Here is a 42,668-nt window from a genome sequence, read left to right as displayed (position 1 = left end):
TCCTCGCCGGGCATGCCGTCGCCGCCGGTGATGGTGCCGCCGGGCAGGTCCAGCTTCGCGTGGGCGACCAGGTTCGGGTCCGGCTCGAAGGGCATGCCCTCCATCGGTTCGTTGTCGCCGTACTTCATCAGGTTCAGATCGCCCCCGAACACCTCGTGGTAGTGGGCGAATGCCTCCGCAGCGTTGCCGGGGAATGCGATGTAGGTGGACAGGTTGGCCATGGTCGGCTCCTTCGCTCGTGGACGCCAAGGTGAGTGGCGTGCCTCACATTATGCGCCTGTCGGGGTCCGGGTGCGAGGGGCAATTTCACCGTCGGCGGGCGTTGCTTTACGACGCCGCCGTCACCCGTCGAGCCGACGGCCACAATGTCCCGATCACTGTCGATTCGAATGCTCCGCGCGGGTGCGTGCACGGTGCATGGCGGCCGTCACTCCGTCCGCGAGTGAATGGATCTGATCCTCGACCTGAGCGGGGGTTCCCGATAAATCGAGTGCGTGCACGGTGAGTCTCTTGTCGGTGTTGCGGATCCGCACGGTCCTTTGCGAGCCCCCGGGGTCCGAGCCGCAGTAGATGAGGATCCCCTCGGGCAGGCCGAGGGACGTGACGTACGCGAGGAGCTGGTAGTAGTCCTGGCTCCGGGCTCGGGCGTCGGTGGTGATCTTGTACTTGACGTCGCCGACGAAATTGGTGGCGCCATCGGTCGAGGTGAAGACGAGATCCGGCTGCATCGGGATTTGGCGACCCACGCCGAGGTGGTGGGTCGGTTCGCCCTTGACGATGGCCCGTCCGCGAAGCACCCGTCGCAGGCGTTCGGTCACGAACCGCTGGAATAGATCATTCATGTCCACCGTGAAGGATTGCGCAGAGTTGGCGCCTTCGGTGTCCATCAAAGTCAGGTTGGCGAGGATGAGCCGAGCGAGCCGCAATGCCGGCTCATAGTGCTGATTGAGTCGATTCCATGTGATGGCGTCGATGTCGCCGGGGGAGACCGAAACGTCATCGACGTCCTCCAGAGCGGAAACGTGCCCCAACAAAAGCCGACGGATCGCAGGGGAGATGCGTGGTGCACGCAGCGACTTTCGGACCGCGGCCTTGAGTGCCCGATTTTCCGGCGTGTTTTGCGAGTACTCGTCGAAGCTGCAGGCCACGGGGGACGATGTCCCTCCCATCCGAAACTGCCCGGTGAAATCCATGCGGCCCCGCAGTGCGATCAAATCATCGCGGCGCGACTCGTACGACCGCAGTATTCCGCGGCCCAAAGTCGTCTCGACGGTTTTGGCGAAGAAGGAAATCACGGCCGGCAGCAGATCCGGGGAGGCGCCGTAGTCGAAGGATTCTCGGCGCCACGCGTTTGGAGGAAGCCCGGGCTCCAGCAGAAGAAACAGATTTTCGGCGTTGATCTTCGGGCGAATCAGCAATTCGACGCCATCGACCACCAGCGACCCGACGAAGGATGACGCCGTCACCCGCCAGGAATCACCGGCGAGGGGGCTGACGGTGACGAAACCGGTTCGCTGCAGTGCTGCGGCTTGGCGACCGGTGAGGTCGAGATCCACGAAGGAGTACTCGCTCAAGACGACCATCGTCGTCAGCCGTCCGTAACGGGTGTTGCGGAATCCTCCGCAATCGATTCTTCTGCGACGTTCTCGAATCGGGCCCAGACCCGGTCAAAACCGAATCGGTCGATGAGTTCCGGATCCCCGAAGAACTGATCTTCGATGAACGGCGCGATGTTGTACTCCCAGATGCGCCGCATCGTGTCCTTGTTCAATCCGCGTTTCATGAAATGGCTCGCACCCAGCTGCAGGTGCGGTCCGCCGAGTTCGATTTCGAGTTCGTCGTTGACCTGTGCGACGAGTTCACCCACCCATGCGGGCTCGTCGTTGCGTTCCAACCATTTCTCCAGGAGCCCGGACATCTTTCCGTGATTGGGGAAGAAGGGGACGAAGTGGAAGCGACGGCGCAATGCGGCGTCGACCAACGCGATGGATCGATCCGCCGTGTTCATCGTGCCGATGAACCAGACGTTCTTGGGCAGCACGAATGGATCGTCGGGCCGGTACAACGTGCGGACCGGGGTGTCCCGGTATTCGAGGAGGAACAGAAGTTCGCCGAGGACCTTCGGCAGATTCGCCCGATTGATCTCGTCGATGATCATGATGTGACGGGCCCTCGAGGATTCCGCCGCGCGAGCGGCGAGGTCTGCGAGAGGGCCCCGCTTCAGCTGATACGTCATCGCGCCTTCGACGTCGGTTTCCGGGCGGTATCCCTCGAAGAAGTCCTCGTACGACGTCGAGGGATGAAATTGCACGATCGGCCGGCGTTCCACGTCCGGGACGAGCGCCGCGGCCAGCTTTCGGGCGAAGAACGTCTTGCCCGTGCCGGGCGGGCCGTAAAACACGACCTGACCTTTGTCCTTCAGAAGCGCGACGATGTCGTCGATGAACTCCCTGTCGACGAGAAGCTCTTCGGCGAGATCGTCGAGCGGATCGGTTTCGGATTCCGCCTCCACCTCGTCATCGCGCTCGATGAGCCAGTAGAGGAAGGAACCGATTCCCCAGGCGTCGCCCGGGAAATGCCGATCCAGTCGATCGCGCAGCACATCGTTGGACGCGACTTGCAGCTCACCCCGAGACGACGCGGCCGGAGGCTCGATCCCCAGTTCGCGGAGCATTTTCAACTTCCCCTTGGGGCCGTTGTAGGGGTACACCGTGATGAATCGTTCGGGATGGCAGATCGCCAGCAACTTCATGATGACCGATTCCCCGAGGCCCTTGACCCTGAGCTTCTTGTCGCCGAGAACCCGATCGATTCTCGTGGCCACCGGTTCCCCGTCGTCCCAACAGAGGTACGAAATCGTGCGGAGGATGCGTTCGTACTCCGCGTCGTCGGCGTCGCGGAGGCTCGTGTTCAGGACGGACATGGGGCCGGTGGAGCCAAATCGTCGCGAGTTCCAGATTCTGCGCAATTCCGCAGTGTCCGTCACCTCCAATTCCATGGGGTCAAGGGTCTTCGCGAAATCCCGCCGGTCGGCGCGGTGCTGTTCGTCGTCTTCCGTCGGGTATCCCGAGGACGTGAATTCGGAGACGAGAGCCGCGAGATCGTCGTCGTCGGCGGACTCCTCGACGTCGCCATTGAGCTGTGCCATCAGCGGGGCGACGTCGCGCGCGGTCCGGACCATTTCGGCGGCGAAGTCCAGCGACGGGATTTCACTGCGGTCGAACCATTTTCCGTAGAGCACCTCGCCGCTGCCTCCACCGACGAAACCCCGGTCGACGCCGATCTTCGATCGACCACCGGCGATGATTTCGTATCCGCCCAGAGGGGACGCCTCGATGATTCCGGCGGCCTCCTCCGTGGCGCCGGCGTCGGCATGCGGAAACGGCCGCAGACCAATGGCAATCCCATGCGCATTCAGCCACGCGCGGACGGACAGTCCATAAGTGCCGGGAACGCGCCAGTCCACCCACATATCGCCGCGGGGCCGAAGCTCCTGCCACATGACAGAGGGCTTCTTCGCTTTGAGCGTCCGTCCCGCCGCTTCGGAGATCGCCAACTCGAGCACGGCCCCCAGGTGGGCTGCGACGTTCACCAATGCCTGGGCGTTGTTGCGGAACTGCTCCGGATCCGCGCCCTCGCGCAACTCGTTCACGCGCCATGCGGCGCGGTCGCAGAGGGAATCATCGATGAGCGCGGAGTCGTTGTCTGCCCACCATGCGGCGACTTCTTCGAAGCGGACGATGTCTCCGTCCAACTCCGTGGCGAATCGGTGCAGCTCGCGGTACCGGTCTCCCTGATCTGCGTAAGCAGATATACCCGTGCAGTAGTCCACGTAGTTCGTCGACTTCGGCCACGCGACGGGCCACGTGTCGGGCCCCTGGAGACCCCAAAAATACGACGCGACGAAAGGCGCGCGCGCCGGGCTCGGGTGCGACCCGACCTTGATGGAATCGAGGTAGTCGGCGAGGCCCTTGATCTTCTCGGCGGCGTCATCGATGTCCGTGGGAGTCTCGAGCGCATCGAGCAATACGGTGATGGCAGCTTCGTGGTCGGGGGCGATTTTGGCGATTTGGTTGATGATCATCTGTCCCGCGACTCCGGAGAATCCGGAGGGAAAGCTCCGGGACCAGCGGTTAGACTCCGATTGGAACGCCGAAAGGTCCCTCGTCCGTCGCAGGGTGTCCAGCAATCGCCGAGCCTCGTCCGCCTGCGGCGTGATGTTGGCGGCGCGCCAACCCCTGCGGAACTCCTCCGATTCCTCCGCGGCACGGATGTGGGCACCGTGCCAGCGCTGGATCAGTTCGCTCTCGTGCGGGTGCAACCGGATTCTCTCGGGCATGGCTCTCCTCTCGAACGCGAACCGCACCTGAACTCCGGTCGCGTTCGGATTCGACCGTCCGACCATTCAGGTCACTGGTTCGAGCTGTCGTCTCCAGTATGTAGCGGTTTCGAGGGTGGTGGGTCTCGCGCTCCCGTCCCCCAGAAAATTTCTCGGGTTGCACCGGTCGATACCTGGCACCATCGGGGCATGTCCACGACTTCGCGGTTCCATGATCTCCACCATCTGGATGAGCCCCTGGTGTTGCCCAACGCCTGGGATCATGCGTCGGCGATGCTGTTCGCCCAGGCGGGTTTCCAGGCAGTCGGCACCACGAGTCTCGGGGTGGCGGCGGCGATGGGGGCGCCGGACGCGAGCGGTCTGGCGCGGGACGCGACGTCGGCCCTCGCGCGGATGTTGCGCACGCTGCCGTGTCCCGTGACCATCGACGTCGAGGATGGCTTTTCCCCGGATCCGGCGGAGGTGGCGGACTTCGTCGCAACCTTGCGGAGCGACGGAATCAATCTGGAGGACGGAACCGGCGGCTCGTTGTCGGATCCTGCGCGCCATGCGGAGAAAATCACGGCGGTGAAGGAACGCTGCCCCGCCCTCTTCGTCAATGCGCGGGTCGACACCTACTGGCTGGGCGAAAAGGCCGACGTCGCCGAAACGTTGCGTCGAGCGCATGCTTACGTCGACGCCGGCGCGGACGGCATTTTCATTCCCGGCAACCTCGACCTGGAGGACCTCGAGGTGTTGTGCCGGGAGATCCCCCGGCCGGTCAACGCGCTGGCGTCGGCCCGCCACTCGGTGCCGGCCCTTGCGGGCGTCGGCGTGCGGAGGGTGTCCACCGGTTCGCTGTTGTACCGGGCCGCGCTCCAGACCGCGGTCGATGTTGCCGCAAACGTCGCGGGCGGTGGATTGGCCCCGTCCGTCATCTCCTACGCCGACGTGGACGCGCTCGCGATTCAGTGACGTCGGCCGGCACCCTACTCCGGCACCGCGACCGTGACGGTGTCGCCGCCGTATCCGTTGGCCTGGTCGCGGCCTTCGACCACCACCTCGTCGACGCCGTCGGGGATCGCGAACGGCCCGCGCGAACGGGTGAACGGCTGCTCATCGGCGTGGTCGTGGGCGAGGTCGTGTTCGGCGAGCACCTCGCCGTCGGCGGTCATCACGCGCCACCCGTCGGCGTAGCGTTCCGGGGTGTCGTACGGCGAGGAGATGGTCACCGCGATCCGGAGCTCGTCGCCGCTGCGGGTCAGCTCGGCGTCGAGGACGTCCGGGAACTCCTGGTCGCTTGCGGCTGACGAGCTGTGTTCGGTGGCGTCGGCGTCGTCAAGCACGGACTGCGTGGTGCCGGTCGGCGCATCGCTTTCCGACGGCCCGCCGCATCCCGCAAGCGCCGTCACCGCCACGAGTCCCGTGGAAACCAGTGCCGTGGCGAAGGTGCGTCGTCTCATGGCGCCGACGGTAGCAGCGACGTCGATTGCGTTCGGCGTGAAAAGTCGGCGGGTATGTTGTGAGGCATGAGCATGGGAAATCTGCGTTCACGGTTCCGGGGCGCCGCGGTCGCGGTCGCGGCGGCCGCTCTGCTGGCGGGATGCGCGGACGGCGCCGATGGCGGCAACGATGCAAGCGCCGGGGACGGGGGAACGGCCGCGGAGAATACCGCTCAGCCGGCCGGCGCGAACGGGGGCGACGGCGGGTCCGGCGACGGGGGAGCCGAGGACCGACCGAATCCGACGTTCGATGATGAGCCGGATACGCAGGGCGACTCCGACGAACGGGACGAGCCCGCCCGGTCGAGCGGCTCGGAGGGCAGGGCCGACATCCCGTCGGATCCGTCGCCCGTGCAGACCGTCAAGCCGCAGTCCGGGGGCGTCGCCGTGTTCACGACGCCGTCGGGGAACATCAGCTGCGGCATCTCGTCGACGGGGCTGCGGTGCGGGATCGCCAGCTACAACGACAATATGCCCTACGGGGAGGCCCGCACCGGCGGCCCGATCGACAGCGTGAGCATCACCGACGGCAATGCTTCCATGTTCGCGAGCAGCGACGTCCCGCCGTGGAGCACCGGAGCTTTCGGCGCCGGCGACACCCTGTCCCCGCAGGTCGTCGGCTACGGCGAGGCGGTGTCCCACGGCGACTTCGTGTGCTTGTCCGAGCAGACGGGATTGACCTGCTGGGACACCGCGTCCGGCGTGGGCGCGTTCATGTCCAGGGAAAAGACCGAACTGTTCTAGGGGCGCGTCGCCGGCCGACGACCATCGCCTTCCGCCCGATGAAGCCGATCAGATTCCATCTCTCATCCGACTCTTCCCCCACCTCTCATCCGACAATTGGAGCAATGACATGACCGAGCCAGCCACCGACCAGATCCCGCCGTGCCCCGAGTGCGCCAGCGAGTACACCTACGAGTCCGGTTCGTCGGTCATCTGCCCGATGTGCGGCCATGAGTGGGTGCCCGGCGAAGCCGAATCAGCGGAGGCCGACGCCGCGTCCGCGTCGGTGGTCAAGGACGCCGTGGGCAACGTGCTGTCCGACGGCGACGACGTCTCCGTGGTGAAGTCACTCAAGGTCAAGGGCGGCGGCGCGATCAAGATCGGCACGAAGGTGACCAACATCCGCCTGCTCGAGGATCCCGTCGACGGCCACGACATCGACGCGAAGGTCCCCGGGGCGGGGCAGATGTACCTGAAGTCGAGCGTGGTGAAGAAGCTGTAGGGCCACGCTTCACGACGGCCCGGCGTACTGCCCGGTGGCGATCGCCGGCGCCGGACTCCGGCTCAGAGGAAGCCCCGGCGCGCGAGATCCATCGCACCGTCGAGGAACCTGGCGACGTCCTCTCGCGGAGTTCCCTTCATGTTCGGGATCCGGATCGCCGACATCGGCCGTTCGCCGCCGAGCAACGCCCGGCTGCGTCCGGGATCAAGCACTTTTTGCGCGTGCGGCGGCAGCAGCGCGGCCCGTCGGCTGCCGTGCCCGGTGAGGGGGAGGACCAGGGTGAGGGAGCGGCCTTCGTCGTAAAGCGACTGTTCCATCCGCGATGTCGTCGGCGCGACGTCGGTCCACGGGATCGGACCGACGCCGCCGATGGTGAGGCCGCGGCGGTCTACCACCCATTGCGATTCGCGGGAGAAGAGGCTGATGCGGGCCAGCGTGCCCGCGATGAGGAGGCCGAAGCCGGTGACCCCGAACGCCGCGAGCCCCACCTCCGCGGCACCCGCGAGCACGAGGATCACGCCGGCCAGCGAAATCAGCAGCGCGACGCCCGCGATCCCCGCCGCGATCGAGCGCAGCTCAAATCGCTTCGGCTCGAGCATAACGGTGCCGTTGGCGCGCAGCTCTCGCCACAGGTCATCGGGGGTCCGGGAGGCGGTCGCCGGGGACGGGCCGCCCCTGCCCGGGAGGTGGTCGGCCATGGTGATCCTCGTGGGTCGGGGGCGGGTGCTCGGGTGCGGGCGGGAATGCGGGCCATGGCCCCCACCACGTCATCGGCGAGGGCATCGATCCGACCGCCGACGGCGTCAGGCGCCCAGCGCCTCGACGATCTTTTCGGCGGTCTTCGTCGCCGACGTCGGGTTCTGCCCCGTGATCAGGGTGCCGTCGGCGACCACGTGCGGGCCGAAGGGAATCGGGTTCTTCCCGTAATCGGCTCCGCGCGCCTTCATCTCGGCCTCGACGTCGTAGGGGACCAGCTTTGCGACGCCCGCCGCCACCTCTTCCCGCCAGGAAAAGCCGGTCAGCGCGCGACCGTCGACGAGGCGGGCGCCATCGGACAGCGTCACGTCCAACAGCCCGCAGTAGCCGTGGCACACGGCGCCGACGACGCCGCCGCGCTCGAAAATTTCCCGGGTCAGCCGCTGCAGGCCCTCGCTGGACTGGAAATCGAACATGGTGCCGTGGCCGCCGGTGAAGTAGATCGCGTCGAAATCGGCGGAGTCGAGGTCATCGGGGCTCGCGGTGTCGCCGAACAGCGCCATGCGCGCCGGGTCCCCGTGCCACGCCTTCGCGGAGGAGTCGTAGAACGGGAACTTCAGCGACTTGGGCTCGAGGGGGACGAACCCGCCGGCCGGGCTGACCAGGGTCTGCTCGAAACCGTGCTGCTCGAAGACGTCCCACGCGTGGGTGAGTTCGGACAGCCACAGTCCGGTGGGGACGTCGGGGTCGGTCTCGTAACGGTCGACGTTGGTGGCGACGTGGAGGATTCGCTTGGTCATCGGATGCTCCCATGATTGTCGGGGTCGATTGGCATGGACGGCGGGGCGTGGGTCAGGGTGTCGTCCAGTCCGCGGCGGCGGAGCTCGGCGCGGGCGCGGTCCAGGCCACCGTGCTCGAGTGCGGCCAGGGACGTCGTGCCCGTCCAGACGTGCTTGCCGAACCGCGACACCGTGACCTCCAAATCGCCCACGAGATGCTCGAGGTCGCCGGGGGTGTTGCGGTGCTCGCTGGGCAACGGTACCGGCAGGACGAATGCCTGGTCCAGGGGAGCGGACGCCTCGACCTCGATGCGCCAGCCGAAGCCCCGGCCCGACAGCCTCCACTCCTCGTCGGCGGTGGTCGTGGTCACGGGACTGACGACGGGATCGCCGAGGCGGATGACGCGGCCGTCGGGAAGCATGACCACCAGCGCGGTCACCTCGACCTTCATCGGCCCCGAGGTGACCAGCCCACCGGCGAACGCCAGCGACGCGCCGGGCTCGTCGAAGCCCTGCGCCTGACCCCACCACCAGGAAACCGGGAAGCCCTCGCGGCCCCAGTTCTTCTCCGAGTAGACCTGCGCGCCGTCGAACTCCCAGGTCTCGCCGTCGATGGTCGCGGTGCCCGACGCGCGGCCGCCCGGCAGCCACGGGTGCCAGTATTGGTTGAGCGCCGGGATGGTCTGGAAGACGCTCGAACCGCCGGCGATCTTGTGCGGCCACGGGGCCAGTTCATGGAAGGTCACGTCGAGCCGGGCGTCCTCGCCGAGATCGACGTGGAGTTCACGGTCGTTGCCCTCGAAGGCGGGGCGTCCGTCACCCGCTTCGGAAAATCCGCCCCGAACCCCGAGGCCGTCCGGGTCGGTCCAGGAACCGTCGAGGGCCTCGGTGCGCACGAATCCGTTGGGCCACGATGCCAGTCCGATCGTCGACCACGTGCCGTCAGGCCCCTTGTTCGCGCCGCACAGGGCGATGACCACGCGGCCGGTCTCCGGGTCGGTGATCCGCCAGAAGTAGCCCTCCATCGACACGCCGCGGTGCGCGCGCCGGGGATCGCCGAAGAGGGGGTCGGCTCCGGTGGAACGGTATCGGCGCATGAGGGACATGCCGCCAGTGAATCACAGTCACGGCCATGCCGGTGGGCCGCGGGGGAGGTGAAGTTGCGCCGGCAAAAGCATTCCGGCGTGCGCCCGTACACTGCGGGCATGCGACGACTTCTCGCCCTGACGGCCGCTGCTTCACTTTTGCTGGCGGCGTGCTCCGACGATTCCGCCGGCACGGACGGTGCCGGCGGCGCGCCCGACGCGGGCTCCTCGGGAGGGGCCGGGAACGCCACTTCGGATGGCGCGGACGGTTCGGCGGACCACGGACAAGCGGCCACCGTCGGCGAGGCGTCCGAGGACTTCGCCATCACCGAGCACGGCACCTTCGACCGGGGCTGGGCGATGGCGTTCCTGCCGGGCACGGATCACCTCCTGGTCACCGAGCGCGGCGGCGGGCTGAAGTTGCGCGACCAGAACTCCGGCGAGGTCGCCGACGTCTCCGGCGCCCCGAAGGTCCACGCCGCAGGCCAGGCCGGGATGCACGACGTCATTCCGGGTCCGACCTTCGCCGACGACGGCACGATCTATCTCAGCTGGGTCCGCGACCACGCCGATGGGGCACAGGGCGTCGTGGGACGGGGGACGTTGGACGTCGACAAGCGGGAACTGACGGACCTGGACGTGATCTGGGAGCAGACCCCCGCCGCCGGCGACGGTCACCTTTCGCTGCGGATGCTCATCCGGGGCGAGCATCTTTTCGTGACCTCCGGCGACCGGCAGGAGTTCACGCCGGCGCAGGACACGACGAACAACCTCGGCGCGATCGTGCGCCTGACCCTCGACGGCGACCCCGCGCCGGGCAACCCGTGGGCGGGGGAGGGAGCGGCCACGGGCGAAGGTGGCGATGCCGACGACAAGTCCGCCGAATTGTGGACCATCGGCCACCGCAATCCGCTGGGCATCGCCGAAGACATCGACGGCGACATCTGGGCCTCCGAAATGGGCCCGCAGGGCGGCGACGAACTGAATCGCATCGTCGAGGGCGACAATTACGGGTGGCCGGAGGCGTCCATGGGCGTCCATTACGGCGGCGAGGAGATCCCCGATCATGCAGACGGCGATGGTTTCACCGCTCCGGAAGCCCATTGGGTGCCCGCCATTTCACCCGGCAATCTGATGATTTACCGGGGCTCGCTTTTCGACGGCTGGCGCAATTCCGCATTGCTCGGCGGGTTGTCCGGGCAGAAGATCGTGAGGGTCGAACTCGACGGCGATTCGGCGACCATCGCCGAAGAATGGGACATGGGCGAGCGCATCCGCGCCATCGACGAAGCCCCGGATGGTTCGCTGTGGGTTCTCGAGGATGGCGAGGGCGGCCGTTTGCTGGAGCTACGCCCGGCGTGACCGTGAGCCGAACTCGCGGTGGGCACGGTCGAGCAATTCGTGGAGTGATTTCGGGCCGCCGGCGAAGCGTCGCAAAGCGATCCTGCCCGGGCCGGTCAGCTTTTCGTTCAGCGACTGCAACCGGCCCATCGCCGGTGACAGTTGGGAGAGGTACCGGGCGTGCCCCTCGGGGCGCAAGTGCATGAAAACCGTGTACTGGCCCTTCGCAGGCCAACGCCCACCGATGTACTGGCCGGAAAAGCCCTCGATGTCGCACCATGCGGTCGCGGACGTGGTGACGCGCTCGCCATTCTTGACGCGGTGTTCCGCCATGCCGTCCCAGGTCAGCGTCAACACCGCGCGCCATCGCATCTGGATGAGCAAGGCGGGAATGCCGAGGACTCCGAAGAACGAGACTGAGACCAGGCCGATCCAGAACGCCGGATTCGCCAGGGCATGCTGCCCGGGATCGGAGGCGTCGACCGCGGCGTAGATCATTGCGGCGCCCGCGACGGTGAACATCACCGCGAACACCAGCATGAGCAGGAAATGGCCCATCGACTGCGGGATGTCCACCCGTCCCGTGGTCCTCAGCTGCCTGTGGCGTTCCTCGGCGATCTTCCGCATGCGACCACAGTACGGTCAATGGCGACCCTGAATGCCGGGAAGGCGTTGAGGATGGTGCATGGTCGATGCACGGGGGAATGCGCGGGGCGATTCCGGCGTTGACGTGTTTTTCGGCCGGAATTGGAGGTTGTTCGGATGGAATCGAATACGGGGACGTTGCCGCAGCTGGAGGATCAGGCCGCGAAGCTGATCGACCTCGGGCTTTTCGACGGGCCGGCGCGCGGATTGACGGCCGGGGAACTCATGGGGTCGGCGCGGAGCCTGGAGGAGCGGGTTCCCGGCGGAGCCTTGCTCGTCGTCTCCGAGGCGGTGCTGCCGCCGTCGATTCTGGCGCCGCATCTCCGATTGCCGGGGAGCCCCGGAGGCGGGGACCTACCGGGCTTCGTCGTCGAGGACATGACCGACGTCGACGCTTTCGAGGCGACCGGCGTGACCCTTCCGGAGGCGGAGGTGTACGCGGTGGTCGCTCCCGATAGGGGCGATGACCTGCGTAATTGGACGCCCGTCGAGGCCTTGGGAGAATTCGGGGGCCGGGGCCGTGAACCTCTGACGCTGGCGGAGGGGATTCACTGGGTGTTGCAGGACCCTTCGGTGCTGACCCGCAATTCCTGTTTCATGACCATCGCCTCGCGCAAGCCCAAGAAGGGCGGCCGGGCCGGAGTCGCGCCAGCGGCCTTCGACTCGCGAACCCCGGCGTTGTGGATCTCCAACGGCACGGGCCGCGATGGGAAACACCGCAAGAACGCGCCGAAGGTGGGATGGTGCTGGTGGAACAACCGGCATACGTGGCTCGGATTCGCGTCGGCGGGGGAGCGCATCAGCTGAATTCGGGCCGCCGCCGATCGGCGTGCGCGGCCGTCGCCGACGCACGTCCGGAATCGGGGACGCGGGCCGCTAGCCGGAAACGCCCAGCGCCTTGCCGATCGTGGCGTCGTCGCCGAGGGAAACGAGCATGCAGGCCGCGACGTCGCCGCGGGGGATCGACCCCGACAGCGTTCCCTCGTCGGAGACCTCGAGGGCACGCCAAGTGCCGGTGGCGGGCTTGTCCTTGAGTCCGGTCGGGCGGATGACCGTCCAATCCAGATCCGAAGCGAAAACCGCCGCCTCCTGCGCATTGTGGTCCGCCAGGGGCTTGGCCAGGACGGCGTTCATCAGCACTCGCAGCGGGGCGGGCATCTGGGCGCCGGAATCGCCGGCACCCAGGGACGACTGCACGATGAGCCGTCGCACGCCCACATCCTCCATTGCGGCGATGACGGCCTTGGTCACGGTCGCCCGCTGGTTCTCCACGCCCTTCGCCCCGCCGACGGTGACCACGACGGCGCCGGCGCCGGCGATGGCCTCGCGGAGCACATCGGCATCCGTGGCGTCGCCCGCGACAATGCGCGCGCCCGCGGGGGCGGTGCCGCTGCGGGAGACCACGGTGACGTCGTGGTCGGCGTCGATGGCGATGGTCGCCAGCTGCGCACCCGTCCCCTTGGATCCCCCGATGATGGTGATGTTCACGTCGATCTCCCGGTCCCGGCCGCCGCGGCGGCAATGACGATGCTCATGGGCCGGAGTCCCCGGCAAGGCAGGGACTCTACCCGTGGGGTTGGCCGGGCGGGGGATGGGGCCGACCGGTGAGCGCGGCTAGCGGTTGGCCCCGCGCATGGTGCCGGTCAGGCCGCCGGCGGAATCCTCGACGAAGCACATGACCTCGCGGTCGCCGTCGATCCAGGAACCGACGGTGGGCTCGAACCAGGTCAGGCCCAGCGAGGAGGAGTCGGCGGGGACGCCGACGAACGCGGCGAACTCCGCGGAACAGCCCCGCTCGGCTTTCTCGGCGACCAGATTCATGTCGTACTCGGGCAGGTCGACGTCGAAGACGTGGAACAGCTTGGCGTTGTGGGGTTCGGCGAAATCGACGAGATCGACGTCGTCGACCATGATTCCGGCACCGCCGAGGACGCAATCGCCGATCTCCAGCTTCGAGTGGTGCGTGGAATCCGAATCGGCGGAGCCGGTCTGCGAGGCGGCGGCGTCGGCGAGTTCCTTCGTGCCCTCGGTGATTTCCGCGACGTCGACGCCATTGCGGATGTCCTCCACGGCGCCGCAGGAGGCCACGGCCATCGGAAGTGCGACGCAGGCGATGGCGGCGATGGTGCGGTGGAGGGTCGTCTTCATGGTCGGCTATTCGATTTCTGGTGTCTCATTCGGGCGCAGTCCGTCGCGCAAGGCATGCGAGACCGCGTCATTTCCGAAACGAAAGCCTAATGTCATGATGGAATCGTGGCACGTTATGAATGCAGGTCACCATGCCCCCATGGGGTAGATCGCGTTCACTCGAAGGTGGCGGGAGCGTCAAACGGCGGGGACGCGCCCGCATCGTCACATGGTCGCCTGCATGAGAATGAACATCCCGGCCAACAGGAAAGCCACGCCCGCCGCCGCGAGCAGTGCGTTGAGCAGGAACGTGGGGTCGGCCTGCCGGGGCACGCGCACGCGCCCCGGCTTCCCGTCGGTGGTGGGCCGCTCGATGTCGACCTCGACGACCCGTCCGACGTGGCCGGCCGCGAAGTTGCTGTAGAACGTGTCGGTCACGGTGCGGGTGGTGCCGTCCCGGTCGGTGACTTCCAGGACCATCGCGCGCAGGTCATCGCCGGGCCGGCCCATCGACCCGATGACCACCGCGTCGGTGCGGAAGCGTCGTTCGGCACGCCGGTGCCGCAGGGCGAACCACACGATCGCGGCCACGATGGCCGCCAGACCGATGGCGATGCAGATGGACGCCACGAGCATGCCGATCACCTCCGATTCGTGACCAGGCTACCGCTGCGCGGGTGCTCAACGCCCGGCGAAGACTCCGGCGCGCAGCTGGGTGAATCGCACGGCGGCGGACCCGACGGCGACGGCGGCGAGCACCAGCAGCGGCACCGACGGTCCGGCGATGGGCAGCAGCCATTCCAGCAGCACGGGCAGCCCGAAGCCCAGGTAGGTGAACACGTAGTAGATGCCGATGGCCGTGCCCCGGTGGCCCGGCGGCGAGAACGTCTCGATGTCCAGCAGCCCCTCGCGCAGGCACAACCCATACGCGGTGCCCAGCGCCATCGACGCCACGATGAACAGCCACACCGGAGGCGCGGCGCCGCCGAGCCCGGCCAGCGTCATGCCGACCGCCGCGAACAGCGCGCCGGCGATGCCCGACCGCGGCCCGAAGCCGTACTTTCGGCCGAGCGCCTGCGCCGTCAGCCCCGAGCCGAACGCGAACACGGCGGCCATGCCGGGCAGCAGCACGCCGGATTCGAAGTGCGCGCTGACGCGTCCGGCCAGCACCAGGAAGGCGGTGGTCACGCACGCGAAAACCCACAGCGCCATCGGCAGCGACGTCGCCAGCGCGATGCCCATGCCGCGCCGGTGGTCGTGGGCCGGGGCGGGTGCCGGGGCCGGTTGCTTTGCGACGCCCGCCTGTTCGTCGTCGCCCGGATTCTCGTCCCGGCCGTCACCGGATTCCGCGGGATCCGGGGACGTGGCCGCATCGAGGCGGATTCGCTCGTGCGGCGCGTCGCCGACGAGTGCCGAGGCCGCGACGGCGACCAGGGAGAAGATCACCGTCACGATGAACGGCACGGCGACGGTCGCGGAGTCCGGCAATACGTGGGCGAGCAATCCCGATGCGATGGGCCCCGTCGCAAAGCCCGAGGTCAGCATGATGCCGGCCATGGTCACGCCGCTGGCGCCGCGCAATCGCCCGGCCCATGCCGTGCCCGCGCTGACGGCGAGGCCGACGCCGAGGCCGACGATGAAACGACCGATCATCAGGCCCGCCGCACCGTGCCACAGCAGCAGGCTGAGGTTGCCCAGCGCCGCGACGACGCCGCCGGTGAGCACCACCGGGCGCGCGCCGATGCGGTCGGCGATCATGCCGCCGAAGAGCAGGCACGGCACCAGCCCCAGGGCGTAGATGCCGAAGGCGCCGTTGACCAGGACGGGGGAGTAGTCCTGCTGGTCGCGCAGGACGACGAGGACCGAGGCGAAGTGGTTGGCGGCCCAGCCGGAGCTGAGCAACAGCATGGCGACGGTCGCGAAAATCAGCCCCGTCGGCCTCCGCCTGGTCACCGTCGCGTTCGTGGTCGCGTTCATCGCCGTTCCTCCTCCGTGCTTCCCGGTGCTTCCCGGTGCGTCCGCGCGCGTTCGCGCACTTTCGCTCGGGCGCGCAGATCGGAGAGGAACTCTACGCCAGTGTCGCGCAGGTCACATCAGGGTGGCGGCGATTGCGGGCGGGCCGGGCTCGGCCGACTCACCTGGCCGCGAAGACCCCGGCGCGCACCTGCCCGGTGCGCACGGCTGCGGCGGCCAGCGCGATAGTGGCGATCACCAGCAGCGGCAGCGTCGGCCCGGCGATGGGCAGCAGCCAGGACAGGAGCACGGCCGTGCCCGCGCCGAGGTACGTGAACACGTAGTAGATGCCGATGGCCGTGCCGCGGCGATCCGCCGGCGAGAACGTCTCGATGTCCAGCAGCCCTTCCCGCAGGCAGAGCCCATACGCGGTGCCGAGCACGACGGAGGCGGCGATGAACAGCCACACCGGCGGCACCGCTCCGCCGAGCCCCGCCATGGACATGCCCGCCGCGGCCAGCAGTGCGCCGGCGATGCCGGAACGCGGGCCCCAGTTCCGTCTCCGGCCCAGCGCTTGCGCCACGACGCCCGACCCGAAGGCCAGCGCGGCGGCCAAGCCGGGCAGCAGCGCCCCCGACTCGAACCGGCTGCTCACCCGCGCCGCCAGCACCAGGAAGGACGTGGTCACGCACGCGAAGGTCCAGAACGCCATGGGCAGGGCGGTGGCCAGGGCGATGCCCATGCCCCGGCGGTGCGGCACGGTGCTGTGCGACGGTCCGCCGCCCCCGCTGCGCAGCGCATGCCCGCGGGCGCCGTCTCCGATGACGGCCGATGCCGCCACAGCGAGAATCGACAGCGCCACCGACGTGGCGAATGCCGCGGATATGGACGTGCTCGTCGGCAAGCCGTGCACGATCGCCCCCGACGCGAGGGCCCCGACGGCGAATCCCACGGTCAGGGCGATGCCGGCCATGGTGACCCCGGGGGTGCCGCGGAGGCGGCCGGCCCAGGCGGTGCCGGCGCTGATCATCAGGCCGACGCCGAGGCCCACGATGAAGCGGCCGGTGAGCAGGCCGGCGGTGGTGTCCCACAGGAGGATCAGGAGGTTGCCCGCCGCCGCGACGGCGCCGCCCGCGAGCACGACCGGGCGCGCGCCCACCCGGTCCGCGAGCATTCCGCCGGCCAGGAGGCAGGGCACGAGGCCGACGGCATAGATGGCGAAGGCCCCGTTGAGCAGTACCGGCGACAGGCCGAGGCCGTCGCGCAGCGCCGTGATCACCGAGGCGTAGTGGTTCGCCGCCCAACCGGCGCTGACGATCAGCGCGAGAACCGAGGCGAAGACGAGTCGACCGGACGCGGATCGGGGCACGGCGACTCCTCGGGTTCGATGGGGCTGGATGCCCGGTGGACTGACGGTTCGGCCGTGTGCCGGGCCCGATGATGGGGTGGGCCCACGGCAGGCGCGGCGGCCGACGCCCCAGGACCTTACGTCAGCGGCAGGTCGCCCCGGCGGATCAGCTCCTCGCGGTAGCGGGCCATGCCCCGCCGCCCGAGCGGCTCGAGCCTAGGCAGGACATGTGGCAACAGGCCAGGGGCCAGCATCGCCGCCCGGGCCAGCCACCCGTCGACGCGGTTGGGGAACACCTCGGCAGTGCGCTTCCCGATCACGGCGGCCACTGCGTCGGCGATCGTCTCCGGCGATTGCGGTGGCCCGAGGAACTGCAGCGCATTGCCGTCTTCGGCGACCTCGCGCCACAACATCGGGGTGTCCACGGAGCTGGGCAGCACCGACGTCACCGCGATGCCGTCGCCGCGCAGGCTCATCCCCAGCGACAGCATCGCCCCGCGCAGCCCGAATTTCCCGGCCGCGTACACCGCCTGATCCGGCATGGGCAGCACGCCGCCGAGCGAGCCGAGGACGATGACGTGCGACCGCACCGGGTTCTTCCGCCGGGCTCGTGTCCCGGCGGCCTCTGCTGATTCACCGCACTCGTGCAGCCGCCCCTTCTTCAACAGCGGCAGCGCCATCCGCACCAGGTGCATCGGGGACGCCAGATTCACGGCCAGCTCAGCCTCGACGTCCTCCGTCGTCCGCTCGGCGAAATCCGCGTTGGACACCATCCCCGCCGCATGCACGAGGACGTCGATCCTCCCGTGGCACCGGGCGACGTCGTCAAGCAATGTCCCGAGCGACGCGGGGTCCGAGGCATCGACGTCCTGCAGGTCGGCTGCCACCACCGTCGCGCCCTCGGCCAGGAGCTTGGCGACGATCCGCGTGCCCATGCCTCCCCGGGCACCGACGACCACGGTGACCGCCCCGGTCAGGCGATCGCGAACGGCATCGGGAGCATTCTGCGCGGTCATGGCCGTGACGCTACCTCCGGCGCTCGGACCATGAGGAAGGTTTGGCCGCACCCGCGCGGCCCGCGCACGATCCGCCGCCGCGCCTATCCTGGCTGCCATGCGATTCCTCGATGACGCGAAGCCCCCGTACGACCTCACCTACGACGACGTGTTCATGGTTCCGTCGCGGTCCTCGGTCGGCTCCCGGATGTCCGTCGACCTGTCCACCGCCGACGGCACGGGCACGACGATTCCGCTGGTGGTGGCCAACATGACCGCCGTGTCCGGCCGACGCATGGCCGAGACCATCGCCCGCCGCGGCGGCATGGCCATCCTTCCGCAGGACGTGCCCGCCGACATCGCGGCGGAGACGATCCGGAAGGTGAAGTCGGCGCATCTGATCTTCGAAACGCCCATCACCGTCAAGCCGCACCACACGGTGGGCTACGCCCGGAACCTGCTGCCGAAGCGAGCGCACGGCGCGGCGGTCGTCGTCGACGGGGACGTGCCGGTGGGCATGATCACCGAGAAGGATTTGCGCGGCTCCGACAACTTCGCCCAGGTGGGCACGCTGATGAGCGGGAATCTGCTCACGCTGCCCGACGACGTCGAGCCGGAGGAGGCCTTCGAGCGCCTCGTCGACGCCAGCCGCAGGCTCGCGCCGGTCGTCGACGGGGAGGGGAAGCTGGCGGGCATCCTCACCCGGCGCGGCGCGCTGCGCGCGACGGTGTACCGCCCGGCGGTCGACGCCGATGGCCGCCTGCGCGTCGGCGCTGCCGTCGGCATCAACGGCGACGTCGAGGGGCGCGTCCGTGCGCTCGTCGAAGCCGGTGCGGACACCCTGGTCATCGACACCGCCCATGGCCACCAGGAGACGATGATCGACGTGCTGCGCCGCGTGCGGGCACTCGAGCCGGGCGTGCCCATCGTCGCCGGCAACGTGGTCACCGCCGCCGGCGTGCGGGATCTGGTGGAGGCGGGTGCGGACATTGTCAAGGTCGGCGTCGGCCCCGGTGCGATGTGCACCACCCGCATGCAGACCGGCGTCGGCCGACCCCAGTTCTCCGCGGTGCTCGAATGCGCCGCAGCGGCCCGGGAACTCGGCGCGCACGTGTGGGCGGACGGCGGCGTGCGCCATCCCCGCGACGTCGCGCTCGCCCTGGCCGCCGGCGCGTCCAACGTCATGGTCGGCTCCTGGTTCGCGGGCACCCACGAATCCCCGGGCGACCTCAAGGTCGACGCCGACGGCCAGCTGTACAAGGACTCCTTCGGCATGGCCTCGCACCGTGCGGTGGAAAGCCGCAACGCGCGCGTCGGCGCCTTCGAGCGGGCGCGCCGGGCGATGTTCGAGGAGGGCATCTCTTCGGCCCGCATCCGGCTCGAGCCGGGGCGCGGGGGAGTGGAGGATTTGGTCGACGGCATCGTCTCCGGCGTCCGGTCCTCCTTCACCTACGCGGGGGCCGCGGACATCCCGTCCTTCGCCGAGCGCGCCGTCGTCGGCGTGCAGTCGGCCGCCGGTTTCGCGGAAGGAGAACCCCGCCCCGGAGTGCGCTGACGCGGATAGGGTTCTGGCATGACCAACGACGATGGACGCAACGACGGCACCGAGGGGACCGAGGTCCCGGACGGCAGCGGCAATGGCATTCTCGCCTTGGACTGGCGGGACTGGAAGCGGGTGCTGTGCGTGGTCGCGCACCCCGATGACACCGAATACGGCATTTCGGCGGCGGTGAACGCCTGGACGCGGGCGGGAGTGGAGGTGTCGTACCTCCTGCTCACCGCCGGCGAGGCGGGCATGAAGCGCGATCCCGCCGAGGTCGGTCCCCTGCGGGCCGAGGAGCAGCGCGCCGCGTGCGAGTGCGTGGGCGTCGATGACCTCGTCATCCTCGACCACCCCGACGGCCACCTCGTCGAGGGGCTCGATCTGCGCCGCGACATCGCGCGCCGCATCCGCCAGGTGCGCCCCGATGCCGTGGTCACGCTGACCTTCGAGTTCGAGGCGCCGCACGGGCTCAACCAGGCCGATCACCGCGCGGCGGGCCGCGCCGCCATCGACGCCGCGCGCGACGCCGGCAACCGGTGGATCTTCCGCGAGCTCGCCGAGGACGAGGGCTTGGAACCGTGGGAGCCCGACGTGTTCCTGGTCGGCCAGGTCGGCGATCCGACGCACGTCGTGGAGGTCGAACCCCGCGATGTGGAGGCCGCGGTGAAGTCCCTGGAATGCCACGAGCAGTACCTCGCGGACCTCCCGGGCCATCCGGCTCCGGTCGATTTCATCCCGCCGAAGCTCGCCGAGGCGGGTGCGCTCATCGGCGCCGGCAACGGGGTCGCCTTCCGCGTGTACGAGCTTGGGGGCGTGGCCAAGGAACGGGAGTGAAAACCCGTTACGCGATCTTCGCCGCCGGCGCGATCGCGGTGCTCATGCTCTTCGCGTACCTCAATTTCTCCGGGGTGCTCGCGGACTCGGGCCCGGTCGCGCGGGGCTTCGTGGCCGTCGCGCCCATCGCGGGCCTCATCGTGACGATCACGGTCATCGCCATGCTCCGCTCGTCGCGCGAGAACGGCGGCACGAGCGGAGTGGACTGGGACTCCCAGCCGATGGCGGTGGCGGTGGTGAAGGAGCTCCGGTACGCGAACGCGACCACGAGCGAAGGCGAGCTGCACGACGTTTCGGTCGACGTGCTCACGACGGACGGCCGGGAATTTCCCGGCGTGGTCCGCATGGGGCTGGACGGATTCGAGGCCCGGAAACTGGTACCCGGGACCTTGATCCCCGTCCACCATTTCGCCGGGGATCCGGAGCGGCTCGCCCCGATCGCCCGGTCGCGGCGGGGGAGCGACGACGTCGTGGCCACGCTCCGTGCCGTGCGCCGGGCATTCGGATTCGAATCGGCCGTCGACGCCCGGCTGCCGGCGGAGGGCATGCCCGCGCGTGCGACGGTGACGTCGGTGCGGCGCACCGGGGACGTTCGGCACCACCACGTTCCCCTGCGGATCGACGCGACCATCCTCCGCGCCGATGGCACGGAGCTTCCCGTCTCGGGTGAGACGTGGGCGGAGGAGGTCACCGCCGAGCAGCTGGGGCCGGGCGCGATCCTGAACGTTCGCGTCGATCCTCGCGACGAGCGCATCGTCGGTTTCCAGGCGTAGCCCCGGTCTCCACGGGCGGCGGTTTCCCGGCGAAATCCGGTCCGGCCGACCACCGGTCCCGAGAATGATCGGGTCGCGCTATGTTCGAGTCGTGGAAAATCTGTGGTTCGCCTTCGGCCTGACCTTGGCCGCGGGTCTGTCAACTGGCATCGGCGGCCTGATCTCCGTCGGCCGCCGCAACCCCGGTCCCCGGTTCATGGCCGGGGCGCTGGGCTTTTCGGCCGGCGTCATGCTCTACGTCTCCATGCTGGAGATCCTGCCCAAGGGCATCGAGGAGCTCACGGAGGCATGGGGGTCGGTCACCGGGAATTGGGCGGCCGTCGCCGCGTTCTTCGGCGGCATCGCGCTCATCGCCATCATCGACCGGCTGGTACCGGAGCCGATCAACCCGCACGAGCCGGGCATCTCCGACGATCCGGAGCTCTCCGCGCAGCGGCGCCGGATGATGAAGATGGGCACGATGACCGCGCTGGCCATCGGCATCCACAATTTTCCCGAGGGCTTCGCCACGTTCATCTCGGCCCTGGAGGACCCCCAGCTGGCCATCCCGGTCGCGGTGGCCATCGCGATCCACAACGTGCCCGAGGGCATCGCCGTCGCCGTCCCGATCCACCAGGCCACGGGCAGCCGTCGCAAAGCCCTGAACTGGTCGTTCCTGTCCGGCCTGGCGGAACCCGCGGGCGCGCTGATCGGTTTCCTGGTGCTCATGCCCTTCCTGGGGCCGGTGACCATGGGCATCGCGTTCGCCATGGTCGCGGGCGTGATGGTGTTCATTTCGCTCGACGAGCTCCTGCCCGCCGCCGAGGCCACGGGCCGCCATCACACGGCGATCTACGGGCTCATCGCGGGCATGGCCGTCATGGCCGTGAGCCTGCTGCTGTTCCTGTGATGGGTTACGGTGTCCGGCAGGAATCCGGCGGGACGCCGGGCGACCGGGGATAGGGGAGAGAACATGAGCGGCGGACCGCTTTTCACGCGCATTCGGCTTGACGACGCCGCACCGTGCCCGTGCGGCGGCGCGGCGCGCGGGCAGGGGCGTGGACGGGGCCGCGGAGCTGGGCGGGGCCGCCTGGACGGGGAAGATGCGCCCCGCTACGGGGATTGCTGCGCCCCGCTGCATCGGCGGGAGCACCTGGCGGAGACGGCCGTGGAGCTGATGGCCTCGCGCTACTCCGCGTACGCGGCGCATGAGGCGGACTACATCTGGATGACGTGGCACCCGCGCCGCCGGCCCGAGGCCGTCACCTTCGACCCCGACGTCGAATGGTCGGGACTGGAGATCCTCGACGTCGTCGACGGCGCGGCGGGGGATCGCGAGGGCGTGGTGGAGTTCCGCGCCCGCTACCGCGACGCCGGCGGCCCCGGCGAACTGTGGGAACGGTCGACGTTCATCCTGCGGTCCAAGCGGTGGATGTACGTCGACGGCGAGTTCAAATAGGGCCCGGGCCCCGGCCATCGCCGGACATGGCGATGCCCCGATAGGCCGCATCGGCGGCCGACCGGGGCATCGTGGCGGGTCGGCGGTTAGTGGCCCGACTTCTTCTTCGCGTCCCGGTCGGCCAGCAGGCCGCCCGGGGTGACGGAGCCGGCCGAGGCGCGGATGTGCGACGTGTGCTCCTGGTCGACCCGTGCCGTGGCGTCGCCCGCGGCGGCGTCCGCGGTGTCGCCGGCGTGGTCTGCGTCGTGTGCCCCGCCATGGTCGTCACCGTGGCCGTCTCCATGGCCCTTGCCGTGGCCGAAGGGCAGGAAGTGCATGATCGCGACGAGGATGGCGCCCCAGATCGCGCCGAGGATCAGCGAACAGATCGTGTTGACCAGCCACGCGAGGAACCCGGCGGGGACCATCGTCTCAAGGTGATGGACGAACTGGTACGGCGCGTGCCAGCCGAGCTCGTCGACGCCGACGAGGATGATGTGGCCGCCGACCCACAGCATGGCGAAGGTGCCGATGATGCCGATGATGGTGAGCACCACCGGCATCGCCTTGACCAGGCCCATGCCGAACTTTCCGGCGAAGCCGTCGCTGCGCTTGGCCATGGCCAGGCCGATGTCGTCCATCTTCACCAGCAGACCGACCACGCCGTAGACGAGGATGGTGATGGCCAGTGCGACGACGATGAGGATCACCGCGCGGCGCACGAAGGTTTCGTCGGCGACCTCGTTGAGCGAGATGACCATGATCTCCGCCGACAGGATGAGGTCGGTGAAGATCGCGGACTTCACCAGCGCATCCTCGTCCGCGGGCTCGCGATCGACGACGGCGGCCTCGCGGGCCGCCCGCTCCTCCTCGGTCTCGTGGGCGAGCTTGTGCGAGATCTTCTCCCACACCTTCTCCATGCCCTCGAAGCACAGGTAGGAACCGCCGAGCATGAGGATCGGCGTGAGCAGCCACGGCAGGAACTGCGACAACAGCAGGGCGATGGGCAGGATGATGACCAGCTTGTTGACCAGCGAGCCCTTCGCGATGCGCCAGATCATGGGCAGCTCGCGCTTCGGCTGGATGCCGGTGACGTACTGGGGGGTCACCGCCGCGTCGTCGATGACGACGCCGGCGGCCTTTGCGCCGGCTTTGCCGGTCGCGGCGGCGATGTCGTCCGCCGATGCGGCGGCGGCCCGGGCCAGGGCCGCGACGTCATCGAGCAGCGCCGCCAGACCGCCGCTCATCGGACGGCCCCCCGGTCACCGGAGTCAACGTTGTTCATGCTGTCGTTCATGGATGAAATTCTATGCCCCGATTCGGATCCGCGGCGGCGCACGCGTCGGTAACGTCTCCGACATGCGATGGACCCCCAGGCAACTCAAGCGATTCATGTGGATGTGGCCCCCGTACCTCGGCGCCGGAGTGCGCATCGAGGAGGCCGCGGACGACGGCACGCGGCTCGTCGTCAAGCACCGTCTGCGCCCGTGGTTCACCAATGCCGTGGGCACCGTCTTCGGCGGCACGATGCAGTCGATGACCGACCCGTTCTTCATGATCCTCGCGATGCACCAGCTGGGCCCCGGCTACCGCGTGTGGGACACGGAGGCCGGCATCGAATTCCTCAAGCCCGGCCGCGGCACGGTCCGAGCGGTCATCGAGATGCCCGCCGAGACCATCGAGGAGATCCGCGCGGAGATCGCGGGCGGCGACAAGCACCTGCGCTGGTTCGAGTGCGACATCGTCGACGAGGAGGGCGACGTGGTGGCGAAGGTGCGCAAGCGCCTGTACTTCCGCAAGTCCAAGCCGAAGGCCTGAGCCCGGGCCGATCGGTCGGTGGGAAATCCGGCGCGCATGGCATGATCGGGAACCATGAACGAGCAGGAGAACCAGCCCGGACGCCGCCCCGAGCGGCTCGATCTTCAGCCCGGCCGCCGGCCGGACCCGAATACGGCGCCGGCGGGCGATCCGGTGGCGAACCCGGCCGCCGATCCGCTGCAGATCCCGAATGATCCGTCGCAGATGACGTCGCGCCGGCCTTCCTTCGCCGACACCTACCGGTCGGTGCAGACGGCCAACGAGGAAGAGGCCGTGGAGGATCCGGAGGACCGCCCGACCACCGCGTTCGTCGTCGTCGACGCGCAGAACGACTTCTCCGAGGGCGGGTCGCTGGCCGTCGACGGCGCCATCGCCGCCTACCGCGCCACGCACATGCACCTGGCGGGCCGCGCCGGCAAGTACTCCGTGCTGGTGACCACCCGCGACAACCACATCGACCCGGGTTCGCACTGGTCGGACAACCCCGATTACGTCGATTCCTGGCCGCGCCATTGCGCCGCGGGCGAGCCGGGCTCGGAGATCCACCCGGACATGGTCCGCGCCCTGGACTACTTCGCCATGACCAATCCGCAGGCGGTGCGCATCGACGTGACCAAGGGCGAGTTCGAGGCCGCGTACTCGGGCTTCGAGGGCAAGACGGAGGCGGGGGTTTTGCTTGCCGACGCCCTCCGCGCCGCCGAAGTGACGCACCTCGAGGTCGTCGGCGTCGCCACCGACCATTGCGTGCGGGCGACCGTGCTCGATGCCTTGCGCGAAGGTTTCGACGTCGTCGTCCACGCCAACCAGATCGCGGCCGTCGACGCGGATCGCGGCGCCGCGGCGCTGCGCGAGATGGCCGACGCCGGCGCCGAGATCGTCGCGGCGAAGTGAACCGAGAGGGGAGGCTGGGAGTGGCGTCCGGGTTCGGCCACCGCTCCCGCGTCGTCGTGCGCGGTGCGGCCGTCGCCTTGGCCGCGGGGCTCGGCGCCGGGCTCGTGGCGTGCGGTGATGGGGGTGACGGCGGGGCGTCGTCAAGCGAAGTCGCCGCAGACGTGACGCCCGCCGCACTCCCGGACCTGCCGGGGACGGGCCGGCCTGCGGTGGACATGTGCTCGGCCGAGGTCGTGGACCGGATGACGGGCGCCGGGTACGAGCTGCGCACGCGGGACGAGGCCGCCGGCTGGTGCGACTTCGAGGATCCGGACAGCGGGCGGCTGGCGCTGCTGATGAATGATCCGGCGCTGCAGTACGACGTCATCGCCGCCGAAACGGAGCCGAGGCCCGCCCGCGAAACCGTCGCTCCAGAGGCGCCGGAATCGGTGTGGGTGGTCGAGGATGTGCTGGTGACGACGTTTTCCCAGTGCCTCGCCGGTGAGACGGCGCAGGATGGGATGCAGTACGTGCTGGTCACCGAACACGGTGCGGCCACGGATTCCTGCGTCGGCGCCGTCGAGGCGTACCGGACCGCCGTCGACTGACGGGGCCCGCCCGCGTGGCCCGCGTGGGCAGGGCGGGGAGCGCGGTGCACGTTGGAGTTTCGCGGAGGAAAATGACTTCGCCGCAAGAATGACTCCGCTGTAAAATAAAAAGCGCTGCGATTTCCCGATCGTCGGCACTTGTACCCCGATCACGTCGGGCACGAAGAAAGGCACTTCGATGACCAACCCGAACGACAACACGCCGAACGATCCCTTCGACTCCGGCGACGGCGCCAGGGGCGGAAACGGGTCCGGCGACGGCTCGTACGGCGGCTACGGCGAGAACTACCGCGGCAGCGGCCAGGAGGGCTACGGCCAGGGCGGTTCCCAGGGGTATGACCAGGGCGGTTACGGGCAGTCCGGCTCCCAGGGCTACGGCCAGGGCGGTTACCAGGAAGGCTACGGCCAGGGCGGCGCGCAAGGGTATGACCAGGGCGGCTACGGCCAGTCGGGCTACGGCCAGGGCGGTTACGGCGCGTACGGTGCGCAGTCGGCCCCCGCCGGCGGCAAGCCCCAGAACTACATGGTCCCCTCGATCATCGCGACCATCGGCGGTTTCCTCTTCTGCTGTCTGCTGGGACTGCCGGCCGGCATCGCGGCCATCGTGTTCGGCAACAAGGTCGACTCGCTGTGGAACATGGGCGACTACCAGGGCGCGCAGGACGCCTCGAACAAGGCCAAGACCTGGATGATCGTTGCCGCGGTGCTCGCCGGCATCGGCCTGATCGCCAACATCATCGTGTTCGCCACCGGCGGAGCGGACGTCTACCTCAACCAGTACTGATCGAATGACCGAGCACGCCCACCAGCACTCGCACCGGCACGCCCACGGCGGTTCGGCCGGCGTGATGGAGCGGGCGGGGAATTGGTTCGCCACGTCTCCCGCCGGCCCGCTCATCGTCGCCGCCGGTGCGGTGTGCGGCTGCGCGGCGTTGGCCGTCGCCGACCCCACGACCCCCGGCGGTCCGACGCCGGTGTGCCCGACCAAGACGCTGCTCGGAGTCACGTGCCCGGGCTGCGGCACCGCCCGGATGCTCTACTCGCTCACGCATTTCGACCTGTCCGGGGCGATCCGCTACAACGCCGTCGCGGTCGTGGCCGTGGTGCTCCTCGCGTGGGCGTGGGTGGTGTGGATGGGCCGCACGCTGGGCAAGCGGCTGCCCACGTGGACGACATGGAAATGGCTGCCGCACGTGACCGTCGCCGTGCTGGTGATCTGGACCGTCGTGCGGCTGCTGCCGTTCCCGCCCTTCACCGCCCTGCACGTGTAGTGCACTGGCGTCCGCGTCAGTCGAACAGCACGTCCGACAGCGGAATCGGGGAGATGTCTCCGTGCAGGTGGGAGGTCTCCACGTACTTCGCCGCGTGGGCGATGAAGCCCTCCACGGTCGCGTCGTCCAGCTCGCGGCGGACCTTCGCGGGCACGCCGGCGGCCAGCGAGCGCGCCGGGATCTCCTGGCCCTCCAGCACCACGGCGCCGGCGGCGATGAGCGAACCCTCGCCGACGACGGAGTGCGACAGCAGCGCCGACTTCATGCCGACCAGCGTGCCGTTGCCCACGCGGGTGCCGTGGATCAGCGCCATGTGGCCGACGGTGACGTCGTCACCGAGCACGGTTTCGGCGTCGGCGTCGACGTGCACGGTGGAGTTGTCCTGGATGTTCGTCCGCGCGCCGACGGTGATGGAGTTGATGTCCGCGCGCAGCACCGACCCGTAGAACACCGAGGAATCGGGGCCGATGGTGACGTCGCCGATGATCACCGCACCGGGGGCGATCCACGCCGACCGGTGGATCCGCGGCGTCTTGCCGTTGCAGGGGAAGATCAGGGGGACCTGGTTGAGGGGGTTCGCGTCCATGCCGACCATTTTGCCCAAGAACGCGTCGCCCCGCGGCCGAACGGTGTTTTCGGGGGCCGGGGGAGTGCGCGAGCGGGTCCCGCGCCCGGGCCCCGTGCTCGACGACGGCCCGCGCGCACCCGTCAGACGTGCAATCCGGCCTTTCGGCGTCGATGGCGATTGGCCAACGCCACCGCGGTTCCCCCGATGATCATGGCGGTGACGACCCACACGGCTTTGAGGCCGATCGTCGTAAAGCACCAACCGCCGAAGATGGCGCCGACCGCGAGAGCGACCCACAACAGGAAGTAGCCGATCCAATCGCGGTGCGAGCCGCCGAAGAAGGCGCCGACGAAACGCTGCGACATCTTCACCAGGGTGCCCGTCATGTACGTCAGCGAAATGGAGACTTCGCCGTCGCGCTCGAAGATGCTGTTCATCGCGCCGACGGTGAAGGACAGGCTGAGCACGGCGGGCAGCTCCTCGCCGGTAACCACCCAGATCGACGCGATGGTGGCGGTGAGGCAGATGAACAACAGGACCGCCTCGCGTGCCCGCGTCGGCGGCAAGTGGCGGTGGCCGAGGCGGCTGATCAGGGCGCCGATCATCACGCCGACCAGGAACAGGGCCATGACGCCGGCGGCCTTGCCCACGACTTCCCAGGCGCCCTCCGCGAAGGCCGCGGTCAGGCGCGTGGTGTTGCCGGACATGAACGACAGGAAGAAGCCTCCGAGGTACAGGAACCCCAGCGCGTCGATGAATCCGGTGATGGACGACAGGTACACCGCGAGCGCGCGCTCGCCGAGGCGGTAGCTCTCCACTCGAACCTCCTGGGAACCGGGCGGCCGGGTGAATGAGTGAACGGGATTGCCGTGCCGCTACGATAATTATGTCAGTGTCAACGAACCACGGAAGGCCTTACGGATGAATCCCCAGGATTCCATTTCCGCAAAGCAATCAACAGACACCGTAGACCACGAACCATCGGGCGACGCGGACGCGAAACCGCGGTCCATCGCCGATATGGGGGCGGACGGAAAGAAGCGGACGAGATTCCGGTGGCTCAAGACGGACCCGCTGATCTTCTTCGCGTCGGTCGGCTTCATTCTGGCATTCGTGGTGTTCACCGTCGTCATGGGCGACACCGCCCGCGAGGCCTATTCCACCGCCTCCGGCTGGGTGACCACGAACCTCGGCTGGCTGTTCATCGGCGGCGTGTCCGCGGCGTTGGTCTTCCTCATCGGCGTCTTCGTCTCCCGCTACGGCAACCTCAAGCTCGGCGACGACGACGAGGACCCCGAGTACACCGTCGCCGAATGGTTCGGCATGCTCTTCGCCGGCGGCACCGGCTCGATGCTCATGTTCTGGGGCGTCGCGGAGCCGATGAACCACGCCATCAACTCGCCGCGCAACCTCGACCCCATGAGCATCGAGGCCCGCCAGGAGGCGATGGGCTTCACCATCTACCACCTGGGCGTCCACATGTGGGTGATCATGGCGCTGCCGGGCCTGGCCCTGGGCTACTTCATCTACAAGCGCAAGCTGCCGCCGCGGGTGTCGTCGATTTTCGCGCCGCTGTTGGGCGAGAAGATCTACGCCTGGCCCGGCAAGCTCATCGACGCCGTCGCCATCATCGGCACCGTCTTCGGCATCGCGGTGTCCGTCGGCATGGGCGCGATGCAGATCAATTCCGGCGCCTCCCGCGTCCTGGGCCTCGCGCAGAATTCCATGGTCCAGCTGCTGCTCATCGCGGCGATCATCATCGTCGCGTCGATTTCGGTGGCCCGCGGCCTGGACAAGGGCATCAAGCTGCTGTCCAACGTCAACATCTGGATGGCCGTCGCCCTGATGATCTTCGTGCTGTTGATGGGCCCGACGCTCACGCTGCTCAAGCAGGTCGTGGACACCGTGGGCATCTACGCCGGCGAGCTGCCGCGCATCATGTTCTGGACCGACTCCTACGACCTCAACCCCGAGTGGTCGCAGGGCACGTGGACGGTCTTCTACTGGGCGTGGACCATCTGCTGGTCGCCGTTCGTGGGCATGTTCGTCGCCCGCATCTCGCGCGGCCGCACGGTGCGCCAGTTCATCGCCGGCGTCATCGCGCTGCCGACGATCTTCGTCATCATCTGGTTCTCCATCTTCGGCCGCGCGGGCTTCGAGCTGGAGGCCGCGAACCCCGGCGTGCTGTCGGAGCCGGTCGTCGAGGGCGGCGACCCGTCCCCGGCGCTTTTCATCCTGCTTGAGCAGTACCCGCTGGCGACGGCGATGAGCGTGTTCGCGCTGCTGATCATCATGATCTTCTTCGTCACCTCCATCGACTCCGCGGCGATGGTCACGGACATGATGTCGACGGGCGAGGAGAACAAGGCGCCGACGTCCTACCGGATCCTGTGGGGCGTCATGATCGGCGCGGTCGCCGGCGCCATGCTGGTGATCTCCGGCGAGTCGGGCATCCTCGCGTTGCAGGAAGTGGTCATCCTCATCGGCGTGCCCTTCTTCTTCATGCACTTCATCATGATGTGGTCGCTGGTCAAGGGCATGAGCGACGACCACATGGCCGTCCGCCGCCCGAAGACCCGCGAGTGGAAGAAGACGGACACCCCGGAGAAGCTCGCCGCCCACGAGGCCGCCCCGGCGCCGGGCTACGACGAGGACGGCAACGAGCTGCCGCCCATCGAGTACTCCTACGACGAGGACGGCACGCTGGTCATTTCCGGCGACGTTCGCATCGACGGCGAGTTCATCGACGATGATCCGGCCGGCCCCGACGCGACGAGGTCCCCGTCCTCCTGATCGCCCACGGCGAAAGGGGGCCGGGTCGGCGTGCAGGGCGCACGTATGCTGGCGGCATGATCTTCATCGTCGTCAAGTTCCCCGTGAAGCCCGAGTACGCCGACGAGTGGATGACCCACGTCGCCGATTTCACCGCCGCCACCCGCGCGGAGGCCGGAAACAAGTGGTTCGAGTGGTCCCGCTCCGTCGAGGATCCCAACGAGTACGTCCTGGTCGAGGCTTTCGAGGACGACGCCGCCGAGGCGCACGTCAATTCCGACCACTTCAAGGCCGCCATGGACACCATGCAGCCCCTGCTGACGGAGACCCCGCGCATCGTCTCCCAGTCCCTCGAGGGCAAGGACGGTTGGGACCGCATGGGCGAGCTGGAGGTCGAGTAGTGCGTTCGGGTCGTTGCGCCCGCCGTACGGGCCTTGCCCGCCTGCGGCATGGCTTTGCGACGGCCGGCCTCGCCGCCGCACTGGCGTTGACCGGATGCGGCTACGACCCCAGCACCGCCGGAAACCAGGAACCGCCGCAGGGTTCCGCACCCTCGGTCGGGGACGCGGACGTCGCCAAGCAAAGGGCCGCGCACCTGGTCGCCGACGCCGAGCAGCTGCTGCGCGCCGCCGAGCACATCCAGGCCGACGGCGCCGTGTCCGGCGAACTCAAGGCCGTGGCGGGGGAGTTCCGCGGCATCCTGGAAACGCAGACCGACCGTCTGGATTCCGAGGGCGGAGCGTCGATGCTCACCGAGGACGAGCTCCAGAAGGTGTTGGGCGCGTCCGGAGAGCAGGCGGCGGGCGCTTTCGGCGACATGCTGCGAGTGCACGTGCCGCGGCTGCGGGAAGCGTGGGCCGGGCTTGCCGAAGCCGGCGACCCCGACGTGGCCGCGGTCGCCCGGGAGTCGTCGGACCGGCTCAAGGAGCTCGCCGCGAAGCTGCCCACGCTGCCGCCGCGCTGATCGATCCGGGATCGGCCCGGGGGGGGCGTTTGCCCGGGACCGTATGCACCGGGGCCGAACGGTTCGGGGGATGGGCGAATTCCTGCGCGGCAACCGTGAATCGCCGGTAACGTGGGCGGGAGAACGTGAGCGCGATCACGACGGCGGCCCGTGAGGTTGCCGGGGATGATCGCCCCGCAACCGAAACCACGGGAGTGAACCGAACATGGCTAATGAAATCACCCGAGTCGGCGTCGTCGGCGCCGGTCAGATGGGCTCCGGCATCATCGAAGTCTGCGCTAAGGCCGGCAGTGACGTCCTGGTGTGGGAGGCCAAGCAGGAGTTCCTCGACGGCGGCAAGCAGCGCATCGAGAAGTCCCTGGACAAGGCCGTGTCCCGCGGCAAGCTCGAGCAGGCCGAGCGCGACGAGATCCTGGGCCGCATTTCGTGGACCACCTCCTTCTCCGACTTCAAGGACCGCCAGCTGGTCATCGAGGCCATCGTGGAGAACCCGGAGGTCAAGGCGAGCGTCTTCTCGCAGCTCGACGAGGTCGTGGAGGACCCCGACGCGATCCTGGCCTCGAACACCTCCTCGCTGCCCATCCAGTCGATCGCGGCGTCGACCAAGCGCCCCGAGCGCGTCATGGGCCTGCACTTCTTCAACCCCGTGCCGGTCCTGCCGCTGGTCGAGCACGTGGTCACCCTGTCCACCGGCGAGGTCCAGGCCGAGCGCGCGCACGCCTACGCGTCCGAGGCGCTGGGCAAGACCGTGATCAAGGCGACCGACCGCTCCGGGTTCATCGTCAACGCGCTGCTCGTGCCGTACATCCTCGGCGCGATCCGCATGCTGCAGGACGGCGTGGCCACCAAGGAGGACATCGACGCCGGCATGGTCAACGGCTGCGCCCACCCGATGGGCCCGCTGACCCTGGCGGACATGGTCGGCCTGGACACCGTGAAGTTCATCGCCGACGCGATGTACGACGAGTACGCCGAGCCCACCTACGCCGCCCCGCCGCTGCTCAAGCGCATGGTCGAGGCGGGCCGCTTCGGCCGCAAGTCCGGCATCGGCTTCTACGACTACTCGGCGAAGTAGTTCGACGGAGCAGTTCGACGGCGCAATTCGTCGGAGCAGTTCGCCGAACCGGTTCTACGGAGCAGTTCGTCGCAACGGCAGCCGGAGCGGTCGCCGGGGAGGCGGGAAAGTTTTGGCGGGGACCGTTGGCGTCACCTCGGGTTCATGGTCCATTAACTCCGCGGTTGACGGTTTGCCTCCGTTTGGAAAGGATTCCGGGATAAGATTCATCCGATCTCGGATTGACGGCGGCAGCCCCGCGTGGGCGCCGCGCGTTCCCGCCCCGCTTCGAGAAATCGAATCCCGCCTCAGGAGTATCCGCACCGTGAAGACCGGTTCCCGCCGTTTCCTCCGTGCCGGACTGCGTTCCGCCGCAGCCGTCACCGCCCTCGCCATCACCCTGCCGCTGGCCCCCGCCGCCGGCGCCCAGGATCTGCCGGGGCTGCCGTCCCGCGATTCCATTCCGGGCATCGGCGACGTCATCCCGGGCCTGCCCGGTGGCGCCGTGGCCCCGGAGGGCCAGGGCCAGGGCGATGCCGTGCCCGGCGAGGTCGGGGACGCGGTTCCGGGCGCCACCGGCGACGCGCTGCCGGGCGTCACCGGCATTCCGCCGATGGGCGCGCCCAGCTTCGTGCCGGGACAGAACGCCCCGGCGGTCGACGAGAACGGCGCGCCGGTCCCGCAGCCGTTCCCGGCCGACTACATCGCGCGCGCCTTCCCGTCGGACGCTTCCGGCGAAGGCGTGTTCTACCACTCGGTGGTCGACCCGTTCCGGGATCTGCAGCAGAACCATCCCGAGGTGATGGACGAGAACCTCGAGATCGTCGTGCGCATCAACAACGCCGCCAAGGACGATCGCGCCGCCCAGCTGCTGGCGCTGCAGGACGACCACGACGATCCGCTGGTCAACCTCTCCGCCGGTTTCGGCGAGAACCTCGGCACCCACTTCCGCGCGGCGGTGGAGGAGGGTCGTCTGCCGAAGATGACCGCCCTGATGTCCGGCAACCTGGCCCGCGCGGGCGGAATCGCGTCGTCCTCGTTCGCCGAGAAGTACACGTACAACTACGACCGGCCCTTCGTGGTCGCGCCGGAGCGCATCGAGCGCTACTACCGCGACAACCCGGGCGATGACGATCCGTACTCGGAAACCCCGGCCTACCCGTCGGGCCACACGAACAAGGCCGCGTGGACGGCGACGCTGATGTCGATGATGCTGCCGGAGGTCGCCCCGCAGATCCAGGCGAGGTCCTCCGAGGCCGGACAGTCCCGCCTGGTCATGGGCGTGCACTACCCGCTCGACGTCATGGGCGGCCGCATGATGGGCAACCAGGCCGCCGCGGACCGCTGGGCGGACCCGCAGTTCCGCCCGCTGATCCAGGCCGCCGCCGCGGAGCTGCGCGCGGAGCTCGAGTGGCGCTGCGGCTCGACGCTGGCCGAGTGCATCGCCGCGGACACTCCCTACCTGTCGGACGATGCCGCGATCGCGCAGTACACCGAGCGCATGACCTACGGCTTCAACCGCGTCGGCGAGGCCGGCGTCGCCGTGACGGTGCCGCAGGGTTACGCCGGCCTGCTGGCGACCACCCACCCGCAGCTCACGGACGAGCAGCGCGTGAAGGTCCTCGAGGTCACCGCGATCGACTCGGGCTTCCCGCTCGACCGCACCGACGGCCGCGCGTCGCATCTGCGCATGAACATGGCCGCCGCCATGGCGGCCGACGTCACCGTCAACGCCGACGGTTCGCTGACGGTCAACGGCGTGCGGGTCTAAACCCCGAAACTGGCGGGCCCTTCGAAGTCGCCCCCCATGATTCAACCCCCGGGAGCTTCCGCTCCCGGGGGTTGAATCGCGTCGTGGGTCTACTTCGCCAGCGCCGCGCCGATCCTGTCCAGCGCCTCCCCGAGAATCTCGGGGGAGGTGGCGAAGTTCAGCCGGACGTGGCCCTCACCGCCCTCGCCGAACGCGGGGCCGGGGTTGAGGGCCACCTTCGCGTTGTCCAGCAGCCACTTCTGCGGCTCCACGGGATTGCCGTCGCGGTCGACGATGCCCTCGACGCCGCGGAAGTCGATCCACGCCAGGTAGGACGCCTGCGGCCGGTCGAGCACGGCACCGGGGGCGACCTCCGGCAGGCGGCGCTCGATGACGTCCAGGTTGGCGCGCAGGACGTCCTTGAACTCCTCGAGCCAGGCGCCGCCGTCGCGATAGGCGGCGGTGGCGGACACCATGCCCAGGGTGGACACGCCCTCCTTGATCACGTGGGCCAGGCCGCGCCACGTTTCGTCGTCGGACTCGTTGAGGATCATCTGCGCGCACTTCAGCCCGGCGGTGTTCCAGCCCTTCGAGGTGGCGGTGACGGTGATGGTCACGGCCTCGGCGGTTGCGGACGCCGAGGCGGCGGGGACGTGACGGCCGTCGAGGACCACGGGGGCGTGGATCTCGTCGGAAATGATGCGCGCGCCGTACTTCGCGGCGATGTCGGCGAGTTCGGCGATGCGCTCGGCGGTGAACGTGAAGCCCAGCGGGTTGTTCGGGTTGCACAGGATCAGGCTGCCGGCGCCGCCGGCGAAGGCCTTTTCCACCGCGGCGGGATCGGGGCCGTCGGAAAGCGTGGGCACGTGCACGATGTCGCGGTCGGCGGCGGGCCCGACCTCGAAGAAGGGCATGTACGCCGGCACCGGCAGAACGATCGCGGAGCCGGGCCGGGTCAGGTACCGAACGGCCAGGGTCACGCCGCGCACGACATCGGCGACGGGGTGGATGCGGTCGGGGGACGGGCGCCAGCCGTAGTGGTCGGCGTACCAGTCGGACGTGGCGTCGGCGAGATCGGCGACGCTGCGGCGCGGGTAGCCGAAGTACTCGCGGTCGACGGCTTCGCGCACGGCGTCGAGGACGGCGGGGCAGGTGGCGGCGTCGGATTCGGCGACCCACAGGGGCAGCACGTCCTCCGGGTAGGCCGTCCACTTCAGGGTGCCGCGGGCGCGCAGGGTGGCGATGTCGGGGAAGGTCACGTCAGGCATGCGGCTCACCATACACCCGGCCGGCCCGCAAAGTAGACAGAGGGGTCTATGCATCTTCGGGGTCTCCGTCAACCGTGTTCGGGCGGGAATCTAAGCTGTGTCCCATGACCGACGCCGGCTCTCCGCAGCCCGTCCCCGTCCCGCCGATGCACCCCTTCCTGTGGGGTACCCCGGAAGAGGCGCGCCCGCTGGGCCGGGGCACCCGTGGCCTGCTGTCGAATTTCCTCGGCCTGAATCCGGACTCCGGGTCGCGCCCGGAGCTCGCGGATGTGCGGTTGTCCGAGCCCATGCTTGACGACGACGACCGTGCGGCGCTGGAGAACATCGTGGGCGCCGGGGCTGTTTCATCCGACCGTGACCAGCGTTTGGGTCGGGCCCGGGGGAAGTCGTATCTCGACCTGCTGGATTGGCGCTCGGGCGATGTCATCGAGGCCCCCGACGTCTGCGTCGCCCCGGGGTCGGCGGAGGAAATCCTCGCCGTGCTGGAGCTGTGTTCCGAGCGCGGCATCGCCGTCGTGCCATTCGGCGGCGGCTCCTCCGTCGTCGGCGGCGTCAACCCCGAACGTGGCCGCCACGGCGCGGTGATCTCCGTGGATCTGGCGCGGTTCCGCGACGTCGAGGACCTCGACGAGGTGTCGGGGGAGGTCACCCTCGGCGCCGGCCTCACGGGTCCGGAGGCCGAGCGCTTGCTGGGGGAGAAGGGCTGGTCTTTGGGGCACTTCCCCCAGTCCTTCCCCTACGCCACCATCGGCGGCTATGCGGCGACGCGCTCCTCCGGCCAGGATTCCGCGGGGTACGGGCGTTTCGACGACATGGTGCGCGGGCTGACCGTCGTCACGCCCACCGGGATCGCGGACACCGGCCGCGCCCCCGCATCGGCCGCGGGGCCCGACCTGCGCGAGGTGTTCCTGGGGTCGGAGGGGGCGTTCGGGGTGATCGCGAAGGTGCGGGTGCGCGTGCACCGCGCCCCGGAGGTCGTCCGCCACGAGGCGTACCGTTTCCCGGATTTCGCGGCCGGCGCGGCGGGATTGCGCGAGGTCGCGCAGCTCGGCGCGGGACCGACGGTGATCAGGCTTTCCGACGAATCCGAGACCATGGTCAACCTGGCGGGAGCCACCGACGGCATCGGGGAGGTTGACCTCGATCCGGGCTGCCTGTGCATCACGATGTACGAGGGGCCGGGCGACGCCGGAGCGGATTCCGACGTCGAGGCGCGAATGGCCCGGACCAGGGCGATCCTCGAGGCGCACGGCGGCCGCTCCCTCGGGGAGGAGCCCGCCCGGGCATGGGAGCACGGCCGCTTCGGCGCTCCGGTCCTGCGCGACGCGCTCATCGACGCCGGGGCATTGTGCGAAACCCTGGAAACCGCGACCACCTGGTCGAACATCCCGGCGCTGCATGCCTCGGTCGCCGAGGCCGTGACCTCGGCGCTGGCGCCTGCGCCCGCGTTCGTGCTGTGTCACATCAGCCACGTCTACGACACCGGCGCATCGCTGTACTTCACCGTCGTCGCCGCCCAGTCGGAGGATCCGCGGGGCCAGTGGCGGGCGACGAAGGACGCGGCGTCGCGGGCGATCGTCGACGGCGGCGGGACGATCACCCATCACCACGCGGTCGGTTCGGACCACCTGCCGTACCTGGCGGACGAGATCGGCGACGTCGGCGTCGCCATCTTGCGCGGCATCAAAACGGCGATCGACCCCGCGGGGATCATGAATCCTGGCACACTGGTGCCGTGAGTTTCGATCGCGAGAAGTACCCCATGGGCTGGGTCGACGTCGGCGCCGTTGCGCTGGTGACGAACCCGCGTGCGGGTCACGGCTGCGCCTCGCACGCCGCCGAGCGGGCGATGGCGCGCCTCACGGAACGGGGCGTGTCGGTCGTGGCGGTGCAGGGCCGCGATGAGGCGGCTTCCCGCGATCTGTTGGCCGAAGTTGCCGCCGATGAGCGCGTCGACGCCCTCGTGGTGGTCGGCGGCGACGGCATGATCAACCTCGCGCTGCAGGTGCAGGCGGGCACCGGTCTCCCGCTGGGGATCATCCCGGCCGGCACGGGCAACGACCACGCCCGCGAGTACCACCTGCCCAGTTCGCCGGAAGCGGCGGCCGACGTGGTCGCCGACGGTTTCGCCATCACCACCGACCTCGGGCGGATCACGGCCGACGACGGGACGTCGCGCTGGTTCGGCACCGTCATGTGCTCGGGGTTCGACTCCCTGGTTTCGGACCGGGTGAATTCGATGACCTGGCCCCACGGGCGGATGCGGTACAACCTGGCCATCGTCGCGGAGTTCCTCAACTTCCACTCGCTGCCGTTCCGCATCACCCTCGACGATGGCACGGTGCTCGACGATCCGGTGACGTTGGCCGCGTTCGGCAACACCCGCAGTTACGGCGGCGGGATGAAGATCTGCCCGACCGCGGACCACTCGGATGGGCTTCTCGACGTCACGGTGGTCGGCCGCGCGTCGCGGACTAAAGCGGCGCTGACGTTTTCCAAGGTCTTCACCGGCGAGCACGTCGAGGTCGACGAAGTCACCGTCCACCGCACCCGCAGCGCGCGCGTCGAGTTTCTCGGCGTCGGCGGGCACCGCGCCTACGCCGACGGGGACGTCATGGCCCTCCTACCCGTCACCGTCGAAGCGGTGCCGGCGGCCGGCCGCTACCTCGTGCCGCGGCCGTGACGCTCCCGCACGGCAGCGGGGAGTGACGCGCCGGAGCGCCCGCGCTCCTACGCCACCGCAGGGGCGTGATTCGATTCACGCTGAATTTTTCGGGGGAGGGGGTTGGTGCGGGCCCCGAAATAGACTAAGTTGTTCATTAGCCGCCGGGGACGACCCCGGCCACCCGCCGGGGAATCCGGCCCGGGAACGCCACATCGACGGAAGGGAGCACCCGATGGTCCACGCGAACACTCATCGTGCGGTTCCGTCGCCCTCGATGTGTTGCTGTCACCCGTCCGCGCCGCGACCCTAGCGCGCCCCTTCCGGGCTCCTGCGGTTGTCGCGCGGACGTACTCGTCGCAAAGCGAAAGACAGCCCGCACACGAATTCCCGGAGACTCCCAGCCATGACCGCCGCACTGGCCGCCCCCGCCGCCCAGCATCAGGACGCAGCCGCCGACGCGTTCACCTTCGCCGACTACGTCACGCTCTTCGCCTACGACGGCCCCCGCCGCCCCGAAATCCTGGGCAACGAGCTCGTGTCCTGGGCCGGCCGCGCCGCGTAGGGCGGCCCGCCCAGCTTCCCGGCGCCGCCCGCTAGACCTCCAGGCCGTACTTCTTCAGGCGCTTGCGATCGGCCGCCGACGCCGACGCGGTGAGCTTGAGCAGCTCGGCGTAGATGCCGCCGGACACCGCCAGCTCGGCGGGGGAGCCGACCTCGCCGACGCGGCCCCGGTCGAGGGTGACGATGGTGTCGACGTTCGAGATCGTCGACAGACGGTGGGCGATGATGACCGTCGTGCGGCCCTCCATGAGCTTCTCCAGGCCGCGCTGCACCTCGCGCTCGGCCTTGGTGTCCAGCGCGGAGGTCGCCTCGTCGAGCAGCAGCACCGGAGCGTCCTTGAGGATCGCCCGCGCGATGGCCACGCGCTGCTTCTGCCCGCCGGACAGTTTCAGGCCGCGCTCGCCGATCGTGGTGTCGTAGCCGTCGGGGAAGCGGCGGATGAACCCGTCGGCGTTGGCGCGGCGCGCGGCGTCCTCGATCTGGGCGTCGGTGGCGTCGGGCCGGCCGTAGGCGATGTTCTCGCGGATGGTGCCGGAGAACAGCGCCGCGTCCTGGAACACCACGCCGACCGAATTGCGCAGTTCGTCCATGTCGACGTCGCGCACGTCGGCGCCGCACACCTTCAGCGTGCCGTCGGTGGGCTGGTAGAAGCCGAGCAGGAGATTGACCAGCGTCGACTTGCCGCCGCCGGATTCACCGACGAGCGCGACCTTCTCGCCGCGCCCGGCCGTGAACGTCACGCCCTCGAGGACCGGGTTGCCCTCCTCGTACGCGAAGGACACGTCGTCCAGATCGATGACGGGCGAGCCGTCGGCGGGCGGGGCCAGGCGGGCCGGGGCGGTGCGGGCTGCCGCGCCGTCCTCGCCCTCGCTTGACGACGACCCGGCGCTTGCGTTTCCGCCGCCGTCGGTGGCGGCGGCCGCGACGAGTTCCTTCGGCGCGGACGCCTCCGGTTCGAGCGCCATGACGTCGAAGTAGTCGCGGGAACCGGCGACGGCGCGCTGCGCGGCGTCGACGAGGAAGCTCATCATCATCGCCGGCTGACGGGCCATGTTCACCAGCTGGATGAGCATGACCATGGTGCCGATGGTGAAGTCTCCGTGGAGCGTGCGCAAGAACAGCAGCAGGTAGATGCCGAAGAAGATGAGGTTGAGCAGGCCGCCGCGCAGGGCGTCCATGCGGTGCCACCACGACGACTGCTCGCGGGTCAGGCCCACGGTGCGGTCGTAATGGCCGGCGAAATCATCGACCTCGCGGACCTCGGCGGTGAAGGAGCGGACGACCTTGACCTGGCCGACGACCTCGGCGAACCTGCCGCCGGCGATGTCGACCTGCTCGTTCTTCTTGCCCTCGATCTTCTGCCAGCGCTTCGACGTCAGCGTGGTCAGCCACATGTAGGTGGGGAAGACCGTCGCCAGCAGCAGCGCCAGCGGCCAGTAGTGCCAACCGGTGATGCCGAGCACCGCGAAGACGGTGAGCAGCATGGGGAAGAAGTTGTTGGAGAACGACTGCAGGAACTGCGTGACGTTGGTGATCGACCGTTCCAGGCGGGCGATGATGGTGCCCGTGACCTGGTCGTCGAAGTAGCGCTGCGGCAGCGACAGGAGCTTGGCGAAGTAGCGGGTGGACAGAATCTCGCGCATGCGGGAGGTCATCACGTCGCCGAGGTAGCCGCCTATGTTGTGCACGACCGTCTGCACCAGGTCCGCGATGAGCAGGCCGATGGCCAACCAGACGATCGCCGTCACCGCGCGGGCGACCGTGTCCGGGTCACCGGCACCGATGGCGTCGACGATGGTGTCCGTGGCGTCGCGGATCAAGAACGGGCTGACCAGCGAGGCGATCGCGGTGCCGATCGAGCTGATGACGATGCCCACGTAGAAGGGCCACAGCACCTTGGTGGTGCCGAGGATCCTGGCGAGATAATTCACGGGAGGGCTCCTGTCGGGGGTGGAGGCAGGCGGGGCATTGATCCGGGAACCGGCCCAGGGGCGGGTGCGGGGGTTGCCGCGCGGCCGCGAACGGCCAACCCCATATAACCCGGGCCCGGTGAAGGGTATTCCCTCGGGCCGGGTGATGCCCGGCACCCGGGAGTCAGATCTTCGCCTTCGCCGCCCTGAGCCCGTTGAGGATGACCACCACTTCCGCGACTTCGTGGATGAACACCACCGCCGCCAGGCCGAGGACGCCGGTCAGTGCCAGCGGCAGCAGCCCCACGATGATGAGCAGGGACAGGCCGATGTTCTGCTCCATGATCCGGCGGCCGCGGCGGGCATGTTCCAGAGCCTTGGGCAGCAACCGCAGGTCATGGCCGGTGAACGCAACGTCGGCGGACTCGACGGCGGCATCGGAGCCGGTGGCGCCCATGGCGATGCCGATGTCGGCCGAGGCCAGCGCGGGCGCGTCGTTGATGCCGTCGCCGATCATGGCGACGCCCTGGCCGCGGCCGTGCCCGGCGGCGGCCAGCTCCGTCACGGCATCGGATTTGTCGCGCGGGGCCAGTTCGGCGCGGACGTCGCCGATGCCGACCTGCTTTGCCAGCGCATGCGCGGCACGGCGGTTGTCGCCGGTGAGCATGGTGACGCCGATGCCGGCGCGCTCGAGTGCGGCGACGGTCTCGGCGGCTTCGGGGCGCAGTTCATCGCGCACGGCGATGATGCCCGCGGGTTCGCCGTCCCGGTGGACCACGACCACGGTGTTGCCGTCGGCTTCGAGCCGGTGCACCTCGTCGCGGAGATCGCCGGGGTCGAGGTTGCGCGGGCTGCCGACGGCGATGGCCGTGCCCCCGACGGTGCCCGTCAGTCCCGTGCCCGCACGTTCCCGCACATCGACCGCGATCGGGGGTTCGGTGGTGGCCGCTCGTTCGGCCGCATCGACTCGTTCGGTGGCGCCGTCGGCCCCGGGTGTTCCGGCCTCCCGTCGGAGAGCTCCCGCCGTGATGGCGGCGGCCAAGGGGTGCGTCGAATGCCGTTCCAGGGCCGCCGCACAGTCCAGGACGTCATCGGCGGTGACGCCCCGCTCGCGCATGGGCTTCGACGCGATGGCGGCGGTGACCGTCGGTTCGTTGCGGGTCAGGGTGCCTGTCTTGTCGATGGCGACGCGGCCGATCGCGCCGAGCCGCTCGAACGCGGCACCGGACTTCACCACGACGCCGAAGCGGCTGGCCGCGCCGATGGCCGAAATCACGGTCACCGGCACCGAAATGGCCAGCGCGCACGGGGAGGCGGCCACCAGCACCACCAGGGCCCGGGTGATCCACTCGACCGGATCGCCGAGCAGGGAACCGATGATCGCCACGACCGCCGCCAGCACGAGCACGCCGGGCACCAATGGCCGGGCGATGCGGTCGGCGATGCGGGCGCGGTCGCCCTTCTCCGCCTGGGCGTCCTCGACCAGGCGCACCACGGCGGTCAGGGAATTGTCGTCGCCGGGCGCGGTCGCCGTCACCGTCATCGGGGCGCCGACCGCGATGACGCCGGCCATGATCTCGTCGCCGGCGGCGACCTCCACGGGGATCGACTCGCCCGTCACGGATGAGGAATCGACGGTGGCGTAAGCGTCGTCAAGCAAAGAATCCGTGGGCACCCGCCCACCCGCGGGCACCGCCAACCGCATGCCGGGACGGATCTCGCGCGCGGGGATGGTGCGGCGCGAACCGCAATCCGGGTCGATCACCGTCGCCGTGTCGGGGATGAGGGAGAGCAGCGAACGCAGGCCGCGGCGGGCGCGGTCCATCGCCTTGTCCTCGAGAGCCTCCGAGATGGAGTACAGGAACGCCAGGGCCGCGGCCTCGGCGACGTACCCGAGGAGGACGGCGCCGATGGCGCTGATGGTCATGAGCAGACCGATGCCGAGGCGGCGATGCCGGAACAGGCCGGTCAGCGCGCCGGGCACGAACGTCGACGCGCCGAGCAGCAG

At 69.2% G+C, this 42,668-nt stretch carries 42 protein-coding genes and 1 pseudogene; 23 read left to right on the top strand and 20 right to left on the bottom strand.

The annotated features are described in order from the left end of the window. From GX015_RS01950 to GX015_RS01940, 3 genes and pseudogenes are all read right to left on the bottom strand, one after another. A pseudogene (locus GX015_RS01950) lies at positions 1-221 on the bottom strand (VOC family protein); the annotation flags it as partial. Positions 222-374: 153 nt separating this feature from the next. After that, on the bottom strand, positions 375-1,574 hold the full coding sequence (locus GX015_RS01945) for a hypothetical protein (RefSeq protein ID WP_291342377.1): 1,200 nt from the start codon (positions 1,572-1,574) through the stop codon (positions 375-377). Between the two features lie 14 nt (positions 1,575-1,588). Then, positions 1,589-4,405 (bottom strand): AAA family ATPase, encoded by a 2,817-nt coding sequence (locus GX015_RS01940; RefSeq protein ID WP_291342376.1) that lies wholly within the window; start codon positions 4,403-4,405, stop codon positions 1,589-1,591. 123 nt (positions 4,406-4,528) lie between these two features. Between GX015_RS01940 and GX015_RS01935 the strand changes: the two genes are divergently transcribed. Then, complete coding sequence (locus GX015_RS01935) at positions 4,529-5,293, top strand: isocitrate lyase/phosphoenolpyruvate mutase family protein (protein ID WP_060925155.1); 765 nt, start codon at positions 4,529-4,531, stop codon at positions 5,291-5,293. A gap of 14 nt (positions 5,294-5,307) precedes the next feature. Here the strand turns inward: GX015_RS01935 and GX015_RS01930 are convergent, their stop codons facing one another. After that, complete coding sequence (locus tag GX015_RS01930) at positions 5,308-5,781, bottom strand: hypothetical protein (RefSeq protein ID WP_291342374.1); 474 nt, start codon at positions 5,779-5,781, stop codon at positions 5,308-5,310. Between the two features lie 66 nt (positions 5,782-5,847). On the opposite strand from GX015_RS01930, the gene GX015_RS01925 reads away from it, so the two are divergent. Continuing rightward, complete coding sequence (locus GX015_RS01925) at positions 5,848-6,564, top strand: hypothetical protein (protein WP_146007439.1); 717 nt, start codon at positions 5,848-5,850, stop codon at positions 6,562-6,564. Between the two features lie 109 nt (positions 6,565-6,673). Then, positions 6,674-7,045, top strand: coding sequence for a zinc ribbon domain-containing protein YjdM (locus tag GX015_RS01920; protein WP_046649734.1), 372 nt, complete (start codon positions 6,674-6,676; stop codon positions 7,043-7,045). Positions 7,046-7,107: 62 nt separating this feature from the next. Here the strand turns inward: GX015_RS01920 and GX015_RS01915 are convergent, their stop codons facing one another. The 3 genes from GX015_RS01915 to GX015_RS01905 form a co-directional block, all read right to left on the bottom strand. Beyond that, on the bottom strand, positions 7,108-7,743 hold the full coding sequence (locus tag GX015_RS01915) for a hypothetical protein (RefSeq protein WP_291342372.1): 636 nt from the start codon (positions 7,741-7,743) through the stop codon (positions 7,108-7,110). A gap of 105 nt (positions 7,744-7,848) precedes the next feature. Beyond that, positions 7,849-8,541: a type 1 glutamine amidotransferase domain-containing protein gene (locus tag GX015_RS01910; RefSeq protein WP_046649732.1), complete on the bottom strand. Its 693-nt coding sequence runs from the start codon at positions 8,539-8,541 to the stop codon at positions 7,849-7,851. Beyond that, entirely contained in the window at positions 8,538-9,626 is a 1,089-nt protein-coding gene (locus GX015_RS01905; protein ID WP_291342370.1) for a tocopherol cyclase family protein, read from the bottom strand. The genes GX015_RS01910 and GX015_RS01905 overlap by 4 nt, the downstream gene beginning before the upstream one ends. A gap of 99 nt (positions 9,627-9,725) precedes the next feature. Between GX015_RS01905 and GX015_RS01900 the strand changes: the two genes are divergently transcribed. Continuing rightward, positions 9,726-10,967, top strand: a complete 1,242-nt coding sequence (locus GX015_RS01900) for a PQQ-dependent sugar dehydrogenase (protein ID WP_291342368.1) — start codon at positions 9,726-9,728, stop codon at positions 10,965-10,967. On the opposite strand, the gene GX015_RS01895 is transcribed toward GX015_RS01900, so the two are convergent. Further along, the gene (locus GX015_RS01895) at positions 10,953-11,573 is read right to left on the bottom strand and encodes a hypothetical protein (RefSeq protein WP_146007438.1); all 621 of its coding nucleotides are present in this window, start codon (positions 11,571-11,573) and stop codon (positions 10,953-10,955) included. The genes GX015_RS01900 and GX015_RS01895 overlap by 15 nt on opposite strands. A gap of 135 nt (positions 11,574-11,708) precedes the next feature. On the opposite strand from GX015_RS01895, the gene GX015_RS01890 reads away from it, so the two are divergent. Then, positions 11,709-12,398 carry a DUF5701 family protein gene (locus GX015_RS01890; protein ID WP_291342366.1) on the top strand — a complete coding sequence of 230 codons (690 nt, stop codon included), beginning with the start codon at positions 11,709-11,711 and terminating at the stop codon, positions 12,396-12,398. 69 nt (positions 12,399-12,467) lie between these two features. Here GX015_RS01890 and GX015_RS01885 read toward each other — a convergent pair whose 3' ends face one another. The 6 genes from GX015_RS01885 to GX015_RS01860 form a co-directional block, all read right to left on the bottom strand. After that, entirely contained in the window at positions 12,468-13,145 is a 678-nt protein-coding gene (locus GX015_RS01885) for an NAD(P)-dependent oxidoreductase (RefSeq protein WP_291342364.1), read from the bottom strand. Positions 13,146-13,205: 60 nt separating this feature from the next. After that, the gene (locus tag GX015_RS01880; RefSeq protein WP_291342363.1) at positions 13,206-13,739 is read right to left on the bottom strand and encodes a septum formation family protein; all 534 of its coding nucleotides are present in this window, start codon (positions 13,737-13,739) and stop codon (positions 13,206-13,208) included. 204 nt (positions 13,740-13,943) lie between these two features. Beyond that, positions 13,944-14,354, bottom strand: coding sequence for a hypothetical protein (locus tag GX015_RS01875; protein ID WP_102212384.1), 411 nt, complete (start codon positions 14,352-14,354; stop codon positions 13,944-13,946). Positions 14,355-14,399: 45 nt separating this feature from the next. Beyond that, entirely contained in the window at positions 14,400-15,695 is a 1,296-nt protein-coding gene (locus GX015_RS01870) for an MFS transporter (protein ID WP_291342361.1), read from the bottom strand. A gap of 157 nt (positions 15,696-15,852) precedes the next feature. Beyond that, entirely contained in the window at positions 15,853-17,040 is a 1,188-nt protein-coding gene (locus tag GX015_RS01865; protein ID WP_291342359.1) for an MFS transporter, read from the bottom strand. A gap of 116 nt (positions 17,041-17,156) precedes the next feature. Next, positions 17,157-18,035 carry an SDR family oxidoreductase gene (locus tag GX015_RS01860; RefSeq protein ID WP_291342357.1) on the bottom strand — a complete coding sequence of 293 codons (879 nt, stop codon included), beginning with the start codon at positions 18,033-18,035 and terminating at the stop codon, positions 17,157-17,159. 97 nt (positions 18,036-18,132) lie between these two features. Here GX015_RS01860 and GX015_RS01855 point away from each other — a divergent pair, with 97 nt between their 5' ends. The 5 genes from GX015_RS01855 to GX015_RS01835 all read left to right on the top strand — a co-directional run bounded on the left by GX015_RS01855 (position 18,133) and on the right by GX015_RS01835 (position 22,602). Next, a complete protein-coding gene (locus GX015_RS01855; protein WP_291342356.1) occupies positions 18,133-19,569 on the top strand; it encodes a GuaB1 family IMP dehydrogenase-related protein in 1,437 nt (478 codons plus the stop codon). 18 nt (positions 19,570-19,587) lie between these two features. Next, on the top strand, positions 19,588-20,391 hold the full coding sequence (locus GX015_RS01850) for a PIG-L deacetylase family protein (RefSeq protein ID WP_291342355.1): 804 nt from the start codon (positions 19,588-19,590) through the stop codon (positions 20,389-20,391). Beyond that, on the top strand, positions 20,388-21,164 hold the full coding sequence (locus GX015_RS01845) for a hypothetical protein (RefSeq protein ID WP_291342353.1): 777 nt from the start codon (positions 20,388-20,390) through the stop codon (positions 21,162-21,164). The genes GX015_RS01850 and GX015_RS01845 overlap by 4 nt, the downstream gene beginning before the upstream one ends. Before the next feature lie 91 nt (positions 21,165-21,255). Then, positions 21,256-22,053, top strand: a complete 798-nt coding sequence (gene zupT / locus GX015_RS01840; protein ID WP_291342351.1) for a zinc transporter ZupT — start codon at positions 21,256-21,258, stop codon at positions 22,051-22,053. Between the two features lie 63 nt (positions 22,054-22,116). Then, positions 22,117-22,602: a YchJ family metal-binding protein gene (locus GX015_RS01835; RefSeq protein ID WP_291342349.1), complete on the top strand. Its 486-nt coding sequence runs from the start codon at positions 22,117-22,119 to the stop codon at positions 22,600-22,602. An 86-nt stretch (positions 22,603-22,688) separates the two neighbouring features. Here GX015_RS01835 and GX015_RS01830 read toward each other — a convergent pair whose 3' ends face one another. Continuing rightward, positions 22,689-23,828 carry a DUF808 domain-containing protein gene (locus tag GX015_RS01830; protein ID WP_102212371.1) on the bottom strand — a complete coding sequence of 380 codons (1,140 nt, stop codon included), beginning with the start codon at positions 23,826-23,828 and terminating at the stop codon, positions 22,689-22,691. A gap of 112 nt (positions 23,829-23,940) precedes the next feature. Here GX015_RS01830 and GX015_RS01825 point away from each other — a divergent pair, with 112 nt between their 5' ends. The 5 genes from GX015_RS01825 to GX015_RS01805 all read left to right on the top strand — a co-directional run bounded on the left by GX015_RS01825 (position 23,941) and on the right by GX015_RS01805 (position 27,148). After that, on the top strand, positions 23,941-24,399 hold the full coding sequence (locus tag GX015_RS01825) for a DUF4442 domain-containing protein (RefSeq protein ID WP_291342347.1): 459 nt from the start codon (positions 23,941-23,943) through the stop codon (positions 24,397-24,399). A 54-nt stretch (positions 24,400-24,453) separates the two neighbouring features. Beyond that, positions 24,454-25,290, top strand: coding sequence for an isochorismatase family protein (locus GX015_RS01820; RefSeq protein ID WP_366926216.1), 837 nt, complete (start codon positions 24,454-24,456; stop codon positions 25,288-25,290). Positions 25,291-25,310: 20 nt separating this feature from the next. Continuing rightward, entirely contained in the window at positions 25,311-25,877 is a 567-nt protein-coding gene (locus tag GX015_RS01815) for a hypothetical protein (RefSeq protein ID WP_291342346.1), read from the top strand. Between the two features lie 178 nt (positions 25,878-26,055). Continuing rightward, positions 26,056-26,661, top strand: coding sequence for a CD225/dispanin family protein (locus GX015_RS01810; RefSeq protein ID WP_291342345.1), 606 nt, complete (start codon positions 26,056-26,058; stop codon positions 26,659-26,661). A gap of 64 nt (positions 26,662-26,725) precedes the next feature. Then, positions 26,726-27,148 (top strand): DUF2752 domain-containing protein, encoded by a 423-nt coding sequence (locus GX015_RS01805; protein ID WP_291342381.1) that lies wholly within the window; start codon positions 26,726-26,728, stop codon positions 27,146-27,148. Positions 27,149-27,164: 16 nt separating this feature from the next. Here GX015_RS01805 and GX015_RS01800 read toward each other — a convergent pair whose 3' ends face one another. Continuing rightward, the gene (locus GX015_RS01800; RefSeq protein ID WP_291342343.1) at positions 27,165-27,734 is read right to left on the bottom strand and encodes a gamma carbonic anhydrase family protein; all 570 of its coding nucleotides are present in this window, start codon (positions 27,732-27,734) and stop codon (positions 27,165-27,167) included. A 122-nt stretch (positions 27,735-27,856) separates the two neighbouring features. Next, the gene (locus GX015_RS01795; protein WP_291342341.1) at positions 27,857-28,534 is read right to left on the bottom strand and encodes a YoaK family protein; all 678 of its coding nucleotides are present in this window, start codon (positions 28,532-28,534) and stop codon (positions 27,857-27,859) included. Positions 28,535-28,736: 202 nt separating this feature from the next. Between GX015_RS01795 and GX015_RS01790 the strand changes: the two genes are divergently transcribed. From GX015_RS01790 to GX015_RS01770, 5 genes are all read left to right on the top strand, one after another. Then, the gene (locus tag GX015_RS01790) at positions 28,737-30,509 is read left to right on the top strand and encodes a BCCT family transporter (protein WP_291342339.1); all 1,773 of its coding nucleotides are present in this window, start codon (positions 28,737-28,739) and stop codon (positions 30,507-30,509) included. Positions 30,510-30,565: 56 nt separating this feature from the next. Further along, positions 30,566-30,889, top strand: a complete 324-nt coding sequence (locus tag GX015_RS01785) for a putative quinol monooxygenase (protein ID WP_291342337.1) — start codon at positions 30,566-30,568, stop codon at positions 30,887-30,889. Beyond that, positions 30,889-31,452: a hypothetical protein gene (locus GX015_RS01780; RefSeq protein WP_291342335.1), complete on the top strand. Its 564-nt coding sequence runs from the start codon at positions 30,889-30,891 to the stop codon at positions 31,450-31,452. The genes GX015_RS01785 and GX015_RS01780 overlap by 1 nt, the downstream gene beginning before the upstream one ends. Before the next feature lie 205 nt (positions 31,453-31,657). Further along, positions 31,658-32,527 carry a 3-hydroxybutyryl-CoA dehydrogenase gene (locus GX015_RS01775; RefSeq protein WP_291342333.1) on the top strand — a complete coding sequence of 290 codons (870 nt, stop codon included), beginning with the start codon at positions 31,658-31,660 and terminating at the stop codon, positions 32,525-32,527. 304 nt (positions 32,528-32,831) lie between these two features. Then, positions 32,832-34,277, top strand: coding sequence for a phosphatase PAP2 family protein (locus GX015_RS01770; RefSeq protein WP_291342332.1), 1,446 nt, complete (start codon positions 32,832-32,834; stop codon positions 34,275-34,277). Between the two features lie 89 nt (positions 34,278-34,366). Here GX015_RS01770 and GX015_RS01765 read toward each other — a convergent pair whose 3' ends face one another. Further along, entirely contained in the window at positions 34,367-35,524 is a 1,158-nt protein-coding gene (locus GX015_RS01765) for an aminotransferase class I/II-fold pyridoxal phosphate-dependent enzyme (protein WP_291342330.1), read from the bottom strand. Positions 35,525-35,628: 104 nt separating this feature from the next. Here GX015_RS01765 and GX015_RS01760 point away from each other — a divergent pair, with 104 nt between their 5' ends. The 3 genes from GX015_RS01760 (at position 35,629) to GX015_RS01750 (ending at position 38,751) form a co-directional block, all read left to right on the top strand. Then, entirely contained in the window at positions 35,629-37,263 is a 1,635-nt protein-coding gene (locus GX015_RS01760; RefSeq protein ID WP_291342328.1) for an FAD-binding oxidoreductase, read from the top strand. 23 nt (positions 37,264-37,286) lie between these two features. Then, the gene (locus tag GX015_RS01755) at positions 37,287-38,207 is read left to right on the top strand and encodes a diacylglycerol kinase (RefSeq protein ID WP_291342379.1); all 921 of its coding nucleotides are present in this window, start codon (positions 37,287-37,289) and stop codon (positions 38,205-38,207) included. 385 nt (positions 38,208-38,592) lie between these two features. Beyond that, positions 38,593-38,751 (top strand): hypothetical protein, encoded by a 159-nt coding sequence (locus GX015_RS01750; protein WP_291342326.1) that lies wholly within the window; start codon positions 38,593-38,595, stop codon positions 38,749-38,751. Positions 38,752-38,782: 31 nt separating this feature from the next. Here the strand turns inward: GX015_RS01750 and GX015_RS01745 are convergent, their stop codons facing one another. Together GX015_RS01745 and GX015_RS01740 are read right to left on the bottom strand one after the other, a co-directional pair. Beyond that, entirely contained in the window at positions 38,783-40,681 is a 1,899-nt protein-coding gene (locus GX015_RS01745; protein ID WP_291342325.1) for an ABC transporter ATP-binding protein, read from the bottom strand. 163 nt (positions 40,682-40,844) lie between these two features. Then, the coding region (locus GX015_RS01740; RefSeq protein WP_291342323.1) for a cation-translocating P-type ATPase at positions 40,845-42,668 on the bottom strand (1,824 nt) is incomplete at its 5' end.

The sequence above is a fragment of the Corynebacterium sp. genome (genome assembly GCF_012837295.1).
GTDB lineage: Bacteria > Actinomycetota > Actinomycetes > Mycobacteriales > Mycobacteriaceae > Corynebacterium.
The sequence above is the reverse complement of the archived record's forward strand: the minus strand, read 5'-3'. Positions and strand labels throughout refer to the sequence as shown.

Bases quoted from the DNA above. Each gene is read 5' to 3' on its own strand.
- GX015_RS01800 (WP_291342343.1), bottom strand. From the start codon at position 27,734: ATGGACGCGAACCCCCTCAACCAGGTCCCCCTGATCTTCCCCTGCAAC.
- GX015_RS01785 (WP_291342337.1), top strand. From the start codon at position 30,566: ATGATCTTCATCGTCGTCAAGTTCCCCGTGAAGCCCGAGTACGCCGAC.
- GX015_RS01900 (WP_291342368.1), top strand. From the start codon at position 9,726: ATGCGACGACTTCTCGCCCTGACGGCCGCTGCTTCACTTTTGCTGGCG.
- GX015_RS01920 (WP_046649734.1), top strand. From the start codon at position 6,674: ATGACCGAGCCAGCCACCGACCAGATCCCGCCGTGCCCCGAGTGCGCC.
- GX015_RS01760 (WP_291342328.1), top strand. From the start codon at position 35,629: ATGACCGACGCCGGCTCTCCGCAGCCCGTCCCCGTCCCGCCGATGCAC.
- GX015_RS01930 (WP_291342374.1), bottom strand. From the start codon at position 5,781: ATGAGACGACGCACCTTCGCCACGGCACTGGTTTCCACGGGACTCGTG.
- GX015_RS01905 (WP_291342370.1), bottom strand. From the start codon at position 9,626: ATGTCCCTCATGCGCCGATACCGTTCCACCGGAGCCGACCCCCTCTTC.
- GX015_RS01820 (WP_366926216.1), top strand. From the start codon at position 24,454: ATGAACGAGCAGGAGAACCAGCCCGGACGCCGCCCCGAGCGGCTCGAT.
- GX015_RS01765 (WP_291342330.1), bottom strand. From the start codon at position 35,524: ATGCCTGACGTGACCTTCCCCGACATCGCCACCCTGCGCGCCCGCGGC.
- GX015_RS01835 (WP_291342349.1), top strand. From the start codon at position 22,117: ATGAGCGGCGGACCGCTTTTCACGCGCATTCGGCTTGACGACGCCGCA.
- GX015_RS01825 (WP_291342347.1), top strand. From the start codon at position 23,941: ATGCGATGGACCCCCAGGCAACTCAAGCGATTCATGTGGATGTGGCCC.
- GX015_RS01910 (WP_046649732.1), bottom strand. From the start codon at position 8,541: ATGACCAAGCGAATCCTCCACGTCGCCACCAACGTCGACCGTTACGAG.
- GX015_RS01890 (WP_291342366.1), top strand. From the start codon at position 11,709: ATGGAATCGAATACGGGGACGTTGCCGCAGCTGGAGGATCAGGCCGCG.
- GX015_RS01775 (WP_291342333.1), top strand. From the start codon at position 31,658: ATGGCTAATGAAATCACCCGAGTCGGCGTCGTCGGCGCCGGTCAGATG.
- GX015_RS01860 (WP_291342357.1), bottom strand. From the start codon at position 18,035: ATGACCGCGCAGAATGCTCCCGATGCCGTTCGCGATCGCCTGACCGGG.
- GX015_RS01940 (WP_291342376.1), bottom strand. From the start codon at position 4,405: ATGGTCGGACGGTCGAATCCGAACGCGACCGGAGTTCAGGTGCGGTTC.
- GX015_RS01805 (WP_291342381.1), top strand. From the start codon at position 26,726: ATGGAGCGGGCGGGGAATTGGTTCGCCACGTCTCCCGCCGGCCCGCTC.
- GX015_RS01875 (WP_102212384.1), bottom strand. From the start codon at position 14,354: ATGCTCGTGGCGTCCATCTGCATCGCCATCGGTCTGGCGGCCATCGTG.
- GX015_RS01870 (WP_291342361.1), bottom strand. From the start codon at position 15,695: ATGAACGCGACCACGAACGCGACGGTGACCAGGCGGAGGCCGACGGGG.
- GX015_RS01750 (WP_291342326.1), top strand. From the start codon at position 38,593: ATGACCGCCGCACTGGCCGCCCCCGCCGCCCAGCATCAGGACGCAGCC.
- GX015_RS01925 (WP_146007439.1), top strand. From the start codon at position 5,848: ATGAGCATGGGAAATCTGCGTTCACGGTTCCGGGGCGCCGCGGTCGCG.
- GX015_RS01830 (WP_102212371.1), bottom strand. From the start codon at position 23,828: ATGAGCGGCGGTCTGGCGGCGCTGCTCGATGACGTCGCGGCCCTGGCC.
- GX015_RS01915 (WP_291342372.1), bottom strand. From the start codon at position 7,743: ATGGCCGACCACCTCCCGGGCAGGGGCGGCCCGTCCCCGGCGACCGCC.
- GX015_RS01855 (WP_291342356.1), top strand. From the start codon at position 18,133: ATGCGATTCCTCGATGACGCGAAGCCCCCGTACGACCTCACCTACGAC.
- GX015_RS01810 (WP_291342345.1), top strand. From the start codon at position 26,056: ATGACCAACCCGAACGACAACACGCCGAACGATCCCTTCGACTCCGGC.
- GX015_RS01790 (WP_291342339.1), top strand. From the start codon at position 28,737: ATGGGGGCGGACGGAAAGAAGCGGACGAGATTCCGGTGGCTCAAGACG.
- GX015_RS01880 (WP_291342363.1), bottom strand. From the start codon at position 13,739: ATGAAGACGACCCTCCACCGCACCATCGCCGCCATCGCCTGCGTCGCA.
- GX015_RS01935 (WP_060925155.1), top strand. From the start codon at position 4,529: ATGTCCACGACTTCGCGGTTCCATGATCTCCACCATCTGGATGAGCCC.
- GX015_RS01850 (WP_291342355.1), top strand. From the start codon at position 19,588: ATGACCAACGACGATGGACGCAACGACGGCACCGAGGGGACCGAGGTC.
- GX015_RS01755 (WP_291342379.1), top strand. From the start codon at position 37,287: ATGGGCTGGGTCGACGTCGGCGCCGTTGCGCTGGTGACGAACCCGCGT.
- GX015_RS01895 (WP_146007438.1), bottom strand. From the start codon at position 11,573: ATGCGGAAGATCGCCGAGGAACGCCACAGGCAGCTGAGGACCACGGGA.